The organism is Pseudomonas sputi (assembly GCF_021603585.1).
In the GTDB taxonomy this organism is placed as follows: domain Bacteria; phylum Pseudomonadota; class Gammaproteobacteria; order Pseudomonadales; family Pseudomonadaceae; genus Aquipseudomonas; species Aquipseudomonas sputi.
This window is the reverse complement of record NZ_BQHI01000014.1, coordinates 1-57,671: the sequence shown is the minus strand read 5'-3', so window position 1 is coordinate 57,671 and position 57,671 is coordinate 1. Positions and strand designations below refer to the sequence as shown.

Below are 57,671 nucleotides of genomic sequence, written 5' to 3'. Positions count from 1 at the left end.
CGGTCACCGGACGCTCCTGCAAAACCTCGCCTTCGGCGTCCGCCGTTGTGGTGGTCTTGCCCAGTTGCGCCAGGGTTTCGTAACCCTTGTCGGAATCGAGCAGGTATTGCGAGAACTTGGTCGCTTCGCCAAAGCACAGCGGCAGTACGCCGGTGGCCAGGGGATCGAGACTGCCGGTGTGACCGGCCTTCTCGGCATTGAGCAGCCAGCGAACCTTCTGCAACGCGGCGTTGGAGGTGAACCCCAGCGGCTTGTCGAGCAGGATGATGCCGCTGACGTTACGACGGATACGTTTGACCTGAGCCACCGAGTTACTCCTTGGTGTCTTCGGGTGCTGCCGCAGCCACGTGCTGATTGTCTTCAGCCACGGCGCGCTCGATCAGGGCCGACAGGTGCGCGCCCCGCACGACGCTTTCGTCGTAGTGGAAGTGCAATTGCGGCACGCTGCGCAGCTTCATTTCGCGAGCCAGCTGCATGCGCAGGAAACCGGCGGCTGCATTGAGCACCTTGATGCTTTGTGCGATGTCTTCGGCGTTGTCCTGCCCCATCACGGTGATGAAGATCTTCGCGTGACCGACGTCACGGCTGACTTCCACAGCAGTAATGGTGACCAGGCCGACGCGCGGATCTTTGACTTCACGACGGATCAGTTGGGCCAGCTCACGCTGCATCTGATCGCCGATACGTTGGGTACGGCTGTATTCTTTTGCCATGATTTGTTACCTGTTACCGCCCTGCGGTGAAACCCGCAAGGTCTGAAAGCGGCAAACGCCCGGCCTGACAAAAGCCAGACCGGGCGTTGCGTTTAGAGTCCTGACGCCGTGCCGCGCACTTGCATGCGGCGGCCCGACGTGGCCCTTGAAGTGCGCGAGTCAGAGGCTGCGAGCAACCTGAACCTTCTCGAAGACTTCGATCTTGTCGCCGACTTTGACGTCGTTGTAGCTCTTCACGCCGATACCGCATTCCATGCCGGCACGTACTTCGGAAGCGTCATCCTTGAAGCGGCGCAGGGATTCCAGCTCGCCTTCGAAGATCACGATGTCTTCACGCAGTACACGGATCGGACGGTTACGGTGCACAACACCTTCGATCACCATGCAACCAGCGATCGCGCCGAACTTAGGCGAACGGAATACGTCACGGACTTCGGCCACACCGAGGATGTTCTCGCGAACGTCGCTGCCAAGCATACCGGTCAGGGCTTTCTTGACGTCTTCGATGATGTCGTAGATCACGTTGTAGTAACGCATGTCCAGACCTTCCTGCTCGACGATCTTCCGTGCGCCAGCATCGGCACGCACGTTGAAGCCGAACAGTACAGCGTTGGAAGCCAGTGCCAGGTTGGCATCGGACTCGGTGATACCACCGACGCCGCCACCGACCACGCGCACTTGCACTTCGTCGTTGCCCAGGCCGTTCAGAGCGCCCTGCAAGGCTTCCAGCGAACCACGGACGTCGGATTTGAGGACGATGTTGAGCGTCTTCTTCTCTTCCTGGCCCATGCTTTCGAAGATGTTTTCCAGCTTGCCGGCGTGAGCGCGAGCCAGTTTGACTTCGCGGAACTTGCCTTGACGGAACAGAGCCACTTCACGGGCTTTCTTCTCGTCGGCAACCACGCTCATCTCGTCGCCAGCGTCGGGCGTACCGTCCAGACCGAGGATCTCGACCGGAATGGCCGGGCCCGCTTCCTTGATCGGCTTGCCGTTCTCGTCGAGCATGGCGCGCACGCGGCCATAGTTCGAGCCGACCAGCACCATGTCGCCTTGACGCAGCGTACCGTCCTGAACCAGAACGGTCGCCACCGGGCCACGGCCCTTGTCGAGACGCGATTCAACCACAACACCACGACCAGGAGCCGAAGGAGTGGCGGTCAGTTCGAGAACTTCAGCCTGCAGCAATACGGCTTCAAGCAGTTCGTCGACACCGGTACCCATCTTCGCCGAAACCGGAACGAATGGAGTGTCGCCACCCCAGTCTTCAGAAGTCACGCCGTGGGCCGACAATTCGCTGCGGATGCGATCGAGATCTGCACCCGGCTTGTCGATCTTGTTCACCGCAACCACCAGCGGAACGCCGGCAGCCTGAGCGTGCTGAACCGCTTCGATGGTTTGTGGCATCACGCCGTCGTCCGCTGCAACCACCAGGATCACGATGTCGGTCGCCTTGGCACCACGGGCACGCATGGCGGTAAACGCAGCGTGACCCGGGGTGTCGAGGAAGGTGACCATGCCGCGTTCGGTTTCAACGTGGTATGCACCGATGTGCTGGGTAATACCGCCGGCTTCGCCAGCAGCCACCTTGGCACGACGGATGTAGTCGAGCAGCGAGGTCTTACCGTGGTCAACGTGACCCATTACGGTAACAACCGGCGCACGAGGAACCGCTTCACCTTCAAACTTCAGGGATTCGGCCAGGGAATCTTCCAGGGCGGTGTCGCTGACCAGGGTCACTTTGTGGCCCAGTTCTTCGGCTACCAGTTGAGCAGTTTCCTGATCAAGCACTTGGTTGATGGTCGCTGGTGTACCCAGTTTGAACATGAACTTGATGATTTCGGCAGCCTTGACCGACATCTGCTGGGCGAGATCGCCAACAGTGATGGTTTCGCCGATCTTCACTTCACGCACGACAGGGCCGGTCGGGCTCTGGAAACCGTGGGCGTTGCGTTTCTTCAGCTTGGCCTTGCCGCGACCGCCGCGACGGAAACCATCGCTTTCTTCGTCGGTCGTGCGTGGCGCCACACGTGGAGCCGGAGCCTTTTCCTTGACCGATGCGCGATGCGGAGCGTTTTTGCGCTCGCCATCACCACCGCCACGACGGTTGTTGTCGTCAGCACGTGGTTTGTCCGGACGGCGCTGTTCGTCACGCTTACGAGTGTCAGCAGCTGGCGCAGCAGCCACAACCGGCGCGGCTTCGCGCACTGGTTCGGCCACTGGCGCAGGAGCCGCGACAGCTTCGGCAGGAGCGGACGCCGCAGCAGGCTGGCGACGCGCTTCTTCTTCGGCGCGAACGCGGGCTTCTTCTTCAGCCTTCTGACGGGCAGCATTTTCTACTGCGCGACGTTCATCCAGTTCACGCTTGCGCTCGGCTTCGATTTCTTCCGGGCTGCGCTGTACGAAAACTTTCTTCTTGCGGACTTCAACGCTGATGCTTTTGCTGCCAGCCACACGCAGGGTGCTGGTGGTTTTACGCTGCAGCGTGATCTTGCGTGGTTCTTCCACTTTCGCCTTGTGGCTGCTTTTCAAGTGGGTCAGCAGGGATTGCTTCTCACTGTCAGTCACATTTTCTTCGGCGGCGGTGTGCGGCAGACCTGCCTCACGCATCTGCTGCAACAGGCGCTCTACCGGTGTTTTGACCTCATCGGCCAGTTGTTTCACCGTGACTTGCGTCATGCACTTCTCTCCTCAGGCCGCGCCTAATTACTCGAACCAGTGGGCTCGGGCGGCCATGATCAACTTGCCGGCACGATCATCGTCAATGCCGTCGATGTCGAGCAGATCGTCAATAGACTGCTCGGCCAGGTCTTCGCGGGTAATTACGCCGCGCACCGCCAGTTCCATCGCCAAATCCTTGTCCATACCCTCAAGCGAGAGCAGGTCTTCGGCCGGATGGGCGTCTGCCAGCTTTTCCTCAGTAGCGATGGCTTTGGTCAACAAGCGATCCTTGGCACGAGCACGAAGCTCGTTGACGATGTCTTCGTCAAAGCCGTCGATGTTGAGCATTTCTTCCAACGGTACGTAGGCAATCTCTTCCAGGCTGGTGAAGCCTTCGTCTACCAGCACCTGAGCCAGTTCTTCGTCGACTTCCAGCTCGTCGATGAAGTTGCGCAGGATGTCGCCGGTTTCCGCTTGTTGCTTAGCCTGGATGTCCGATTCGGTCATCACGTTCAGGGTCCAGCCAGTCAGCTGGCTCGCCAGACGCACGTTCTGACCACCGCGACCGATGGCCTGAGCCAGATTGTCCGCGCCAACGGCGATGTCCATGGCATGGGCATCTTCGTCAACGATGATGGCCGCCACTTCTGCCGGCGACATGGCATTGATCACGAACTGTGCCGGGTTGTCATCCCACAGGACGATGTCGACACGTTCGCCACCCAACTCACCCGACACGGCCTGGACGCGCGAACCGCGCATACCGATGCACGCGCCCTGCGGGTCGATGCGTTTGTCCTTGGAGCGGACAGCGATCTTGGCACGCGAACCCGGATCACGGGATGCGGCCATGACTTCGATCAGGCCTTCAGCAATTTCCGGCACCTCGATACGGAACAGCTCGATCAGCATTTCCGGCGCGGTACGCGACAGGATCAACTGAGGGCCGCGGTTCTCGGTGCGGATTTCCTTGAGCAGCGCACGCAGGCGCACGCCAACACGGAAGGTTTCGCGAGAAATGATGTCTTCACGGGCGAGCAACGCTTCAGCGTTATTACCCAGGTCGACGATCACGTTGTCGCGGGTCACTTTTTTCACGGTGCCGGAGATGATTTCTCCCAGGCGCTCGCGATAGGCGTCAACCACTTGTGCACGCTCGGCTTCGCGCACTTTCTGCACGATGACCTGCTTGGCGGTCTGTGCAGCGATGCGGCCGAACTCGATGGACTCGATCTTTTCTTCAACGACGTCGCCAACCTTGGCGCCGGGGTGCGTTTCAGCAACCTTGCTCGGCCAGGTTTCGATGGCCGGATCATCGAGATCATTCTCTTCGACGACCGTCCAGCGACGGAAAGTTTCGTAAGAACCGGTGTGGCGGTTGATTTCCACACGCAGATCAACTTCGTCTTCAAAACGCTTTTTGGTAGCAGTGGCCAGAGCCAGCTCCAGCGCTTCAAAAATTACGCTTGCCGGTACACCCTTTTCATTGGATACCGACTCAACAACCAGCAGTACTTCTTTGCTCATCGTACGCCTCGCCTTTCGCAAGCCATTGGATCCGCGGGATCCGCGTCTCAGTCAAAACTGGGAATAATGTTGGCCTTGTCGATCATATCGATCGGCAACAGGAATTCATGGTCATCTACCTGCACCACGACGTCCTGCTCTTCTACACCGCGCAGAAGGCCCTGAAAGTTGCGTCGACCTTCAAAAGGCGAGCGCAGCTTGATCTTCACTTGTTCACCGACATATTTGGCAAACTGCTCAAGAGTGAACAGTGGGCGTTCCATGCCTGGCGAGGAAACTTCAAGGGTGTATTCAACGGAGATCGGATCTTCAACATCCAGCACACCGCTGATCTGACGGCTGACGATGGCACAATCGTCCACCAGTACGCCGCCTTCCTTATCGATATAAACGCGCAACATTGAGTGACGACCTTGAGCCGAAAACTCAATACCCCAGCATTCATAGCCCAGGGCCACGACCACCGGGGCCAGCAAGGCCTGCAACTCTTCTAGCTTGCTCGACACCTGAACCCCCTCGTGCATGTATGTGCATGCTATGCAAAATAAAAAAATGGGCGAAACGCCCATCCTTGAAACGCCGTCGAACAGCGGCGTTGAAAGTGTCCAGCTAACAAAAAGCCCCTTAAAAGGGGCTCCTTAAACTGGTTGCGGGGGCCGGATTTGAACCGACGACCTTCGGGTTATGAGCCCGACGAGCTACCAGACTGCTCCACCCCGCGACAAAGCTGGGGCGGAAGTATACGACCGATCCCTTATAGGGTCAATGCAACCTTCCACCTGCAAGAAAGCCCGCAACAGCGGGCTCTCCTGACTAATTGGTACCGAGAAGGGGACTCGAACCCCTACACCCTATGGGCACAACCACCTCAAGGTTGCGTGTCTACCAATTCCACCACCTCGGCAATACTACGTTTGAAACCCTTCTTACTTCTGCTCTTGAGCTGGAGGCACGTCAGTCGCTGGAGTAGCCGACTTTTGCTCTTGAAGCACCGGGACATCATCAGAAGCCGGTTGTTGCTTTGGAACTTCCAACACTGCCGGATCTGGAAGACCTGCCTGAGTCAGCTGATGAGCTTTCTCTTTAGCAAAGTATCCTAACCCCAAGCTGGTTATGAAGAAACCGGCGGCAAGTATAGCAGTAAACTTACTAAGAAAGGTAGAGGAACCTTGGCTTCCGAACACAGTATTTGAAGCACCTGCACCGAAAGACGCGCCAGCGTCCGCACCTTTACCCTGCTGCAGCAAAACCAGAGCAACTACGCCCAATGCACCCAGCAGATGAAAAACGACTACGACTGTTTCCAGCATTTTTTCAGTTTCCCGCGGCGCGACAAATCGCACCGAACTCATCTGCATTCAGGGAAGCTCCACCAATGAGCCCCCCATCGATATCCGGCATGCCGAACAGTTCGACCGCATTGGCCGCCTTCACGCTGCCGCCGTATAGAAGCCGCACACCTCGTGCCACTTCAGAATTCTCTGCCGCCACCTGCTCGCGAATGGCCTTATGCACATCCTGAGCCTGTTGCGGCGTTGCAGTCAGTCCAGTACCAATCGCCCAGACCGGCTCGTAAGCGATCACTGCATTGGCAAAAGCACCGACACCCAGCTCTTCTATGATGCTGCCCAGCTGACGCCCGACAACTTCAAGAGTTTTTCCAGCTTCACGTTGCTCCAGGGTTTCCCCTACACACAACACCGGAATCAAGCCACATGCCTGCGCCGCTGCGAACTTGCGGTTCAGCATTCCGTCCCGCTCACCCATGATCTGGCGACGCTCGGAGTGCCCGACAAGCACCAGGGAACAACCTGCATCCACCAACTGACTCGGCGCAATCTCGCCCGTCAACGCACCCTGCATGGATTCCACCGCAGAGTTCTGCGCACCGACCGAAATCGATTTGCCTTTCAAGCCATCAATCACTTGATTGATATACAAGCAAGGCGGGAACACCGCGACATCAACACCACTTGGCAAGGCCAGATGACGAAGGCCGTTGATCAGCTCAGCGACGCTGGCGCGGGTACCGTGCATCTTCCAGTTACCAGCTACCATAGGGCGACGCATGCTGTACCTCGTCGGTCAAAGTGGGCGCAGATGTTACCCAACACAATCATGGCTGGCAAGCCGAATCAGGCAGAAACTTCAGTTACCAGTTTTGCCAGTTCTTCGGCATAGCCACGAACCTGGATTTCGTCCTCGCCTTCGACCATCACACGCACCAGAGGCTCTGTCCCGGACTTGCGCAAAAGCACACGCCCGCGCCCCGCCATCGCCTGGGTTACGCGCGCGCTCGCCTCCTTGACAGCCGGGTGCTCCAGCGGACTGTCGCCACCGCCGAAGCGCACGTTGATCAGTACTTGAGGACACTTACGCAGGGCCTGACGAGTTTGCGCCAGACCTTCGTTGCGTGTTTTCAGTGCCATCAGCACCTGCAACGCCGCAATGATCGCATCGCCAGTCGTCGTGTGGTTGAAGCAAACGACATGTCCGGAGTTCTCGCCCCCGACCAGCCAATCGCGCTCCAGCAACTCGGCAATCACATAGCGATCGCCGACATTTGCACGCACAAAAGGAATACCCAGATCCGCCAGAGCCAACTCCAGACCCAAATTGCTCATCAGCGTACCGACAACACCGCCCTGCAATTTGCCTCGCTCATGCAGATCGCGCGCAATGATGAAAATCAGCTCGTCACCATCGACTATCGCACCGGTGTGATCGACCATCAGCACTCGGTCGCCATCGCCATCGAAGGCGATACCCAGATCGGCATGCTCGGACAACACCGCCGCCTGCAATTGCCCCATATGCGTGGAGCCACAGTTGTCATTGATGTTCAGCCCGTTAGGCTGAGCCGACAGAACGACGACCTCGGCACCCAGCTCACGGAAAACACTCGGGGCGACCTTGTAAGTGGCACCGTGCGCACAGTCGATGACAATCTTCAGGCCGGAGAAATTGGTACCGGTCGGCACGGAGCTCTTGCAGAACTCGATATAGCGACCGGAAGCATCATTGATTCGCGACACTTTGCCAATCTTGCTCGACTCGACGACAGTCATTGGCGTATCGAGCAATTCTTCAATCATCAGCTCCAGCTCATCGGGAAGCTTGGTGCCCTTGCCGGAGAAAAACTTGATGCCGTTATCGTCATGCGGATTGTGCGACGCGCTGATCACGATCCCGGCCTCAGCCTGGAAGGTACGCGACAGGTAGGCGATAGCTGGAGTCGGCATCGGGCCGAGCAGCATTACATCGGCGCCAGCAGATGTCAGGCCGGCCTCAAGTGCCGATTCGAACATGTAGCCGGAAATCCGTGTGTCTTTACCGACCAGCACCTTGCAGGCACCCATTTTGCGGAAGGCCATACCGGCAGCCCAGCCGAGCTTGAGCATGAAGTCTGGAGTGATCGGATATTCCCCGACGCGCCCACGAATGCCGTCGGTACCAAAATATTTCTTGCTCATAAGTGCTCCATCATTCTTATTCGGCTGATTCCACGGCTGCGAGCATGCGCACCACGTCCACCGTTTCTGCCACATCATGGACCCGCAATATACGCGCGCCTTTCACCGATGCCAGTGCAGCCAGTGCCAAACCGCCATACAGACGCTCACCCACCGGGCGATTCAATGCATAGCCGATCATGCTTTTGCGCGAAACGCCCACCAACAGTGGTCGCCCCAACGCATGCAGGGCCTCCATATGCTTGAACAAGCTTAGATTGTGCTGCGGGGTTTTGGCGAAGCCGAAGCCCGGATCAAGAATGATTCGCTCGGCCGGAATGCCTGCCACTTCGCATTGAGCCATGCGTTCGGCAAGAAACTCACCCACTTCCCGGGTAACATCCTGATAACGCGGATCATCCTGCATATAGCCAGGTTCGCCGAGCATATGCATCAGACACACCGGCAGCCCCGTGGCTGCGGCCGCATCAAGCGCACCGTCCCGCCGTAGCGAGCGAACGTCGTTGATCAAGCCGGCACCCAACCGTGCCGTTTCGCGCATGACCGCCGGAGTGGACGTATCGACCGATATGACCACATCGAGTTCGCGGTTGATCAGCTCGACGACGGGCGCGACACGCTCCAACTCCTCCAATGGAGAAACCGCCCGCGCACCTGGCCGGGTCGATTCGCCACCCACATCAATCAGCGTCGCGCCTGCGGCGACCATGGCTTCGGCATGACGCAAGGCCGCGTCGAGCTGGTTGTATCGGCCACCGTCGGAAAAAGAATCAGGAGTGACATTGAGAATACCCATGACATGCGTCCGGGCCAAATCAAGAACCCGGTTGCCGCAAGGCAACCGGGTCAGGGACTGTACAGAAGTCATTTCAAACCTTAAACGTCGGCAGCCGGACCGCCAATCGGTGTTTCCGGACGCTCGCCCTGAATGACAGGTGGCGTGCCAGTACCGGTACCGCCCGACCAGTCGCGAGGCTCGCGAGGTGTGCGACCGGCCATGATGTCGTCGATCTGCTCGGCATCGATCGTCTCGTACTTCATCAGGGCATCCGCCATGGCATCGAGCTTGTCGCGGTTATCCATGAGGATCTGCTTGGCGGTGCCGTAGCACTGATCGATGATGCTGCGCACTTCGGAGTCGATCAGCTTGGCTGTCTCGCCAGAGAAGCTGGCATTCTGACCGCCACCGCCGCGACCGAGGAATACTTCACCCTCTTCTTCGGCATACATCAACGGACCGAGTTTTTCCGACAGCCCCCACTTGGTCACCATATTCCGCGCAATCTGACTCGCACGCATGATGTCGTTGGAAGCCCCGGTGGTCACGCCGTCAAAGCCCAATGTCATCTCTTCAGCAATACGGCCGCCGTACAGCGAGCAGATCTGGCTGATCAGCGCACGCTTGGACAGGCTGTAGCGATCTTCTTCCGGCAGGAACATGGTCACGCCCAGCGCACGCCCGCGCGGGATGATCGAGACCTTGTAGACCGGATCGTGCTCGGGTACGACGCGCCCCACAATGGCGTGGCCTGCTTCGTGATAAGCGGTGTTCTGCTTTTCCTTCTCGGACATGACCATGGATTTGCGCTCGGCGCCCATCATGATCTTGTCTTTGGCCAGTTCGAATTCTTTCATTTCGACGATGCGCTTGCCGGCACGGGCAGCGAACAGCGACGCCTCGTTCACCAGGTTCGCCAGATCGGCACCGGAGAAACCCGGGGTACCACGCGCGATAACGGCCGGAGCAACGTCGTCACCCATTGGCACTTTACGCATGTGAACCTTGAGGATCTGCTCGCGACCACGGATGTCCGGCAGGCCAACCACCACCTGACGGTCGAAACGACCAGGACGCAGCAACGCCGGGTCCAGCACATCAGGACGGTTGGTCGCGGCGATGACGATGATGCCGTCATTCATTTCGAAACCGTCCATCTCGACCAGCAACTGGTTGAGAGTCTGTTCACGCTCATCGTGACCGCCGCCCATGCCGGCGCCACGATGGCGACCAACGGCGTCGATCTCGTCGATGAAGATAATGCACGGAGCGTGTTTCTTGGCCTGTTCGAACATGTCACGAACGCGGCTGGCACCGACACCGACGAACATTTCGACGAAGTCCGAACCGGAAATGGTGAAGAACGGCACTTTGGCTTCGCCGGCAATCGCCTTGGCCAGCAAGGTTTTACCGGTACCCGGAGGACCGACCATCAGCACGCCGCGAGGAATACGGCCGCCCAGGCGCTGGAACTTGCCCGGGTCACGGAGGAACTCGACCAGTTCACCCACTTCTTCCTTGGCTTCGTCGCAACCGGCAACGTCAGCCAGGGTGGTTTTCACCTGATCTTCGGACAGCAGACGCGCCTTGCTCTTGCCAAAGCTCATCGGCCCGCCCTTGCCGCCCGCGCCGCCCTGCATCTGGCGCATGAAGAACATGAACACCGCGATGATCACAAGGATCGGAAAGCTGGCTACCAGAAGCTGGGTCCAGATACTTTGCTGCTCAGGCTGCTTGCCTTCGACCACAACGTGGTTGTCGACCAGGTCACCGATCAGACCATTGTCCTGGATTGCCGGACGAATGGTCTTGAAGGTGTCGCCATCGTTGCGTTTGCCGGTAATCACGTAACCGTCGACGGCCACGCGCTCGACCTTGCCATCCTTGACCTGCTGGATGAAGTCGGAATAGTTGAGGGTCTGCGGCTCGTTAGGGCTGGAGAAGTTGTTCATCACCGTCACCAGGACTGCCGCGATGATCAACCACAGGATCAGATTCTTTGCCATATCGTTCAATTAACTACCCTCTGAAGCAAGCTCCGCTACTGGCGCGCGCTTCGCATGATATTCACCGGCCTAACTTACTACATTACCTACAGCTCTGGCAGGCGCCGTCTGTAACCCTTTGTGAAACACTTTCTACACAATATTCGCTTATGCGCGCGGGGCGAAATACGAAAAACCTATCACCCCGCCAAAAAACCTCGCTTTACTCGCTACGACCGCGATAGCCCCAAGCCAGCATATATTGCTCGCGAGAGCTGCCACGAGAGGAATCCGGCTTGATCATCTGGATCTTGTCGAACTTCTTGCGAGCGTCCTTCAGGTAGGTATCGAACCCCTCGCCCTGAAAAATCTTGATCAGGAAATTACCGCCCGGCTTGAGTATCCGCTCCGCCAGATCAAGCGCCAGCTCGCAAAGAAACATGGCTTTTGGCATATCCACTTCAGGCGTACCACTCATATTGGGGGCCATATCGGAAATCACAAGGTCCACCTGCGAATTACCTACGGCCTCAAGGATCCGGGCGAGCACTTCGTCCTGAGTGAAGTCGCCCTGGATGAAAGTCACGTCCGGAATACTGTCCATTTCCAGGATGTCCGAAGCGATCAGACGCCCCTGGCCACCGATCAGCCGACTGGTGACCTGAGACCAGCCGCCAGGCGCCGCGCCCAGATCGACGACGCTCATGCCCGGACGGATCAGTTTGTATTTTTCCTGGACCTCCAGAAGCTTGTAACTCGCACGCGAACGGTAACCGTCCTTCTGCGCCTGCTTCACATAGGGATCATTGACATGTCTTTTCAGCCAACCAAGGCTTGTCTTGGAACGCGCCATTGGGCACCTCGTTGATTAGGGTCGTGATTAATTGGGCGGATCCACGAGCCCTCGGGTAAAATGGCCGCCATTTTACAGAATCCAGACGAAAGGGTCAGATTATGCCGCTCACTCCAGAGCAGAAGAAACAGTACAAATCCATTGGCCACCACCTGAAGCCAGTTTTGACGGTGGCTGACAACGGTTTGACTGAAGGTGTTTTAGCCGAACTCGAACGCGCATTGGCAGATCACGAACTGATCAAGATCAAGCTCAACATCCTCGATCGCGAGGCGCGTCTGGCGTCCGTTGCAGAGCTGTGCAAGGTCGGCAAGGCCGATCTGGTTCAAGTCATCGGCAAGATGGCACTGATTTACCGCAAGAACTTCAGCGTCAACAAGCAGCTGTCGAACGTCCATCGCTTCAAGTGATGGCAAGGGTCAAGGGTGTGCTTCGCGCACCCTGCCACGCCATCCAGGCACCGGCTGCAATACCAGCACCAGCCCGGAAAAACCCAACACAAGAAAGCTGAACACCTGCCAGCGCTGCGCATCTGGCCAGCCGACACGTACTGCGACAAACATCGCACACGCATACAACGCCATCAGCAACACCTGCCCGCGGAAATCCCGCCATAGACTGACAAGGCCCTCGGCCTGTACCAGCACCAAAGCCTGAAATATCACGCACGCGACGGCAAAACCCACTACCGCCACTTCAAACGTACTTGCAACTTCATCGATCAGCAGCGGTGCCAGGCCGGTTTGACCCAGCACCGGCCGCAGACCGAGATGTACCAGCCACAGGCCACCGACCCACAACATCTGGACCAGCTGCCAGAGCATCGCGCCCGCATGCAGCGGGCGCCCGCCCTCAGATGTGACGGACTTCGACAATCTCGTACTCGATATCGCCACCTGGCGTTTTCACAACGACCGTATCGCCCTCTTCCTTGGCAATCAAGGCGCGAGCGATCGGCGAGCCGACCGAAATCTTGCCGAGCTTGATGTCCGCCTCGTCCTCACCCACGATCTGGTAAGTGACGCTTTCATCAGTCTCGACGTTGGCGATTTCGACGGTGGTGCCGAAAATCACCTTGCCGGTGTGCGGAATGGTCGTTACGTCGATGATCACCGCGTTCTGCATGCGACCTTCGATGTCACGGATCCGCGCCTCTACCATGCCCTGCTGTTCGCGGGCGGCATGGTATTCGGCGTTTTCCTTCAAGTCACCCAACTCGCGGGCCGTACCGATGTCCTGGCTAAGCTTCGGACGAACGACCTTGGTCAGGTGAGCGTGCTCTTCTTCCAGGGCGCGAGCGCCCTGAACAGTCATTGGGTACTTGGTTATGCTCATGCCTTCAATCCTGCGTGTAGATCCTGCAAGCGGCGTACGGTCTTCTCGGGACCGAACTTCAGCGCTTCACAGATAGCTTCGCCAGCAGCAATGGTGGTGGTGCAGTAAATCTTGTGCTGCAAGGCGTTACGGCGAATGGAATAGGAATCGGCGATCGACTGGCGACCTTCGGTGGTGTTGATGATCAGGGTGACTTCGTCATTCTTGATCATGTCGACCACGTGCGGACGACCCTCGGTCACCTTGTTCACGCGACGCACTTTCAGACCTGCGGCTTCGATCAGCTTGGCAGTGCCGGCAGTGGCGACGACTTCGAAGCCCAAGTTGATCAGATCACGGGCCACGCCTGCAACCAGAGGCTTGTCATCGTCGCGCACACTGATGAATGCAGTACCGCCGGTCGGCAGCACTTCGCTGGCGCCCATCTGGGCTTTGGCAAAGGCTTCGCCGAAAGTGTCGCCGACGCCCATCACCTCACCGGTGGACTTCATCTCTGGGCCGAGGATCGGGTCAACGCCAGGGAATTTGGCGAACGGGAACACCGCCTCTTTCACACTGTAGAAATTCGGAATGATTTCCTTGGTGAAGCCGATTTCCTTCAAGGTTTTACCGGCCATCACGCGAGCCGCGACCATCGCCAGGGAAATACCGATGCACTTCGACACGAACGGCACGGTACGGGAAGCACGCGGGTTGACTTCGATGACGTAGATGTCTTCGCCCTGCAGCGCCAACTGAACGTTCATCAGGCCGACCACGCCCAGCTCCAGGGCCATTTTCTTGACCTGTTCGCGCATTTCGTCCTGGATGTGCGCCGGCAGCGAGTACGGCGGCAGCGAACACGCAGAGTCACCGGAGTGAACGCCCGCCTGCTCGATGTGCTGCATGATCGCGCCGATCACCACGTCCTTGCCGTCGCAGACCGCATCCACGTCCATCTCGATGGCGCAGTTGAGGAAGTGGTCGAGCAGCACCGGGCTGTCGTTCGACACTTGCACCGCGTCACGCAGGTAACGCTTGAGTTCTTCTTCCTTGTAGACGATTTCCATCGCCCGGCCGCCCAGTACGTAGGACGGACGCACCACCAGCGGGTAACCGATCTTCGCGGCAGCGCGAACGGCTTCGTCTTCGCTGCGCACAGTAGCGTTTGGCGGCTGACGCAGGTTCAGGCGCTCGACCATCTGCTGGAAGCGCTCACGGTCTTCGGCGCGGTCGATGGCGTCAGGGCTGGTGCCGATGATCGGCACGCCGGCCGCTTCCAGGGCGCGCGCCAGTTTCAGCGGCGTCTGGCCGCCGTACTGGACGATCACGCCTTTCGGCTTCTCGACGCGGCAGATTTCCAGCACGTCTTCCAGGGTCACCGGCTCGAAGTACAGACGGTCGGAAGTGTCGTAGTCAGTGGAAACGGTTTCCGGGTTGCAGTTGACCATGATGGTCTCGTACCCGTCATCGCGCAGCGCCAGTGCGGCGTGCACGCAGCAGTAGTCGAACTCGATGCCCTGACCGATACGGTTCGGGCCACCGCCAAGGATGATGATCTTGTCGCGACCGGACGGCGCGGCTTCACACTCTTCCTCGTAGGTCGAATACAGGTAGGCCGTGTCGGTGGCGAACTCGGCCGCGCAGGTGTCGACGCGCTTGTAGACCGGGAACACTTCCAGCTTGTGGCGGTGCGTGCGCAGGTTCTTCTCGGTGACACCCAGCAGCTTGGCCAGACGCTGGTCGGAGAAACCCTTGCGCTTGAGCTTGTACATCAGATCGCGGTCGATAGCGGACAGACCGAGGGTCTTGACCTTCTCTTCGTCCTTGATCAGATCTTCGATCTGCACCAGGAACCATGGATCGATCATGTTCATGCCGAAGATTTCTTCGACGGTCATGCCGGCGCGGAAAGCGTCCGCCACGTACCAGATACGCTCGGCACCCGGTACGGTCAGTTCGCGTTTGAGCACGCTCATGCTTTCCGGATTGCTCAGGTCGACCTTCTCGTCCAGACCGCAAACGCCCACTTCCAGACCGCGCAGGGCTTTCTGCAGGGATTCCTGGAAGGTACGGCCGATGGCCATGACTTCACCGACCGACTTCATCTGAGTGGTCAGGCGCGCGTCAGCGTTGGCGAATTTCTCGAAAGCGAAGCGCGGCAGCTTGGTCACGACGTAGTCGATGGACGGCTCGAAGGACGCCGGCGTACGGCCGCCGGTGATGTCGTTCTGCAGTTCGTCGAGGGTGTAACCGACGGCCAGCTTGGCCGCGATCTTGGCGATCGGGAAACCGGTGGCTTTCGAGGCCAGAGCCGACGAGCGGGATACACGCGGGTTCATCTCGATCACGACCATACGGCCGGTGTCCGGGCAGATACCAAACTGCACGTTGGAACCGCCGGTCTCGACGCCGATCTCGCGCAGTACCGCCAGCGAGGCGTTACGCAGGATCTGGTATTCCTTGTCGGTCAGGGTCTGGGCTGGAGCAACGGTGATCGAATCACCGGTGTGCACGCCCATCGGGTCGAAGTTTTCGATCGAGCAGACGATGATGCAATTGTCCTTTTTGTCGCGGACAACTTCCATTTCATATTCTTTCCAGCCGATCAGCGACTCGTCGATCAGCAGTTCCTTGGTTGGCGACAGGTCCAGACCACGGGCGCAGATTTCTTCGAACTCTTCACGGTTGTAGGCGATACCGCCACCGGTGCCGCCCATGGTGAAGGACGGACGGATGATGCACGGGAAGCCCAGGCGCTCAAGCACCGCGTTGGCTTCTTCCATGCTGTGGGCGATACCGGAACGCGGGCATTCCAGGCCGATGGCTTTCATCGCCTTGTCGAAACGCGAGCGGTCTTCAGCCTTGTCGATGGTGTCGGCGTTGGCACCGATCATCTCAACGCCAAACTTCTCCAGAACGCCTTCGCGCTCCAGGTCCAGGGCGCAGTTCAGCGCAGTCTGGCCGCCCATGGTTGGCAGCACTGCATCCGGACGCTCTTTTTCGATGATCTTGGCAACGGTCTGCCACTTGATCGGCTCGATGTAGGTGGCGTCAGCCATGTCCGGGTCGGTCATGATGGTGGCCGGGTTGGAGTTCACCAGGATGACGCGGTAACCCTCTTCGCGCAGGGCTTTGCAAGCCTGGGCGCCGGAGTAGTCGAATTCGCAGGCCTGGCCGATAACGATCGGGCCAGCGCCGAGAATCAGGATGCTTTTAATGTCTGTACGTTTTGGCATGGGTTTGTCACTCAAATCCGCAGGTCAGTCGGCAAGCCGTCTTGATCGATTTCTGAAGTCCCGAGGGGGCCGCCGGTTCCGGGGCCGCCCTCGAGGGGCTTCTCGCTACAGTCTCAAGGCGAGCGCTTAGCGTCGCTTGGCCATCTCGTTGATGAAGCGGTCAAACAGGGGGGCCACATCGTTCGGGCCCGGGCTCGCTTCAGGGTGACCCTGGAAGCTGAACGCGCTCTTGTCGGTGCGCTCGATACCTTGCAGGGTGCCGTCGAACAGCGATTTGTGAATCGCGCGGACGTTGGCTGGCAGGGTTTCTTCGTCAACCGCGAAACCGTGGTTCTGGCTGGTGATCATCACGACGCCAGTGTCCAGATCCTGAACCGGGTGGTTGGCACCGTGGTGGCCGTGGCCCATTTTCAGGGTCTTGGCGCCGGAGGCCAGAGCCAGCAGCTGGTGACCCAGGCAGATGCCGAAGACCGGAATCTCGGTTTCCAGCACTTCCTTGATCGCCTTGATCGCGTAGTCGCAAGGCTCCGGATCACCAGGGCCGTTGGACAGGAACACGCCGTCCGGCTTCAGGGCCAGTACGTCGGCAGCCGGGGTTTGCGCCGGCACCACGGTCACGCGGCAGCCGCGCTCGACCAGCATGCGCAGGATGTTGACCTTGACGCCGTAGTCGTAGGCAACCACGTGGTATGGCAGCTCGGAGGCTTCGATGGTCGCGTGGCTGTCGGTTTTCAGATCCCAGACAGTGGAGCGCCATTCGTATTGGGTCTTGGTGCTGACGACTTTCGCCAGGTCCATGCCCTTCAGGCCCGGGAAGCCTTGCGCCGCGGCGATGGCCGCTTCTTCGGAGAGGTTGTCGCCGGCCATGATGCAGCCGTTCTGTGCGCCTTTTTCACGCAGGATGCGGGTCAGACGACGAGTGTCGATACCGGCGATCGCCACAACATTGTTGGCTTTCAGGTAATCGGACAGGGACATCGTGTTACGCCAGTTGCTCGCTACCAGCGGCAGGTCACGGATGACCAGGCCAGCTGACCAGACGCGATCGGACTCGGCGTCTTCCGGCGTGGTGCCGGTGTTGCCGATGTGCGGGTAAGTCAGGGTAACGATCTGTTGGGCGTAGGAAGGATCGGTAAGGATTTCCTGATAGCCGGTCATTGCGGTGTTGAACACCACCTCACCAACGGTCTGACCGTCGGCTCCAATGGCTTCGCCGCGAAAAATGCTGCCATCAGCAAGGGCGAGTATGGCTGGCTTAGTCAAGAAGACCTCCCGTAAATAACGCATGAAAGGGCAATCGCAGGTTGTAAAAAAGCGGAGTGACGTATGGACACGTCACCCCGCTTGTTCACTGAATTATTCTGCGCGCTTTTAGTGGACACACTAAAGCTGTAGCTTACAGAAAAAGGGTTTTTTGGTCTACCGCCAATGAGCCCGAAAGGCCGGAGAATGCGACAGGGCGTCGCTCAGCGGATTGAAACCGGCACAAACAGGGCATTTGTGCCGGTTTCAGAACATCTCAATGCAGGTCGAGCACGTCCTGCATGTCATACAAACCAGGCTCACGAGCATCCAGCCACAAGGCTGCACGCACCGCGCCCTTGGCGAACGTCATGCGACTCGAAGCCTTGTGGGTAATCTCCAGGCGCTCGCCCTCGCAGGCAAACAGCACCGTGTGATCACCCACCACATCACCACCGCGAACAGTGGCAAAACCGATGGTTTCACGCTCACGGGCGCCGGTGTGACCTTCACGGCCATAGACCGCGACCTTCTGCAGATCACGATCCAGCGCATGGGCGATCACTTCACCCATGCGCAGGGCCGTACCCGACGGCGCATCGATCTTGTGCCGGTGATGAGCCTCAATGATTTCGATGTCCGCATCATCCGCCAACACCCGAGCAGCCATGTCGAGCAACTTCAGCGACAGGTTGACGCCGACACTGAAGTTGGCGGCGAACACGATTGGAATATCCTTGCCCGCCTCGGCCAGCAACTGCTTCTGCGCAGCATCCAGCCCGGTCGTGCCGATGACCATCGCCTTGCCGGCCTTGCGGCAGAAGGCCAGGTTTTTCAGCATGACTTCCGGCAGAGTGAAGTCGATCAATACATCGAACTCCTCCGCCACCGACTCCAGGTTTCCGGACAGCGGCACGCCGATTCGACCGAGCGAAGCCAGCTCACCGGCATCCACACCGATCAGCGTACTGCCAGGGCGGACAATCGCGGCCGTCAAACCGGTCAGCGGCGCGCGCTGCTGCACCGCCTCGACCAGAATCTTGCCCATGCGCCCGGCAGCGCCCATCACAGCTATACGTCGCATGCCGACTCCTTACAGATCGCCGAAGAAGCGCTTCACACCGTCAAACCAACCGGTGGCTTTCGGGGAGTGACTGTTGTCGTCCGCCAGGGAGCTGCGGAACTCTTCCAGCAGCTCACGCTGACGACGGTTCAGATTGACCGGCGTTTCGACGGTCACACGGCACATCAGGTCGCCCGCACCACCGCCACGCACTGGTGCAACGCCCTTGCCGCGTATGCGGAACTGCTTGCCGGTCTGAGTTCCTTCCGGAATCTTCAGCTTCACGCGACCGTCGAGGGTCGGAACTTCCAGCTCGCCGCCCATGGCTGCGTCGACGAAACTGATCGGCACTTCGCAGAACAGATGCTTGCCGTCACGCTGGAAGATGTCGTGCTCGCGGACGTTGATCACCACGTACAGGTCGCCAGTCGGGCCACCCTGAGTGCCCGCCTCGCCTTCGCCGGATAGACGAATGCGGTCACCGGTGTCGACACCGGCCGGCACTTTGACGGAGAGGGTTTTGTATTCTTCAACGCGACCGTCACCGTGGCAGGAGTCGCACGGATCGGAAATGATCTTGCCCTGGCCATGGCAGCGCGGGCAGGTCTGCTGCACCGAGAAGAAACCTTGCTGCATGCGCACCTGACCGATGCCGCCGCAAGTCGGGCAAGTCGATGGCGACGAGCCTTTCTTGGCACCCGAACCATCGCATGGTTTGCAGTTGACCAGTGTCGGAACGCGGATATTCACGGTGGTACCGCGCACCGCCTCTTCCAGGTTCAGCTCCAGGGTGTAACGCAAATCGCTGCCGCGCTGGGCGCCGCCACGGGAACCGCCGCGACCACCACCGAAGAAGTCACTGAAGACATCACCGAAGATGTCGGAGAAGTTCTGACCGCCGAAGCCTGCACCGCCGCCGCCCATGCTCGGGTCGACGCCGGCATGACCGTACTGATCGTACGCCGCACGCTTGCTGGAGTCGGACAGCACTTCGTAGGCTTCGTTGGCCTCTTTGAACAGATCCTCCGACGCCTTGTCACCGGGATTACGGTCCGGGTGGTGCTTCATCGCCAGACGGCGATAGGCCTTTTTCAGGTCTGCTTCGCTTGAGCCGCGCTCAACACCCAACACTTCGTAATAGTCACGCTTAGCCATAAGTTCTTCATACTCTTGAGGACGTTCGGCAAACCCCTCCTGAGCTTCGCCAAACTCGTTGAGCCCCAATACAGGCCCGGACCCAACTCACGTCAATTCAACGATCCTGGTCTTTGGTTCATGCGGTATTTGCGGCGCGAAAAGCAGGAGCATTTCCGACCATACCGCCAGCATTCGAGCCTTGTCGCATGCTGTAAAAATTCACGTATTCCAGATACGCCAACGCGGGAGCAAGCTCCCGCGCGGCGACATCCTACCAGTCACCGCCGCAAGGCAGTCAACCGGGCGACCAACAACTTACTTGTGGTCTTTGACTTCTTCGAACTCGGCATCGACAACATCGTCAGCCTTTTCAGCCTTCTCGTCGTGCGGTGCCGCGCCTTCAGCAGGCTGAGCCTGTTCGGCGTACATCTTCTGGGCAACCGGCGCAGAGACTTTCGACAGCTCTTCAACCTTGGCATCAATGGCAGCCTTGTCATCGCCTTTGACGGCGGCTTCCAGGGCAACCACAGCCGCTTCGATTGCCGTCTTCTCTTCTGCAGTCACTTTATCGCCAGCGTCAGCGATCATCTTGCGAGTCGAGTGAACCAGTGCATCACCCTGGTTACGGGCAGCGGCCAGCTCTTCGAACTTGCGGTCTTCCTCGGCGTTCAGCTCGGCGTCGCGCACCATCTTCTGGATTTCTTCATCCGACAGACCGGAGTTGGCCTTGATGGTGATCTTCTGCTCTTTGCCAGTCGCCTTGTCCTTCGCGCCTACGTGCAGGATGCCGTTGGCGTCGATGTCGAAGGTCACTTCGATCTGCGGCACGCCACGTGGAGCAGGTGGAATGTCAGCCAGGTCGAACTTGCCCAGGGACTTGTTCTGTGCGGCTTGCTTGCGCTCACCTTGCAGGACGTGAATGGTCACCGCGCCCTGGTTGTCGTCGGCCGTCGAGAACACTTGCGATTTCTTGGTAGGAATCGTGGTGTTTTTCTCGATCAGCGCGGTCATCACGCCACCCATGGTTTCGATACCCAGGGTCAGCGGGCTGACGTCGAGCAGCAGAACGTCTTTCACGTCACCGGCCAGAACGGCACCCTGGATGGCAGCACCCATGGCAACAGCTTCGTCCGGGTTCACGTCTTTACGTGCTTCTTTACCGAAGAAATCGGTAACTGCCTTCTGCACCAGCGGCATACGAGTCTGACCACCAACCAGAATCACGTCATCAATTTTGCTGGCGTCGATACCGGCGTCCTTCAGAGCAATACGGCACGGCTCGATGGTACGGTTCACCAGATCTTCGACCAGCGACTCGAGCTTGGCACGAGAGATCTTCACGTTCAGGTGCTTAGGACCCGTCGCATCTGCTGTGATGTACGGCAGGTTGACGTCGGTCGACTGAGAAGAAGACAGCTCGATCTTGGCTTTCTCAGCGGCTTCTTTCAGACGCTGCAGGGCCAGAGGGTCGTTCTTCAGGTCCATGCCGGACTCTTTCTTGAACTCGTCGACGAGGTAGTCGATCAGGCGCATGTCAAAGTCTTCGCCGCCCAGGAAGGTGTCACCGTTGGTGGCCAGTACTTCGAACTGGTGCTCGCCGTCAACTTCAGCGATTTCGATCACGGAAACGTCGAAGGTACCACCACCCAGGTCGTAAACGATCACGGTGTGATCGCCCTTGGCCTTGTCCATGCCATAAGCCAGAGCGGCTGCGGTTGGTTCGTTGATGATACGTTTTACGTCCAGACCGGCGATGCGGCCAGCATCTTTAGTTGCCTGACGCTGACTGTCGTTGAAGTAGGCCGGAACGGTGATCACCGCTTCGGTCACCGCTTCGCCGAGGTAGTCTTCGGCGGTCTTCTTCATCTTCTTCAGGACTTCGGCGCTGATTTGCGGCGGAGCCATCTGCTTGCCGGAGGCCTCGACCCAAGCGTCACCATTGTTGGCCTTGACGATTTTGTAAGGCACCAGCTTGATGTCTTTCTGTACAACGTCTTCTTCGAAGCGGCGACCAATCAGACGTTTCACTGCGAAAAGGGTGTTGTGCGGATTGGTCACAGCCTGACGCTTGGCGGACTGACCGACCAGGATTTCACCATCATTGGCGTAAGCAATGATCGACGGCGTGGTACGCGCGCCTTCAGCGTTCTCAATAACTTTGGCTACGCCGTTTTCCAGCACGGAGACGCAGGAGTTGGTAGTCCCCAGGTCGATACCGATAATTTTGCCCATGTTCACTCTCCCGAAACTTTGGATTTTTTTGCCGCAGCAGTGGTGGCTAACTGCGGTAATACTTAAACGCTTGACTTCTAAATGGGGGCCTTGCGGCTAATTTCAAGCCTTCTCGTCAATCGAAGGCGAAACTGGCGCCGGCGCCTTGCTGACCACGACCATCGCCGGGCGCAACAGGCGACCGTTGAGCTGATAGCCCTTCTGGAACACCTTCAGAATGCTGTTCGGCTCCAGGTCAGCACTTTCCTGCATGGCCATCGCCTGATGCTCTACGGCGTTGAAAGGTTCACCTTCCTGCGGGCTTACAGCGACAAGCTGATAACGCGCGAGGGTGTCGTGAAACATTTTCAGGGTGAGCTCGATGCCTTCACGCATCGGACGGATGCTCTCGTCATCCGGGCTCGACAGCTCAAGGCCGCGCTCCAGGCTGTCGACGATCGGCAGCAGGTCGCCGGCGAATTTTTCCAGCGCAAACTTGTGCGCCTTTTCGACATCCTGCTCGGCACGGCGGCGGACGTTCTGCAGATCGGCAGCTACGCGCAGCGATTGATCCTGCGCGGCGGCCAATTGCTCTTCGAGCACTTGTACACGGGTCGCCAGGTCATCACCCGAAGCCTCGGGCGCCTGATTGGCTTCTGGATTTTGCGTATCTACTGTCTGTTCGTCAGCCATAGAATTCTCCTTTCAATATCGTCCGCGAGTTCGATTCGCGCTTCTGCCCCGGTATATGGGGCCGCAAAATCAGGCTTCAAGGGCTGACAACGATTAACCCTACAAAAAAGTGCTGCATTGTCATTCCCCGGCGCGACAAGCATTTGATCGGATCATCCTCATCGAACCAGGCGAGGGCATTGTCAGCCCGAAACAAAACACTGTATAAATAACCAGACCTGAAGCCTGGGAGCGGCCTTTATGCTGGTGCACCTGTCCGTACACAACTACGCCATCGTTGAACATCTCGATCTCGAACTCGATCGCGGCATGAGCGTGATTACCGGGGAAACCGGCGCCGGCAAATCGATCATGCTCGATGCCCTGGGCCTGACGCTCGGTGATCGCGCCGACAGCGGCGTGGTGCGACCGGGCGCCGACAAGGCCGACATTCTGGCGACCTTCGATCTGGCCGACATCCCCGAGGCCAGCGCCTGGCTGGCAGAACGCGACCTGGAAATCGACGGCCCGTGCATCCTGCGCCGGGTCATCACTTCCGAAGGTCGTTCACGCGGCTATATAAATGGCACGCCCTGCCCGCTCGGCGACCTCAAGGCGCTCGGCGAGCTGCTGATCGATATCCACAGCCAGCACGAACACCAATCCCTGCTCAAGACTGACACCCATCGACGCCTGCTCGACGAGTACGCTGGGGCCACCGATCTGGCGCGCCAGGTTCACCTGGCTGCCCAGCGCTGGCGCCAGACCCGCCAGGAGCTGGAACGCCTTTCCAACTCCGGCGACGAACAGCGAGCGCGCCATCAACTGCTCAGCTACCAGCTCGAAGAACTGGAAAACCTCGGCCTCGGCGAAAACGAACTGGAAGAGCTGGAGCAGGAACACAAGAACCTGACCAACGCCGAAACGCTGCTCGGGATTTGCCGACAAGTGGTCGAGCAATGCAGCGAAAGCGATTCCGGCAACGTGCTGAATGCCCTGACGGCCAGCCTCAATCGGCTGTCGAGCGTGAACAACTCGGTCGGCGCGCTGGGTGAGGCGAGCAGCCTGCTGACCAGTGCGCAGATCCAGGTCGAAGAAGCCGTCGGTGAACTCAATCGCTTTCTCGACAACTTCGATGCCGATCCGGCGCGCCTGCAATATCTGGAAGAACGTCTGGATTCCATCTACACACTGGCACGCAAACACCGCATACAGCCGACGGAATTGGCAGAGATGCAGCAGAAGCTGCTCGACGAAATCGAAGCGCTGGACGCCAACGACGAATCCATCGAACGCCTCGCCGAAGAACTCGCGTCCTATGCCCGCCACTATCAGGAAAAGGCTCGGGAACTGAGCGAGCTGCGTCACCAGGCAGCCGGCAGCCTGGCAAGCGCGGTGGAGCAGGAGATCCAGCGCCTGGGCATGCCCGGTGGTCGCTTCACCATCGAATTGCGCCCCAACAACAGCAACGAACTGCAACCCAATGGCCTGGAACAAGTCGAGCTGCTGGTCAGCGCCAACCCGGGTCAACCCTTGAAGGCGCTGGCCAAAGTGGCGTCCGGCGGTGAGCTGTCACGGATCAGCCTGGCAATCCAGGTGATTACCGCCCAGACCTCTCGCGTACCGACGCTGGTGTTCGACGAAGTGGACGTGGGCATTGGCGGTCCTACGGCCGAAATCGTCGGCCAATTGTTGCGTCGCCTCGGGGATCGCGGACAGGTACTGACGGTTACGCACTTGCCGCAAGTCGCGGCTCAGGGGCATCAACATCTGTTCGTGCATAAGGTGCGCGGTGAACAGGCGACTCACACGGCCGTTTCGAAACTGAGCAAGAATGACCGTATAGAAGAAGTCGCGCGGATGCTTGGCGGCATCGATCTGACCAAAGAGTCCTTGGCGCACGCAAAAAAGATGGTCGTTACCGCAAAGGTTTAAGCACAGCAGAAAGCACGAAGGCGACCCTTGGGTCGCCTTCGTTCGTTTCGCGAACCTGAAATTCGCGCAACATCTTACTTTTTCTTGCGTACGTACAGCACCAGATTGTGATCCACCAAATCGACACCGTGCTCCTCGGCAATTGCCTTCTGGAGCTTTTCGATTTCCGGGCTGACAAATTCAACCACCTCACCGGTTTCCACGTTGACCATGTGGTCGTGGTGGCCACCGTCGGCCAATTCGAATACCGCGTGGCCGCCGTCGAAGTTGTGACGGACCACGAGGCCAGCCGCTTCGAACTGGGTCAGAACACGGTAGACCGTGGCCAGACCGACATCCTCGCCAGCTTCCATCAACGCCTTGTAGACGTCCTCGGCACTCATGTGACGCTGCTCTGTAGAGTCGAGCATTTGCAGGATCTTGACCCGTGGCAGGGTCACTTTGAGGCCGGCTTTGCGTAGTTCGCTATTTTCAACCATGGTCAGCTTTCTCGCGATGCTGCTTCGCAGCTTCTCTTAATGCGGGTATGATCGGCGTTTACGTTGTCCCAGCCAAGATAGTGGAAGTCGCCCACCGATGCAAAACACCAAGCTCTTGCTAACCAGTTTCACCTTTGTGGGACTGCTCGCACTCGCCGGTTGTTCATTCCCCGGGGTTTACAAAATCGACATCCAGCAGGGCAATGTCGTCACGCAGGACATGATAGACCAGTTACGCCCCGGAATGACCCGGCCGCAAGTACGGTTTATCATGGGCAACCCTCTGCTTGCCGACACGTTCCATGCCAATCGCTGGGATTATCTGTACAGCCTGCAACCGGGTGGCGGTGAACGCCAGCAGGAACGCATGAGTGTCATTTTCGACTCGAATGACCGCCTTGTCAGTCTGTCCGGTGACTTCATGCCAGGCGTCAGCCGTGACGAAGCCATCCTCGGCAAGGACAGTGACACCAGCGTGACCACGCCTGCTGAAAACGTCGAGCAGCCGAAACCGGAAAAACCGGCCAAGCCTGGCTCCTTGCTGGATCAGATCCAGAAGGACGTCGATGGTGTGGAAACCGTTCCGGTTCCAACGCCAGAACCGCTGGACACCTCGCCGCAATAATGTGCGACGCAATAAAAAACCCGGAAATTCCGGGTTTTTTATTGCCTGCTGTTTGACCAGCCTACTGATTTCGCGCCTTGGCTTCGGCAGCCTTGGCGGCACGCAGACGGCGCACCTCTTTCGGATCAGCCAACAACGGTCGATAGATCTCGATGCGATCGCCTTCCTGAACCCGCCGGGCATCAGGATCAGCGATCACTTTGCCGAAGATCCCCAAAGGACAACTCTTCAGCTCCAGCTCCGGAAATTCCGCATCAATACCGGACGCCATCAGCGCCGCACGCACCGTCGTACCCTCGGCAACACTGATTACACGCAAAACCTGACGATCAACGGCGGCATACACCACTTCGATTTCGATCACCGGCTCAACCATGCATCTGCTTGGCACGCTGGCAGAACGCGTCCACCAATGTATTGGCTGCCTGATTGAACAAAGGACCAAGCGTCGCGCGGACCAGCGGCCCGGCGTAGTCGAAGGACAGATCCAGACTGATCTTGCAGGCCTTCTCGTTCAGCGCCTTGAACACCCAGACGCCGTGCAGCTGATTGAAAGGGCCTTCCTCAAGGTTCATCTCGATCGACTGTCCCGGCACCAGCGTATTGCGCGTCACGAAGTGCTGACTGAGACCACCCTTGGCCACGCCGACACTGGCGCGCATGTGCTCAGGCGAGCTTTCCAGGACTTCAGCAGACGAGCACCACGGCAGAAACTCCGGGTAACGCGCCACGTCATTGACCAGGTCGTAGAGAAATTGCGCCGGATAAGGCAGCAGCGCCGATCGTTGAATATGTGTCGTCATGTAAGCGTCACTTCCAGAGCTGGGTGGCAAACACTACAAGAATGCCGATGGGCGCCACATAGCGCATCAAGAACAGAGACAGGGCAAACAGCGCCGGGCTGCGAATCGACAATTCGTCTCGCACCGCCTCACGCCCCATCACCCAACCGGCAAACAGCACGAAGCACAGCCCGCCGAGCGGCAACATGATTCGCGAGGTGAAGAAGTCAATCACACCAAAGAAGTCCAGACCACCGGCCGCACCCCATTGGTAGAGATGGAACACCCCGCCATCGTTCACGAAAAATTTGGCCTCCTTCCAGATATTGAAGGAAAACACCGTGCCCAGGCCAACGAACCAGCAGGTGAACGCCAGCCAGAATGTCACCCACGTACGACTGATTTTAGTCCGCTCGACCAGATAGGCGACCATTGGCTCCAGCAGGGAAATCGCCGAGCTCCAGGCCGCAATGGCCACCAGAACGAAGAACACCACGCCCATCAACTGGCCGAAAAGCACATTACCGAAAGCAAACGGCAGGCTGACGAACATCAACCCCGGGCCTTCACTCGGGTTCAAGCCACCGGCGAACACAATCGGAAACAAGGCCAGACCGGCCACCAGCGAAACAAAGGTATCGAGCAGCGCCACACCGACGACCGTGCCGGACAGCGAAGCTTCCTTGGTCATGTAGGCGCCGTAGATCATGATCGAGCCCACGCCCACGCTCAGGGAGAAGAATGCGTGCCCCATGGCCGGCAGCAAGCCGTCGAGGACTTTCTCGGGGTGGAAGTCGAACATGAAATGCACGCCCTCCATGAAATGCCCGGTGGTCATGCTGTAACCCAGCAAAACCAGCACCATCACGAACAGCAGCGGCATCATGATCCGCAGGCTGCGCTCAAGCCCCGCGACGACGCCTTTGGCGATCACCACCGCCGACAGCAGCATGAAAACCGTGTGCCAAAGTGTCAGGCGCCATGGGTCGGAGATGACATTTCCAAAATAGGCCCCGACCTGATCGGCCGTAGCGCCCTGAAAATCTCCGCGCCCCATATCAATGATGTAATCCAGCGACCAGCCGCCGACCACACTGTAAAAAGACAGAATCAGCAACGCCGTGATCATCCCGGCGAACGCGCCCCACGACCATTTGCCCGAGTGTCCGGCTTCCCGCGCCAGCACCTTCAGGGCATTCGCCGGACTCTGACGGGCACGCCGGCCGATCAGGGTTTCAGCGAGCATTACCGGGATGCCGATCAGCGCGATACACGCCAGAAACATCAGCACGAAGGCGCCGCCACCGTAGACCCCGACCATGTAGGGGAATTTCCAGATGCTGCCCAATCCCACGGCCGAACCGGTCGCGGCGAATATGAAAACCCAGCGGCTAGCCCAACTGCCGTGGACAGAAACCTTGTCTGTCGACATCGTTTATCACGCCCAAGCGTTAGAAAAAGAGGCCGCATTGTCCGGGATTCACTCAACCTGCTCAAGCACGCAGCATCACCGTAGCCGACAGCCGTTTATCTCCATATAATGCCGCCCCTATGGCTAAACAGAAGAAACACCCAACAGGGACCATCGCGCAAAACAAAAAGGCGCGACACGATTACTTCATCGAGCACAAGTTCGAGGCTGGTCTGGTCCTGGCCGGCTGGGAAGTAAAAAGTCTGCGGGCAAGCAAGCTGCAACTGGTCGACAGTTACGTGCTGCTCAAGGATGGCGAGGCCTGGTTGCTCGGCAGCCACATCACGCCTCTGATGACCGCCAGCACCCACGTCATTGCCGACCCGGTGCGCACCCGCAAGTTGCTGCTCAACCGTCGCGAGCTGGACAAGCTCGCCGCCGCCGTGCAGCAGAAGGGTTACGCCTGTGTGTGCCTGTCCTGGTACTGGAGCAAGCACATGGTCAAGTGCGAGATCGCACTGGGCAAGGGCAAGAAGGAATACGACAAGCGTGATACCGAACGCGAACGCGACGCCGGTCGCGAGTTGCAGCGTGCGGTGCGCAACAAGGGCAAGGAAGACTGATTCTTCTGCCTGAATGACCGTTCCCGCGTTCTGCACGGGAACGGTCATTTCTAAATTCCTTTGCGTCGCTCGGCGCGAGCCATGCGCTGCACTTCCTGACGCACCTCTTCCAGCACTTCCTGCACATACAGAATGTGTCGGCTGGACACCTCACGCGCCTGTTCCGCGCGCCCCTCGATAATCGCCAGATACAATTCCCGATGCTGCGTGATCAGCATGTCGCGGGTTTCCGTGCGCTGTTTGTACATGCCACCGATGTTGGTCACCACGTTGCGCTTGAGCAGATCGAACAGCCCGCGAATGGTGTGCAGCAACACCGCGTTGTGACTGGCTTCGGCAATCGCCAGGTGGAACTTGGCATCCGCCGCGCCCTCTTCCGCCCGGCTCACTTCGTCGTGACGCGAATAGCAGTCCTGTAACTCGTCAAACGCCGCCGTCAGCCGCTCGCGATCCACATCCGTGGCGCGCAATGCCGCGTAATAGGCACACGATGCCTCCAGCGTGTGGCGAAACTCCAGCAGATCGCGCTGGGCCTCGGGATTGCTTTCCAGCAACTGCAGCAGCGGATCGCTGAACGTCGAACCGAGGCTTTCCACGACATAATTGCCGCCGCCCTGCTTGCTGACCAACAAACCCTTGGCCGCGAGCTTCTGAATTGCCTCGCGCAACGATGGCCGGGAAACACCGAACTGTTCCGCCAGTGTCCGCTCGGCCGGCAGACGTTCGCCGGACTTCAGCGTGCCCTCGAGAATCATCCCTTCCAGTCGCTCGACAATGTCGTCAGACAAACGGCGCTGACGTATCTGATCAAACCCCATCACTCAATTCTCCACCATCCCGACCGCTCGCCGGGCTCTCTATTCTGGCCTATCGAGGCTGCGCCGACACCTGCCAGATGACGCCCATTCAACCGGTGCAAGCCGCCTGGCCGTCCGGTTGTTCGACAAAAGTTTTAGGGCGGCAAATTGACACACCGATATCAAGGCTTTTACCCTAGCCAACAGCACTTGTAAATTGGTCTTACCAATTAACCAAGAACGCTGACAGTGCCTGACCAACAACAATTAGGGGCCACCCCATATGCAAACCTGGCAACAGCTCTACAGCCCGCTCGGCAGTCTCGGCGTGTCCGCACTCGCGGCCGTCATTCCCATCGTTTTCTTCTTTCTCGCCCTGGCGGTGTTCCGCCTCAAAGGTCATGTGGCCGGCAGCATCACGCTTGCCCTGGCCATCGCCGTGGCGATCTTCGCGTTCCAGATGCCGGTCGACATGGCGTTCGCCGCCGCCGGGTATGGCTTCGCCTATGGTCTGTGGCCGATTGCCTGGATCATTGTGGCGGCGGTGTTCCTGTACAAACTGACGGTCAAGAGCGGTCAATTCGAGGTCATTCGCAGCTCGGTGCTGTCGATCACTGACGACCAGCGTCTGCAGGTGCTGCTGATCGGTTTCTGCTTCGGTGCATTTCTGGAAGGTGCCGCCGGGTTCGGCGCGCCGGTGGCGATCACGGCAGCATTGCTGGTCGGACTGGGCTTCAACCCGCTGTACGCCGCCGGCCTGTGCCTGATTGCCAACACCGCACCGGTGGCGTTCGGCGCACTGGGGATTCCGATCATCGTGGCCGGCCAAGTCACCGGCATCGACGCGTTCAAGATCGGCGCCATGACCGGCCGCCAACTGCCGCTGCTGTCGCTGTTCGTACCATTCTGGCTGGTGTTCATGATGGACGGCCTGCGCGGTGTGCGTGAAACCTGGCCGGCGGCGCTGGTCGCAGGCTTGAGCTTCGCCGTGACTCAATACTTCACTTCGAACTTCATCGGCCCGGAACTGCCGGACATCACGTCGGCCCTGGCCAGCCTGATTTCGCTGACGCTGTTCCTGAAGGTCTGGCAGCCAAAACGTGCCGCCGGCCAGCACATTGCCGGCGCCGTTTCCGCTTCGGTGGTCTCCGCCAGCGTCGGCGGTTTCGGCCAGAAGCGCACCACCGTCGCTTCGCCTTACAGCCTCGGGGAAATTTTCAAGGCGTGGTCGCCGTTCCTGATCCTCACCGTGCTGGTGACCATCTGGACCCTCAAGCCTTTCAAGGCCATGTTCGCCGCCGGCGGTTCGATGTACGCCTGGGTGTTCAACTTCGCGATTCCGCACCTTGATCAACTGGTCATCAAGACCGCGCCGATCGTTGCCGCCCCGACCGCAATCCCGGCCGTGTTCAAACTCGACCCGATCTCCGCGACCGGCACGGCGATTTTCTTCTCCGCGCTGATCTCCATGCTGGTGCTCAAGATCAATATCAAAACTGGTCTGACCACTTTTAAAGAGACCTTCTACGAACTGCGCTGGCCAATTCTGTCGATCGGCATGGTGCTGGCGTTTGCCTTCGTCACCAACTATTCCGGCATGTCTTCGACCATGGCCCTGGTGCTGGCCGGTACTGGCGCAGCGTTCCCGTTTTTCTCGCCATTCCTGGGATGGCTGGGCGTGTTCCTGACCGGTTCCGATACGTCGTCCAACGCCCTGTTCAGTTCGCTGCAAGCAACCACCGCACACCAGATCGGGGTCAACGACACCTTGCTGGTGGCCGCCAATACCAGCGGCGGCGTGACCGGCAAGATGATCTCGCCACAATCGATCGCCGTGGCCTGCGCCGCGACCGGGCTGGTGGGCAAGGAATCCGATCTGTTCCGCTTCACCCTCAAGCACAGCCTATTCTTTGCCACGATCGTCGGCCTGATCACTTTGGCCCAGGCCTACTGGTTCACCGGCATGCTGGTGCATTAAGACTACAAGAAGCATGGAAATAACCGACGCCGGTTCGTGATTCCGGCGTCAGCAATTCACAACCCGGTCTGTAAGGCTGCTGAAAGCAATGCGCTCTATATTCGGCAGCCTCAACAGACGGATAACCGGGCCCACCCGGAGACACGCCTGATGAGCGAGCTTTTTTACAACGCTGTGCCCAACGCCACTCGCGTCGCACCGCCCCTGCCCGAACCCCGGCAATACCCCAGCGAAAAACCGTCGCGGGTCTACCTGTTCGGCACCTGCGTGGTCGACCTGTTCTACCCGGAAGCCGGGATGGACGCGATCCACTTGCTGGAGCGCGAGGGCATCCGGGTCGACTACCCGCAAGGGCAGAGCTGCTGCGGACAACCGGCCTACACCTCGGGTTACACCGAGCAGGCACGGACGGTGGCGCGCTCGCAACTGGCGCTGTTTGCCGGGGACTATCCGGTGGTGGTGCCGTCGGGTTCCTGCGCCGGGATGATCCGCGAGCATTACGCCGACTTGTTCAAGGACGAGCCGGAAACGTTGAAACAGGTTCAGGCCCTCGCGGCCCGTACCTATGAGCTGGCCGAGTTTCTGCTGTTCGTCTGCAAGGTGCAGCTCAAGGACAGCGGCGAGCCGGTCAAAGTGGCGCTGCACACCTCGTGTTCGGCGCGACGGGAAATGAACACCCACCTGCACGGCCGCGAGTTGTTGGCGCAGTTGAGCAACGTGGAACGGGTCAACCACGATCACGAAAGCGAATGCTGTGGCTTCGGTGGGACATTCAGCGTCCGTATGCCAGACATTTCCGGCGCGATGGTGGCTGACAAGACCCGGGCGTTGAAGGAATCCGGCGCGCATCAGGTACTCAGTGCCGACTGCGGCTGTCTGATGAACATCAACGGCTCGCTGGAAAAACAGCAGGAAGCACTGCGCGGGCAACACCTGGCGAGCTTTCTCTGGCAACGAACCGGAGGTGCCCGATGAGCACTTCCACGATTATTCCTACGGTTGCCGTAGAAGAAGATTTCCGCACCCGGGCGCACAACGCCCTGGGCGATTCGCAGTTGCGGAACAACTTCCGCACCGCGATGGATTCATTGATGACCAAGCGGGCAGCGGCGTTCAGCGATGCCCACGAAAGAGAACACTTGCGCGCCCTGGGCAACTCGATCAGGGCGCGTGCGCTCTCCAAGTTGCCCGACCTGCTCGAGCAACTGGAACAGAACCTGACCCGCAACGGTGTGACAGTGCACTGGGCGGAAACGGTGGACGAGGCCAATGGCATCGTCCTTTCGATCATCCGCGCTCACGAGGCGCGGCAAGTGATCAAGGGCAAATCGATGGTCAGCGAAGAGATGGAGATGAACCATTTCCTCGAGGCTCGGGACATTGAATGTCTGGAGTCCGACATGGGGGAGTACATCGTCCAGCTCGACCACGAGAAGCCTTCTCACATAATCATGCCGGCAATCCACAAGAATGCCGGTCAGGTCGCGTCCTTGTTCCACGACAAACTTGGCGTGGAATACACCAAGGACGTTGACCAACTCATTCAGATCGGTCGCAGGGTCCTGCGGCAGAAATTCTTCGAAGCGGACATCGGCGTCTCCGGCGTCAACTTCGCCGTGGCCGAAACCGGCACCCTGCTGCTGGTGGAAAACGAAGGCAACGGCCGCATGACCACCACCGTGCCACCAGTGCACATCGCCGTCACCGGCATCGAAAAAGTCGTGGAAAACCTGCGCGACGTGGTGCCGCTGCTGTCATTGCTGACCCGCTCGGCGCTGGGCATTCCGATCACCACCTACGTCAACATGATCTCCGGCCCGCGCAAGGAACATGAACTCGACGGCCCGCAGGAAGTGCATCTGGTGCTGCTCGACAACGGTCGCAGCCAGGCCTTCGCCGACAGCGAACTGCGCCAGACGTTGAACTGCATCCGCTGCGGCGCCTGCATGAACCATTGCCCGGTTTACACCCGCGTGGGCGGCCATACCTACGGCGAGGTCTACCCCGGCCCGATCGGCAAAATCATCACCCCGCACATGGTCGGCCTGGCGAAAGTCCCGGATCACCCAAGCGCGTCTTCGCTGTGCGGCGCCTGCGGTGAAGTGTGCCCGGTAAAAATTCCGATCCCCGCACTGCTGCGCCGCCTGCGCGAAGAGAACGTCAAAGCTCCGGACGCACCACATCAAGTGATGCGCGGCCAGGGCAGCAAGTATTCGCGCAAGGAACGCTTCATCTGGAACGCCTGGGCGAAGCTCAACAGCTCGCCGACCTTGTATCGACTGCTTGCGTTTTTCGCCACACGTCTGCGCGCGCTGGCGCCGAACAATGTCGGCCCGTGGACGCAGAATCACAGCGCGCCGAAACCCGCCGCCCGTTCATTGCATGACATGGCTCGCGAACACCTGGCCAAACGAGGAGACCGTTGATGAGCGCCAAACAAAACATCCTCGGCAAGTTGCGCAAAAGTCTGACCGGCACCACGCCGATTGCCGACAACTTCGACGTCGATCTGGTGACCCAGCCTTACACCTACAGTGCCGAACAACGGATCCCGCAACTGCGCAAACTGATGGAAGCGGTGCACACCGAGATCCACCTGACTTCCGCTGATGGGTGGCCGGCGCTGCTGGCGCAATTGCTGCGCGACCGCCAGTTGCCGAGCCTGCTGATCGCACCGACTACGCCCCACGGGCAGCGCATCACACAACACTGGGCGAACAATCCTGAGCTACCAGAGCTGAAATCCTACGACCGGCCGATGGAAGAGTGGAAAGCCGAGTTGTTCAACGACACCCCGGCCAGCCTCACCGGCACCCTCGGCGCCATTGCCGCCACCGGCAGCCTGATTCTGTGGCCGACCCGCGAAGAACCACGGCTGATGAGCCTCGTGCCGCCGGTGCATTTCGCCCTGCTCAAGGCCAGCCAGATCCGCGACAACTTCTATCAGGTGCAGCAGGAATTCGAGTGGGCACAAGGCATGCCGACTAACGCGCTGCTGGTCTCCGGCCCCTCGAAGACCGCCGACATCGAACAAGTCCTGGCCTACGGCGCCCACGGCCCGAAAGACCTGGTGGTGTTGATCCTGGAGGACCAATGACCTTACCGGCGACTTTCCTGCGCGATGCGCAGCAATTGATTCCTGCCGAACGGCGTTTCGACGATCCGCTGTCGACCCTGGCTTTCGGCACCGATGCCAGCTTCTACCGGTTGATTCCGCAACTGGTGATCCGCGTCGAATCCGAAGATGAAGTGGTGGCGCTGCTGAAACTGGCCCAGCGCGATCAGGTCCCGGTGACCTTCCGCGCCGCCGGCACCAGCCTGTCCGGACAGGCGATCAGCGATTCGGTGCTGATCGTGCTTGGAGATAACTGGAACGCTCGCGAAATCCGAGGCCAAGGCACACAAATCCGCCTGCAACCGGGCGTGATCGGTGCCCAGGCCAACGCATGGCTCGCACCATTCGGGCGCAAGATCGGTCCGGATCCGGCGTCGATCAATGCCTGCAAAATCGGTGGCATCGTCGCCAACAACGCCAGCGGGATGTGCTGCGGCACTGCGCAAAACACCTATCACACGCTGGCCGGGATTCGTCTGGTGCTGGCCGACGGCACGCGACTCGACACCGAAGATGCCGCCAGCGTCGAGGCGTTTCGAGTCAGCCACCGCGAACTACTGGAACGCTTGGCAACATTGGGCCGCGAAACCCGCGCCAATGCCGAACTGGCCGCGCGAATCCGCCACAAATACCGTCTGAAAAATACCACCGGCCTGTCGCTCAACGCCCTGGTGGATTTCGATGAGCCTGTGGATATCTTGAGCCACTTGCTGGTCGGCTCCGAAGGCACCCTCGGCTTCATCAGCGCGGTGACCTACGACACAGTGATCGACCACCCGAACAAGGCCTCGGCGCTGATCGTTTTCCCTGACGTCGAGACCTGCTGCAACGCCGTCACCGTGCTGAAAAGCCAACCGGTGTCCGCCGTGGAACTGCTCGACCGCCGCAGCCTGCGATCAGTGCAGGACAAACCCGGCATGCCGGCTTTCGTACAGCAGCTGTCGAACAATGCCTGCGCGCTGTTGATCGAATCCCGCGCCGCGTCTTCCACTTTGCTGCAGGAACAACTGACGCAAATCATGGCGTCGCTCAGCGCCTTCCCGGTTGAAAAACAGGTCGACTTCACCGAAGACCCGGTCGAAAACGCCCGCCTCTGGGCGATCCGCAAGGACACCTTCCCTGCCGTTGGCGCGGTGCGCAAAACCGGCACCACGGTGATCATCGAAGACGTGACCTTCCCGGTCGAGCAACTGGCCATCGGCGTAAACCGCTTGATCGAGTTGTTCGACAAACACTCCTACGACGAAGCGATCCTTTTCGGACACGCGCTGGAAGGCAATCTGCACTTCGTCTTCACCCAAGGCTTCAACAGCGCGGAAGAAGTCGCACGCTATCAGGCGTTCATGGACGACGTGGCGCAACTGGTGGCCGTGGAGTTCGGCGGTTCGCTGAAGGCGGAACACGGCACCGGACGCAACATGGCGCCCTTCGTCGAACTGGAATGGGGCAGCGACGCCTATCAGTTGATGTGGCAGCTCAAACGCCTGCTCGACCCCAACGGCATTCTCAATCCGGACGTGGTGCTCAGCGAAGATCCGCAGATCCACCTCAAGCACCTGAAACCGCTGCCGGCGGCCGACGAGATCGTCGATAAATGCATCGAGTGCGGTTTCTGCGAGCCGGTCTGCCCTTCAAAAGGCCTGACCCTGAGCCCGCGTCAGCGCATCGTGATCTGGCGCGATATTCAGGCAAGAAAACGCGCCGGGATCGACACCAACGAACTGGAAAAAGCCTACGAGTACCAAGGCATCGATACCTGCGCCGCGACCGGTTTGTGTGCGCAACGCTGCCCCGTGGGAATCAATACCGGCGAGCTGGTGAAAAAGCTGCGCAGCCGTCACGCAACCCATACGAAAACCGCCAACCTGATCGAAGGAAACTTCGCCACCACCCTGCAAGGTGCGCGTTTCACTCTGCATGTGGCCAACGGTGCGCGGATGTTGTTGGGGGCACCGCGCCTGGCGAAGCTGTCGGCCACCCTGACGCGGCTGTCCAAAGGTCAGGTGCCGCTGTGGACCCACGCGATGCCGCAGCCGGAAAAAGCCATTCGCTTCAGCCCGGCCGTGTCGGACGAACGCCCGCGCGTTGTGTACTTGGCGGCCTGCGTCTCGCGGGTGATGGGACCGGCGGCGGGCGACAAGGAGCAGATGTCGCTGTACGACAAAACCCGTGGTCTGCTGGAAAAGGCCGGTTATCAGGTGGTATTCCCGGACAACCTGGACAACCTCTGCTGCGGCCAGCCCTTCGCGTCCAAGGGCTACGCCGAACAGGCCGAACACAAGCGTCAGGAGCTGATCGGCGCATTGCTCCAGGCCAGTCGCGGCGGGCTCGATCCGATCTATTGCGACACCAGCCCCTGCACGTTGCGGCTGGTGCAGGATGTGGGAAATGTTCGTCTGGATCTGTATGACCCTGTGCGATTCATTCGTACGCACCTGATGGATCGTCTGGATTTCACGCCGCAGGAAGCACCGATTGCCGTTCACGTGACCTGCAGCACTCAGCACCTTGGGGAAAGCCAGGCGCTGATTGAACTGGCGCGCCAATGCAGCAAGAACGTGGTGATCCCGGAAGGCATTCACTGCTGCGGTTTCGCTGGCGACAAGGGTTTCACCACACCGGAGCTCAACAGCCATTCGCTGCGAACACTCAAGGATGCGGTGCAACAGTGCAGCGAAGGGATTTCCACCAGCCGCACCTGTGAGATCGGTCTGACGCAACACGGCGGCATCGACTACCACGGTCTGGTGTATTTGGTGGACCGGGTGACCCGAGCCAAAGCCCCGGCAACCGCCCTCTGAAGAAAAATAGAACCCTTGCGAGCGACCGCAGTCCACAGATCAGGCCCCGAACAATCGGGGCTTTTCCTCCATTCGGTTGCCCGTCCTGACGGCCAGCGAAGTCTGGATCCCTCAGTTCAAGGAGATTCACATGAAACGTTCTGTACTGTTAGGTCTGTTCGTTACTGCCTCGATGATGGCGTCGGCTTCGTTCGCTGCCGACAAGCCCGCTGACCTGTGTGATGCCAATCTGCAAACCCTCAACAACGCCAAGGCGCAGGCAATGGCCTCACCCGACCTGAATCAACGGGTAGAAGCCAGCGTGCAAAAAGCCCAGGCACTCAAGGCCCAGGGCAAGATCGACGAATGCGTGGCTGAAACCCAGCAAACCATTCTGGAAATCCGCAAAACCAGCGGAACCAACAATTGATCGACGCTCAGGCCAACCTTCGGGTTGGCCTTGTGAGCCGTTTGGCGTACACTGCGCAGGCTTGCTGCTCATAAGCCACACAGAGCGCCAGGCTCGGGGCCGTTTAGGATTCGACGCCGGTTGCGAAACTCTAGGTGCATGCCGACTTGGTAACAGAAGTCGTAAATCCACTGTTGCAACTACTTATAGTTGCCAATGACGACCAATACGGTGCTGCTCTCGCTGCTTAATTGCAGCTGACATGCACTCCTGGTACCTTCGGGTCCAGCAATCATCAGGGGATGTCTGTAAACCCAAAATGATTGTCATATAGAACAGAATCGCCGTGCAGTACGTTGTGGACGAAGCGGCTAAAACTTACACAACTCGCCCAAAGCACCCTGCCCGTCGGGTCGCTGAGGGTTAACTTAATAGACACGGCTACGCATGTAGTACCGACAGCGGAGTACTGGCGGACGGGGGTTCAAATCCCCCCGGCTCCACCAAATAGACAAAAAAGACGTCCATGGACGTCTTTTTTTGTGCCTGCGATTCGGTGCTGATTTTGGAAATTTGAAATCAGCACCTGCTATTTCGGCCAACGAGGCCTTTTTACGCAGGCATATAAAAATAGCTCAACGGCACCAATCGTTTAGTCTCAGGATCGGTAGCCGGGTAATGAGCCATCAACGTGCGAGCCAGTTCATCCAGCGTCCACATTGTCAGATGGACATGGGCCCTCTCTCCCTCATAAAGCGCCTCCTTGGTGAACCCGCCAGTGCTGACATACAACCCGCGATCATCCTTGTGCCTACCGCCCAAGAAGCTACGAATCTCACTACTCCCCATCCGGGCATTTCGATGTTTAACCTCCACAACAATACGTGGCGGCTCAAATCCAAAACCATCAGGGGATGCAATGATGTCTTTGCCCCTATCAGCACCGGCCGGTGAAACGAGCGTCTTGTAACCCATCGCACGCAAGATTCCAGCTACCAGCTCCTGCATTTCAGCCCAATCCAAACCGTTGATTTGGTCCTTGATCCGCTCGAAGGCGATCTCTTGAACACCCTTCAACGGGTCTTCCAGAGCCTCTGAGTCTTCAATAAGATCTTTCGGCGTAGCAGAGACGTTTTCACCAGTAGCGAGGGCCAGCAACTCCTTCTGAGCAACCTCTGCAACATTAAATACGGTCAGCGTAGATCCCAGACTGTTTCTACTCGCGCCAGTGAGCTTGTCGCGATCAACCTCCTGCGGGAACCACTCAACAGACCTGGTTAAAGACATCCCATCATCCGCCAGATCTGGGCGAAGCTGGCATTCGCCAGTGAAGCGACCGACCAGATACGTTCGGTTCGCGGGAGAATACGTAACGACCGTATCGCCAATGCTGATTTCGTTAACGAAACGAAATACCTGTGAAGCACCAGATACGGCACTCCCGTCCTTAATCCCTGGCTGGAGGTCTTTATAGGCCTGAATCAACGCCTTCCGAGAAACACCTGGCTTGGCCTCAGGGGCCAGTTGAGCCCAACCAATCGCCGCCATATTGCGATCCCTGAAATCGTCATAGAGACGGCCGCCGTCACCTCGGATCATCCACATCGCTGGCATGCTGACACTCGTTATTTCCATGAATTCGAGGTGAGAATGTAGCAATGGTGAGCGTTTGTGTGAACGAAAAGCACGATTACAGCGGCCAAATAGTGCCGTAGCTCTGCCGGTCGTCTTAGTATCGTTGCCATGTAGTGGCCTAATGAAACCGGACATCTATTTAGGCGAGGATGCTCGCCAGATAGAGGTGTTTGATGACCAAACAACGTCCTTCCTTTTCCGCTGAGGCAAAACGCGAGGCCGCAGCTCTCGTGCAGGATCAAGGTTGTAACCATATCAAGGCCTGACGTTCGCTCGTAGGGGCGAGACCACTACAAAACCGAGCCAGCCTCGCTTACATAATCCGTAACCCGTCTTTGTCAGTCGTATGGTTAAAGTCCACCGCACCGTTAGATGCGACATCGAAATGTTTTTTGGCAAAGCGAATACGCATGGCCTCGTCCCAATCTAGATCGTCGAGATTCAGAGTGCCCTTGGTTTCACGTACGAGATATAGACGTTCCGTTCCGTTCTCATCGCAAACAATTGCCCAGTCCGGCGAATACTCACCCACTGGGGTCTTCACCTTGAATCGGCGTGGCAGCTTAGTAAATAGCTTGATCCTACTTCCATCGTTTTCTAGTTGTTCGGCAAATCGCCGCTCGACGTGACTGTCGTAATCGACATGATCGAATAGGTTTACGCCTCCATCTGGAGCTGGAGCCACCCCAGACTGTGGCGCAGGCTTGCCGGCTTCGGTTCTAGGCGCGCTTTTGGTCTCCACTTCAAGAAAAACCACGTTGGCATCCCACCACGTTTCCCTATCCGTGGGCTCGTAGGTGATGTTCTGTACCATTTGCTCTATAACCACAACGCGAATAGCTTGGGCAGTTACGCGAGCCCAGCGGTCAGGGTCATGAACAGCACCCACCTTTAAGTCATCAGGAATCGCTTCTAGGATGGCGACAACAGTCGGACGAGTGAGTTGAAGAGGAAACTTGCCATAGAGCAGCTGATCTTCAACCAATTGCACAACATTAGGTAGACGCTGACCAACCAGAATTATCCTCTCTCCCGCACCATGGTTGACGGAGCCATCGTCGGTTATTATCCAGCCATTCTCATCGTAAATGAGCTCGGCAGATTGCACGATATTGGCCCGCGGCTTGATAAACTTCAGGCTTTCCAAGTGTTCGGATACAGCAACAATGGCAACGAGGGACGGCGTATCCACCGATACTCGGTAGGCGGCCCTGTAACGGATGCGGTTCCAAAGCTCCGTAAATTCGGGGCTCTGGAACATCGCAGCTCGTCTACGGATGATCACCTCCGAGTCCGCGTTCTCGACTTCAGGTGCCGTTCCTGCCTTTCCGCCGGCGGCTAAGTATTCCGCATTGAGACCGTCCCGAAACTCGGCGAATGATTCATCAACAACAAGTGTCAATCGATTCAAAGCGGAGTCCATTATCCGATTGCCGCTTTGATCAACTGGTAATCGAAGACCGCGTCCGATCTGCTGACGGCGTTCGGTATCGGATCGGGTATGTCGAAGGAAGCCGATCTGAAAGACGTTCGGGTTGTCCCAGCCTTCCCGCAAGGCCGAGTGGGAGAAGATAAAAGCACGCGGGTTGGCTTTGTCGAGGATAAGCTCCTTGTGCTCGATGATCTCCTTATAAGCCCTGGCTTCTAAATCCGAGTCTGATGCTAGACCACCCTTCGTATCTTTTAAAACGCCAGTCTTAGTTGAGGGAAAGTAGGCCACCCTCAGTTCCGCTGGATCTGGCATCTGAGCCTTAGGCAGACCAGCTCTGGACCATTCTTCAATGAAGATGGTATCGAACATTCCCGGCAAAGGGGCACTCTCGCCAACATAATCGGCAACTCGCTCCACGAAGAATAACGAGAGGACTTTTACATCCTCCTTAGCGGCGTCTAAGGTGGCCTGACGGGAAAGATGCGCGCGGATCGTCTGCCGAATCTGATCACGCCAAGTCGCCAACTGGTCGACCCCTATTTCTTCGCCGACTTTTACAGTCAATTTGTTCTCGAACACCACTTGATCGGGCTTACGTAGAATATTGTCGATGACCAGCCCACGGTATTGCTCTAGATGTCCGGACTCTTCGAAAAGGTTATCCCCTACCACTGCAATGATTTCTGTACGCTGTGCTCCATCATTCGTTGCTTTGTCGATGATCAATGATGCAAAGAGCTTCTTGGCCTTGCTTGTGATTTTCTTCAAATGCAAATAAGGCTGTCCATCAGACCCCGCCACGACGCCTTTAACGGCTACTCGCTTTACCAGACCGATCTCGGCTGCTCTTTTAGCACCAAGGCGATGAACGAGATTGAAGGTTTCCTTGTGTGTCGCGCTGTAGCGCAACGCAACTAGTGGATTGAGGGTCGCGATGGCCCGCCTGCGCAACGCCGTGGACATATTTTGCGGCTCGTCGATCAGAACTACAGGTTTCGATTTGGCGATCTGCTCGATCCCCGAGGTGGACTCACCCCAAATACGAGACTGCTCGGGCGACGAATACAGAGTATTCGTGTCGGGCTTGTCCAGCAGCTGGATGCTGGTAACCAGAAACTGCACAGTGCAAGATGGATCAATGAAATCCTCGAGACCACGGCTCTCTCCCATGACGCTCCAGTTATATGGCAGGTTCGGAAACTTGCTACGGAAGTGTTCGTAAGTCTGCTCGAAAGTCTTCAGCACACCCGCGCGGATCGCAACTGAGTGAACCAGAATGACAAACTTGCGCAAGCCATAAGCTTCGGCCAGACGCAAAGCCGTGGCAATGTAGACATAGGTCTTGCCCGTCCCCGTCTCCATCTCAACCGAAAAATTGGGAAACTCGCGCTCCTTATCCTGCAAATCCCCTTCGGTCATGAGCACGAGGGTATCCTGCGTGTCCACTTCTTCGCGGGCAGTAACCGCCTTCAAATTCTCGGCAAGCAGGCGACCATTTAACTGGAAACCTTGGTTCCCTTCGGCGCCAGGAGCCTGCCCAGCAATAACATTATTGGGCGGAAGCAAGGCACCCTCGAACAAATCAATGACGGCATCAATAGCCGCCGCCTGGTGGGGTTGATCATCAAAGCGAAACTTCACGAGCCACCCGTTCTAGCAGAATCAATTTGGAGCGCAAACGAGGCGCAAGTGTCAGAGTAACCGCATTATCTACCTTGTCTCCGCGTAGGATTAGAGTGTCCTTTTCCGTAAGACCTACGTGCTCCGCCGTATCGAAGGTGAAAGCGTCTAGGCAAATCAAAAGTCGTCCAGAGCCAGCCCCATCCGCAGCGAACTGACAGAACTCGTAGACTTTGATGCCCTCATGCTCGTGTACAGACACGCGAGCATCCAATCGACTATTGGTAGCCTTCAACGCAATTTCCCAGGCAACCGCAATAGGATCCGCATCATCCTTCACTGGCGTCTGCCCAGCATGAGACAGCATCATGCTTAGCTGCTCATTAGCGTCTTGCCCCTTTTTCGCGAAGACCTGCTTTTCGATGACCAGGTTGGTTTCTCTGGCTCTGAACAGTCGGAAGCCAAGTCCACCGCCAATTTGCGTGGCAACCCGCCGCAGCCGTTCCGCAGTAATCTCAAAAATTGTCTCGTAGCCGGCTTTCAATGCATTCTTTCCAGACTCAGTTGATGCGTCCGGGATCTCGGGCCGCTGGACCAAAATCCAGCGACGGGTGTTACCGTCTTTCGGATTCTGCTCCCACACCGCTTGACCCGAGGAACCCGATCCGGCGAAGAAGTCAAGGATGAGATCACCATCCCCCGTCAATGAGTGAAAGAGACGTGCGAGGACGTCGGGACTCTTTGGATCGTCAAATACCTTGGCATCCATAAGTTCGTCGAGCTGCCTTGAAGCGGCACGACGGTCACGGTAGAAGACCGATGAGGGTGCCCACGTTTCCCGCATGTGTAAATACGCCTTAATCTGCACACGCTTGCTCTTGTCCTTGGGATAGATCAGACGACCGTCCGCGTCCAATTCCTCCATCTTGGATTTCTCGTAGCGCCAACCGTTGTCTGGCGGGCTGTAACCCTTCCAGTCATAGATGAGGTTCTCACGGTAGTTCGGACTGGAAATGTTGTCGGGAAACCAAATGCCTCGTTCGTCGATACGGTCGTAGTGACTGTGGGCATTGGAGGGGTTCTCGTCAGCTAGGGATCTGTACCACTCTTTCAAAGCCTTGGTTGCTGCCTCATAGTCCGAGCCGTATTCGTTACGTAGCTCGTTGACCTTAGCGTAGACCGATTCGAGCCCCTCTTTGCGCTCACGCCAGCGGATATCATTGGTGCGCAGCCACTCACGATCACGGGCATAGACAAGGATGTAATCCTGCCCCCCCCCCCGTAAGCTTAGCGTCGCCTTTGCGCGCACCGCGCCAAGTCATCATGTCGACGAAGTTCTCAGCGCCGAAAACCGCATCCAACAGCAGACGCAGGTGGTGAACTTCGTTGCTGTCGATAGAAGCCAAGAATACGCCGTCCCTGCGCAACATGTGCCGTGCCACTGCGAGCCGTGCAGACATCATTGTTAACCAGGGCGCGTGTTTACGTCCGGTCTTTTCTTTTTTGGCAGTTGTGGCTTGTCCCCGCTCATCGACTTGCCCAGTCGCGACCAGGTACTCAGTTTCCGATACAGAGAAATCGTCGTTGTAGGTGAAGCTATCGCCAGTGTTGTAGGGAGGGTCGATATATATAAGTTTCACCGCACCTGCATAGCCGTTTTTCAGAAGCTTCAAGACCTGAAGGTTGTCGCCCTCAATCAGAATATCCCCGGCCGTATCCCAGTTAACCGATGCTTCTCGGTCTGGTACAAGCGTTGCAGTGGTCGGTGCTCGAGCTTCAGTGCGAGCCTGGGCCATACCCGGCCAGGTGAAGGAAAAAGTTTGGGCTGGCTCTACGAGCCCCAACGCGGATAGAAGTGATCCTTGGTCGAGCTCACCGTCTGGAAAAGCACCTGGAATCAAGTCTCGGAGTTGATTTAGCAATTCAGATTGGCCGTCCCTCGTTTCGATAGGTACGTGGGAAACCTCATGTTCGACGGTTCCAGCCTGCTTGTTTTCGCTCATTCTGTCCATCCGATCAGATTGCTCCCTGAGAGAAGCTTATACCTAGTCGCCCGCTCGCGTTTCAAGGCGGCGAACCCTAGCCATGAAATGACTGCGCGCTGTATTGACTGCTTGCAACAACAGTTACAGGTTAAATATTGGCGCGCATTGTATACGACCATGCTGTCGGAATCGGCAAATACAATGCCAGCGTCACACCAGCAGTACGACAAAAATCACTTCGTAGATTACCAGTCTATGCCAAACGCCCGATTATCTATCTCTGAGCATCAAAGCAGGGAAGGTTTGGCGCACCGAAGTCAAGACGCGCCAAACGTCTCCCAAAGGTCTGATCACAAGAACTGCAAATCAATCTGGATGAAAGTCCTGTGCGTCAGCAACGCTTCTAGGGTTGGCGTATCGAAGCCGAAAACATCGACGTGGAATTCAGAAGACTGGACTGATCTGTTCAGCCGCCTGCCGCCGGGTTTGCGCTGTTCGATGCCGGCTTGCAGCCGACGTTGCTCACGGAGCTGACGGTGGGTTCGTCGCTGGATCGTTCGGGCGGGCTGGGTGTGCGGTTATGGGAGCATCACTTCAAGCACACGCTGACGTCGAGTGAACTCCGCTCCTGCCTGCAGGCGTCCTAGGAAATTTCCCTCAACCCACGTCGACTTCCATGAACTGGTTCAAGATGCGTCCAAACGCTAGTCTTCGCGCTCCGCTGCAACCCGGCAGATGGTTTACCAAAGGGATTCGCCGGGAGCCTGAAACCATGGAGCTTCGTCATGAAAAAAGACAACCCAAGCCTGCCTGATCAAACACCGCCTCACGAGACCGAAACGAAAGAGCCGGCTGTGCTTGCCCAGCCTCAGGAATACGTGAGAAAGCCGCGGCGCACCCTGCCTTTCAACGAGACCTTTTCCGTGCGCACCGACGTGGACACGGCCACTCTGCTGACCCATGCCTGTGAAACCCTGGCGGCGCTCAACATGATGACGGCGAACATTGCCGATGATTTCAAGGGTTCTCAGCGCAGCCGGTTGCTGGCGATCCGGCAGCTGTCGATCATGACTGAAATGCTGGTCAATCGCGCCGTGGAGAACCTTGATCCGGTGAATCTGGTGCCCCGTACGACGGCGCCTGTCGTGCACTGAAAAACGACCGCTCGTCGATGACGCAAGTCGTTCATCGACATGAACTTTTCTTCACCCCGGCGACGGTGATGGCCGTGTACATTGGCCTCGCTCATTCAAGAAACTACGGTTCGCCCGCGCTCCTGCGGGCTTTTTTTCGCCCGGAATCTGGCGGCAATTTGTGTTTTCCTGCCCACCGCGCAATTCTGGTGTTCAATCCCCAGACCCGGAGCCCCCGATGCCGCTGCTGACCCTGCCCTGTCAACACCTCAGGCTCGCGGTACTCGACCCGGATCAAGCGCCGCTGGAAAGCGCGTTCTATCAGCGCAATCAACGCCACCTCGCTCCATGGTCGCCGATCCGCACCACCGATTACTTTTCCACTGAGCAGATCCGCCGACGTCTTGAAATACAGGCCAGCGCCTTCGAAGCCGGGCTGGCGGTGCACATGGCATTGCTGACCCCGGATGGCGAGCAAATGATCGGCGCCTGCAATTTCAGCGGGATCATTCGCGGTGCGTTTCAGGCCTGTTATCTGGGTTATCACATCGACGAGGCGTATCAGGGCAAGGGGTTGATGCAGGAAGCGCTGGAAGCGGCCATCGCCTACATGTTCGACACCCAGAACCTGCACCGGATCATGGCCAACTACATTCCCGGCAATGAACGCAGTGCCCGGTTGCTGGAGCGCCTCGGGTTCGAGCGTGAAGGCTATGCCAAGGCGTACCTGAACATTGCCGGGCGCTGGCAGGATCATGTGCTGACGGCGCGGGTCAATTCGCGTTTCGAAACGCCGGAGCAACGCTGGTCGCGGCCGCTGTCGTGACGTTCACAAATTATTAAGGATTGGCCGCGTAAGCTCGGGTTTCCGCTCACTTCCGGTTGCCTGAACCCATGTCGCGTGCCGCCTCTTCCCTGCTTCTGCTTGCCGCCCTGCTGTTCTTTTTCGCCCTCGGCAGCCATCAACTGCAAGGCTCCACCGAGGCCCGGGTTGCGGGCATTGCGATGGAGATGCACCTGGACAACGACTGGGTGACACCGCGTCTGTTTGGCGAGCCCTTTCTGGAAAAACCGCCCCTGAGCCTGTGGCTGGACGCCGGCGCCCTGCGGGTTTTCGGTGTCTCGCCCTGGGCGGTGCGACTGGCGTCGGCGGTGGCCGGGTTGCTCAGCGTGATGCTGCTGTACGCCATGCTGCGCCGCTTCGAACGCCCGAAGGCCATCGCCTGGACAGCGGGGATTTTGCTGGCGACCATGGCCAGTTACTGGAGCAACGTGCGTGGGGTCGGCGAGGATGCTCTGCTTGCCCTCGGCGTGACCATGGCGTTGCTGGCGTTTTTTCAGGCGCAGCGGGCATCGACCCCGGGCAACTCGTTGCTGTTTGCCGTTGGGATTGCCATCGCCACGCTGAGCAAAGGCGTGCTCGGTCTGGCGATGCCGGGGGTGGTGATTTTCGCTTATCTGCTGGCCGACAATCTGATGGACAAGCGCTTCAAACTGTCGGACTGGCTACGCCCGGGTTTGCTGACCCTTATCGGCCTGATCCCGCTGATGATCTGGCTCGCCGTGCTCTATCAGCGCGGCGGCGTCCAGGCAGTCAGCGAAGTGTTGCTGACCAACAGCGTAGGACGTTTCAGCGGATCGTTCGTCGAAGCCGGCCACTACGAGCCGTTTTACTACTACCTCGCCAAGCTGCCGCAGGCGTTCCTGCCCTGGAACATTCTGGTGTACCTGGGTCTGTGGCATTTTCGCAAGGAACTGAAGGCCAACCGTTACCTGCTGTTTTTCAGCCTGTGGATCATCGCGCAGTTCATCCTGCTGACCCTGGCCTCGAGCAAACGCACGGTGTACCTGATGTCGATGACACCGGCCGCCGCCGTCATCGCGGCGGAATACGCAAACGTGCTGTTCGAGAAACTGAAGCCACATAAAGGCTGGATAGCCCGCCATCATCAAACACTGGCAATGGGCGTGTTGACCGTGGTGATGGGCAGTTACCTGGCCGCCGCGCAGTGGTACCTGCCCCACGCCGATCGCAGGTTGTCATTCCTGCCGCTGACCGAAGAGATCCAGACCCTGCAGACCGAAGGTCACGACGTTGCCCTGTATCAGGCGAATGAACGGGTGGGCGGCGCCAGCGTGTTCTACACCCGCAGCGTGCTCAAGGGATTGGACACCGAGGCACAGCTGCGGGCGTTTCTGGAACAGTCATCAGCGAACGTGGCGGTGCTGTCGGGCGACCAGCCGCCCGCCGCGCCGTTGAAGATCATCAAGACCATGAAGGTGGGGCGTCAGGCGTACTACTTTGTAAGCCTGTGACCGATGCTGCTTGTTTCTGCCGCACGGGTTGCGCCAGTCGCTCCCGTCCGTAGAACGCCAGCGCCGTCAGCAAACATGCCAGCCACACGAAGATCCCGGCCCAGAACGTGTGGGACATGTAGTGCCAGCCCTGTAGGACCCGCGTAGTGCCGTAGACAAACCCGAGCAGCAGCGAGCCCCACAACAACGCGCTGGAAAAGCGCCATTGATAACGACGCGCCACGAAATACAGCGCCAGCATGGTGAAGCCACCCGAGGCATGGCCGCCCGGCCAGCAACGCCCTTCACCCGCTTCGTGGAACAGCTGGAAATTGTTGTACCACTCGATGTGCGGCATCTTCCCGCCGTACAGCGTGGTCTCGATCGGGCAGTAGACGCTGGTGTGCGCCTTGAGGAAATGGATCACCCCGGTGCAGACCGCGAAAGCCACCACCACAAACAGAAAATCCCTACGGTGCTCGGCGGCAAAGCGCAGCACCGGCGCGACTTTGCAGCGCTCGAGAAACCCGACCAGACGCGGATGCTGTTGCGGTTTCACCCGTGGCCAGACAAACGACAACATGGCGCCGATCAAAGCAATTTCGGCCGTCCAGTTCGGAATGATCCGCGCCCACTTGTGGGTCAGCTTTTCGAAGAAGTGGACCTTGTCGAGCGGGAACGTCTGGGTCAGCGGATCGAACAGCAGGTTGCTGAACGCGATGTCGATACGGGTCATGTCGAACATCAGGAACACCAGCGCGGCACACAGCAGCGGGATGCCGACGTTGTAAACATAAAAGCGGGATTTCATCGTGGGGTCACCGTGCGCCAGTCCGAAGCTTCAATGAAGCCGAGCATTTGAGGGGCCGCCGGGCTGGCGGCGGAAACAAACAGCGACGCGCCGTACCCGAAGGTCGAGGCCGGCACCTTGAGGTCTTTTTCCAGCTGCGCCATGCATTCGCTGTGGGTCACCAGAATCAGGTTGCGTCCCGGGACCTTGTGCGCGAGTGCGTCCTGCAGCATCCGGCCCTTGCAACTGATCAGCCAGTCTTCGCCGGCCGTCGCCTTGTTGAACATGTAGCCGGCGGTCTGCACGGTGCGCATCATCGGGCTGTTGTAGACGTCGGCCTGGTCCAGGCCCAACTGCTCGAACTGCGCGCCGACGCTCACCGCGACACTGCGCGAGCGATCCGTGATGCCATCGTGGCCGCTCAGGCACGCCGCTTTCGAGTGATCGCAGCGCTCGACGTGGCGCACCAGCACGATGATGTCGCCTTTGCTCCAGCCCTCCTTCAGCGCCTGCGCCCCGGCCACATTGCCGTGGGCAAGGTCAGGCACCGCCGCCGGGGCCAGCAGCCAGAGGGTCAAAGGGATTACCAGCGCCGAGGCCGCCAATACCACCCAGGTGTTTCGAAAACGGGCCAGACCGCTCAGATCAATCGAGCGCTTGACGCCGAACAGACTCAGTCGCAATTCCACAAAAAGCCGCCATCACTTGTGATTCGATGCGGCGAGGTTAGAGAGCACGGCGTGGGCAGCCAGTGAAACCCATGTGAAAAAAGTCTTGTGAGTGCCTGTTACAAATTCCGTAGGACAAAATCCTTTCAGCTCTCGGATTTGCGGCCGATACAGTCCTGCTTACACCCTTGCTGGCGCAAAAAAACAACAATCTTCCAGCCTGACCGACGATCAAGACGCACAACGTTTTTCTGGAGGATTTTTGATGAATAGCTGGTTCGGCAACATCAGCGTGAACCTGAAACTGGGGCTCGGATTCGGCCTCGTCCTGGCCCTGACCTGCATCCTGGCGCTCACTGGCTGGACCAGCCTGGGCGGCCTGATTGACCGCAGCAACTGGATGAGCGACATCACCCAGCTCAACGCTGGCCTGACCAAACTGCGCGTGGTGCGCCTGCAATACATGCTGACCAACGGCGATGAAACCGCCGCGCAGAACGTGCAGACCACCCTCGACGGGTTCGCCGCCCAACAGCAGAAGCTGATCAGCAGCTTCAAGAGCCCGGAAAACGTCAAACTGCTCAAGGAGCAGGCGGCGACCATCGCCGAATACCAGACGTCCCTGAATAAAATGCGTAACGCCTACCGCACCGGCAACACGGCGCGCGACACCATGGCCGCCAATGCCGAGACCGCGTACAACCTGATCCAGTCGATCAGCACCCGCGTCCAGCAGATGGAGATGAGCGAACAGCGTTTCGAGCAGTTCCAGGCCATCACCGCCGCCAAGGAAGCGTTCATCCTGGCGCGCTACGAAGTGCGCGGTTACACCGCCACCGCCAACGCCGAGACCGAGCAGAAAGCCGTCGGCCAACTGGATGCGGCCATCGCCAGCCTCAAGCCACTGAACGTGTATTTCGCCAGCACCCAACAAGACGCCCTGCGTCAGCTGGAAACCGCACTGATCAACTACCGCAGCGCCTTGCAGGCCTTCAAGAACGCCAACACCGATGCGGTGCAGGCGCGCAAGGAAATGACCGATCAGGGCGCGACCATCGTGAGCCTGAGCGAGCAGCTGTATCAGATCCAGCTCGATCGCCGTGACGCGGAAAGCGCCCAGGCCCGCACCCTGCAACTGATCAGCACCCTGCTGGCGTTGCTGGTGGGCGTGATTGCTGCCGTGATCATCACCCGTCAGATCACCCGTCCGTTGCAGGAAACCATGGCCGTGGTCGACCGCATCGCCAGCGGCGACCTGAGCCAGAACGTGATCGTCACCCGCCGCGACGAACTCGGCGTGCTGCAACAAGGCATCGCCCGCATGGGCGTGACCCTGCGCGACCTGATCAGCGGCATCCGCGACGGCGTGACCCAGATCGCCAGCGCCGCCGAAGAACTGTCGGCCGTGACCGAACAGACCAGCGCCGGCGTGAACAGCCAGAAGGTCGAGACCGATCAGGTCGCCACCGCGATGCACGAGATGACTGCCACTGTGCAGGAAGTCGCGCGCAACGCCGAAGAAGCCTCGCAAGCCGCAGCCGCCGCTGACGGCGAAGCCCGTGAAGGCGACAAAGTGGTGAACGAAGCCATCGCCCAGATCGAACGTCTGGCCAGCGAAGTGGTGCGTTCCACCGAAGCCATGAGCGTGCTGCAACAGGAAAGCGACAAGATCGGCAGCGTCATGGACGTGATCAAGGCTGTGGCCGAACAGACCAACCTGCTGGCCCTCAACGCCGCCATCGAAGCCGCCCGTGCCGGTGAGGCCGGTCGCGGTTTTGCCGTGGTCGCCGATGAAGTCCGTGGCCTGGCCCAGCGCACCCAGAAATCCACCGAGGAAATCGAAGGCCTGGTGGCCGGTCTGCAGAACGGCACGCAGCAAGTGGCCGCCGTGATGAACAACAGCCGCGCCCTGACCGACAGCAGCGTGGCCCTGACCCGCAAGGCTGGCGACTCGCTGGAAAACATCACCCGCACGGTGTCGAACATCCAGTCGATGAACCAGCAGATCGCCGCAGCCGCCGAACAGCAGAGCGCCGTGGCTGAAGAAATCAGCCGCAGCATCATCAACGTCCGTGACGTGTCGGAACAGACCGCGGCGGCGAGTGATGAGACCGCCAAATCCAGCGTTGAACTGGCGCGGTTGGGTGGGCAGTTGCAGCAGATGGTGAGCCACTTCCGCGTGTAAACCCTGCACACGAAAACCGAAGTACAAAGAAGGGCAGCTGAAAAGCTGCCCTTCTTTTTTGCCCGGAAATTGCCAACTTCAGGAAGTGAATGACGCGCTCGGAAACGCAATTACACACGGTTGGCGATGGGTGTTTAAGGACACGCCGTGATACGTCCCGAAGCCCACAAAACCTTGCGCCGTTGCCTACGGCTACGCCAGAATCCGCCGGCTTGTGCGCCTTGGGCTGGCTGCGTAATTTGATTGCGTCACTGATTTCCAGTGATCGAGCTTAGCGGCTCGGAATGTCCCCCAACGGTTGCACATGTCGAATCCAGTCAGGCGCCAGCCTGCACTTGATGGTGGCTGTGCGCATGGCACCTTCGGGTGCGCCGGGTTTTGGGTGACTTACCGGTCCGCTAACTTGCGCACAGCTGCCACCCTTTTGCTTAGCGGCGAAAAGGTGCGGCCTCAACCAAGAGGTAAATCACCCATGTTCAAGGTAACGCCAAACCCACCGCTCACCGAGCCCACAACCCTCCCGGATCCGGCATCTCCCTACGAATGCCCCGGCTCAAAGAAATTCAACGAAGCCGCCGAACGCGCCCTCGATTATCACCTGGGCCCACTCAGCGCCCACGTCATGGCCGCGCCCTACAAACCCAACACCCTCTACCAGGCTCACCCCGAAGCCGACACCGAATCCCTGCTGGTGGACGCCAGCGAATCCCTCGGCTCCGCCACCGTCATGCTCAACAATCATGTGGCGCTGGTCGAAGGCAGCCACCGCAAGACCCTGCAAGGCATCGCCCAGATCGTGATGATCGCCGAACTGGCCGTTAACCGGGCACTGGACAAGGTGGTGCCGACGGATTGATGCGGGAGGTGGCGAGTGCGGTGCACTCGCCGCTTCTTATTGATCGTTCAATGACAAAGCCCGCAGGACGCGGGCTTTGTCACAAAGAGTTAAGGCTTGTCTCGCTCAAATTCTCCAAGGGTTGATCACCTCAACCCTCAACGTCGCGCAAGCGTCAGCCATTTACTTTATTCGCGGATTCAAATTACCTTTCAGAGCGCTCATCCACCCACGGCGGCATCGATCAAGAGGATTCGGTCATGCAATCGCTCGGCTTCACCTCCGTCCCACCGCTGCTCAAGTACCTGCGCCATGCCGAACATCTGGGCATGGCCATCGAGCCTGCATTGGCGGCGGCCGGTTTGCAGGCGCAGCAGTTGAGCGACAACAGTCTGCGCTTGCCGGGGGAAACCCATGAGCGGTTGCTCGATTACTTTTGCGAACACTCGGGCGATCCGTTGTTCGGCCTCAACGCGGCGAATTTCGTCCTGCCCAACTCGTGGAGCGTGTTGGGTTACATCACCATGAATTGCGCGACATTGGGCGATGCCATGAACCGCATCATGCCGTTCGAAAAACTGGTGGGCGACATGGGCGTCAGCCGCGCCGAGGTGCAGGAAAACCACGTACACCTGATCTGGAACTGCCGCTTTGAGCGCCCGCGGATTCGCCGGCATCTGGTGGAAAACGTGCTCGGCTCATGGCTGCAATACGCACGCTGGATCGCCGACACCCGACTGTCGCCGGCCGCGGTGTGGCTGGAACACTCACTCCCGGCGAACACAACGCTGGCGCAGTACGAACAGTTTTTTGAATGCCCGGTGCTGTTCGATCAGGCGTATTCAGCGCTGATCGTGCCGCTACCGTATTTGCAGTTGCCGTTGCGCCAGGCCGATGCGCATTTGCTGCGCACCCTGGAGGAACACGCACAAAGTCTGATGGCGACGCTGGAGGATGCGTCGCTGGAGCAGCGGGTCAAAAGCATCCTGCGCCGGTTGCTCAAGGAAGGCCTGCCGCGCAAGGAACAAGTGGCCGAACATCTCGCCGTGTCGGTGCGCACGCTACAACGCCAGTTGCATCAGGCCGGCACGTCGTATCAGCAGATTCTCGATGAACTGCGCCAGGAACTGGCCGAGCATTACCTGCTCAACAGCACCTTGCCGATTCAGGATATTGCGCAGTATCTGGGCTTCAGCGAATCACGCTCCTTTCACCGCGCCTTCAAGAGCCGACGCGGGATGCCGCCCGGTGAGTTTCGGCAGACTCACCGGGTCTCGAATGACAGTTAGAGGCTGATCGCGTTGGTAAACACCAGACGATTGCCGAACGGATCGGCGATGGTCATGTCCTGGCTGCCCCACGGCATGGCCTGAATCTGTGGATGCGAAAACTTGTATTCCTTGGCCAGCAACTGCTGCTGAAACGCCTCCAGCTCATCGGTCTCGATCCGCAGGGCCGAACCCGGTGTCGCATCGCCATGGTGTTCGGACAAATGCAGCACACATTCGCCCCGGGAGACTTGCAGGTACAACGGGAAACCGGGTTCGAAACGATGCTGCCAGTCGATCTTGAAGCCGAGGAAGTCGACGTAGAACTCCACGGCTTTGGCTTCATCGAAAATCCGCAGGATCGGGGTGGTTTTGCCGAAGCTCATGGGTTGCTCCCTGACTGATTGGCCCCAGAGTGTAGCCGGGGTGGATGTCAGCAATTCGGCTTGGTGATGGCTTTCTTTAATTGCAATGTGCCACTACCGTGACCCAGTCAGCAAAAATCAACGAAAGCCGTCGCGCAGATCGCCTTGGCGCGCCAAAAACCGCCCTGCTGTTTGCCCGTTGGCCTGGCCGTCGCGATAACTCAACACGCCATTGATCCACACCCCGTCGATGCCTTGCGCGGCACGTTGCGGGTCGTTGAAATCCGCCACGTCGCGCACGGTCGCCGGATCGAACAACACCAGATCCGCCCAGTGTCCTTCACGAATTTCGCCCCTTTCCTTCAGGCCGAAACGCGCCGCCGACAGACCGGTCATCTTGTGCACGGCGGTGTGCAGCGGAAACAGCCCGACGTCACGACTGAAATGTCCGAGCACCCGTGGGAAAGCGCCCCACAGACGCGGGTGCGGGAACGGGTCTTCCGGCAGACCATCGGAGCCGACCATCGACAGCGGATGAGCAAGGATCCGGCGCACGTCGTTCTCGTCCATGCCGTAGTACACCGCGCCCGCCGGTTGCAGGCGTTTGGCGGCGTCGAGCAAGGACAGGTTCCATTCGGCGGCAATGTCCATCAGGTCGCGACCGCCCATGTCCGGATGCGGCGTCGACCAGGTGATGGTGATGCGGTGAGCGTCGGTGACCTGCTTCAAATCCAGGGTCGAAGAACTCGCCGCATACGGATAGCAATCGCAGCCGACCGGGTGAGTTTTCGCCGCGGCTTCCAGCGAGGCAAGCAACTGCGGACTGCGGCCCCAGTTACCGGCGCCGGCACATTTGAGGTGGGAAATGATCACCGGTGATTGAGCATGGCGGCCGATACGGAAGGCCTCGTCCATCGCCTCCAGCACCGGTTCGAATTCACTGCGCAGGTGGGTGGTGTACACCGCGCCGAACGCATTCAATTCTTCGGTCAGTTGCATGACTTCATCGGTGGATGCCGAAAACGCACTCGCATACGCCAGACCTGTGGATAAACCGAGGGCGCCCGCCTCCAGGCTTTCACGCAACTGCTCGCGCATCGCGGCGATTTCATCGTCAGTCGCGGTGCGAAACAGATCATCGAGGTGATTGCTGCGCAGCGCCGTGTGCCCGACCAGCGCCGCCACGTTCAACGTGGTGTTGGCCGCTTCCACCGCTGCGCGGTAATCGCTGAAACGTGGGTAAACGAACGCCGCCGCCGAGCCGAGCAGGTTCATCGGATCCGGCGGATCGCCGCGCAAGCTGACCGGCGCCGCACTGATCCCGCAGTTGCCGACAATCACCGTGGTCACGCCCTGACTGAGCTTGGGCAGCATCTGCGGCTGACGGATCACCACGGTGTCGTCGTGGGTGTGCACGTCGATGAAACCCGGTGCCAGCACACGGCCGGCGGCGTCGATTTCGTCGCTGGCGCTGGCGTCATGCAAGTCGCCGACCTGCGCGATGCGGCCGTCGAGGATCGCCACGTCGGCGGCGTAACCGGGGCTGTTGCTGCCGTCGATGACCAGGGCGTTGCGAATCAGGGTGTCGTACAGCATGTCAGTCTCCCAGCGGCAGGTGATCGTCGCCGCCACGGTATTCGTCGAGGGCGAGTTTGATCCGCCGCAGACGTTCTTGATTGTCTTCAGGATTGGCCAGCGCCAGCTCAGTGGCCAGCACATCGATGGCGAGCAGCATGCCGTAGCGCGCCGCCGTCGGTTTGTAGATGAACGAGGTCTCGGCGCCTTGCAGCGGCAGGACGATGTCGGCCAGTTCCGCCAGCGGTGAGTCGGCTCGGGTGATGGCGAGAATCCGGGCGCCGTAGTTGCGCGCCAGCGCTACGGTCTCCAGCAACTCCGGGGTGATGCCGGTCAGCGAACAGACAATCACCACCTGTTCGACGCTGAGGCTGGCGGCGGTGACGCGCATCATCACCACGTCGTGGCACACCGCAATCGGGTAGCCGAGGCGCACCAGCCGCACTTGCAATTCGTCGCTGCACAGGGTCGAGCAACCGCCGATGCCGAAGGCGTGGATCATCCGCGCCTGGCCCAGCAGTTTCACCGCATCGGCGAAGCGCGATTCGTCGAACGCCGCCAGATGCTGGCGCAAGGTGGTTTCGATATCGCCGACGATCTGCCGATAAAACGCCGACTGCTCGGGCGTACCTGCCGGGTCGAGGAAACGGCTGCCGACGCCACTGGCCTGGGCCAGTTGCAGACGCAGGTCGCGCAGGTCGCGACAGCCGACGGTGCGGGCGAAGCGTGACAGCGTGGCGGTGCTGACTTCGGCCCGCAGCGCCAGTTCTTCGAGGCTGGCGGAGGCGGCAAATCCTACGTCGTCGAGCATCAGACGGGCGATGCGTCCTTCACCGGCGCTGAAGGAATCCTGACGGGCGCGGATCTGATAGAGGATGTCCATGGCGGATAACTCCGACTACAGCAGGTAAGAAAGACCGACGGTCAGGGCGAAAGCGACAATCGAGATCAGGGTTTCCAGCACCGTCCAGGTCTTGAACGTCTGGGCCACGGTCATGTTGAAGTATTCCTTGATCAACCAGAAGCCGCCGTCGTTGACGTGGGAAAAGATAACCGAGCCCGCGCCGGTCGCCAGCACCAGCAGTTCCGGGTGTGGATAACCCAGACCGATGGCCACTGGCGCGACCACGCCGGATGCCGTGGTCATCGCCACGGTCGCCGATCCGGTGGCGATGCGCATCAGCGCGGCGAACAGCCAGCCCATGATCAGCGGCGACAGGTGAAATTCGTGGGCCAGGCCGACGATCTGATCGGTGACGCCGGCGTCCACCAGAATCCGGTTCAGACCGCCACCGGCGCCCACCAGCAAGGTGATGCTGGCGGTCGGTGCCAGGCATTCGTTGGTGAATTTGAGGATCGATTCGCGGTTGAAACCCTGGGCAATGCCGAGGGTCCAGAAACTCAACAGCGTCGCCAGCAACAGCGCAATCACCGAGTTGCCGATGAACACCAGGAACTGGTTGAAGCCGCTGCCCGGCGTGGAAATCAGGTTGGCCCAGCCGCCGATCAGCATCAGCACCACCGGCAACAGAATGGTCGCCATGGTGATGCCGAAACCCGGCAGGCTGTCACGGGGTTCGCGTTCGAGGAATTGTTTTTCCAGCGGGTTATCCGCCGGCAACTGAATGCGCGGCACGATGAATTTGGCGTACAGGGGGCCGGCAATGATTGCCGTCGGAATGCCGATGGCAATCGCATACAGCAAGGTCTGCCCGACCGACGCCTGATACGCCTGCACCGCCAGCATCGCCGCCGGGTGCGGCGGCACCAGCGCATGCACCACCGACAGCCCCGCGACCATCGGCAAACCAACCATCAGGATCGACACGCCGACCCGCCGCGCCACGGTAAAGGCAATCGGCACCAGCAGCACGAAACCGACTTCGAAAAACAGCGGCAGCCCGACCAGAAACGCAATGCACACCATCGCCCAGTGCGCGTTCTTTTCGCCAAAGCGCTCGATCAACGTGCGCGCCATCTGCTCGGCGCCGCCGGACTCGGCCATCATTTTGCCGAGCATCGTCCCCAGCGCCACCACCAGCGCAATGTGCCCCAGTGTCTTGCCCACCCCGGCCTCGTACGCCCC

At 58.9% G+C, this 57,671-nt stretch carries 50 protein-coding genes, 2 tRNA genes, 1 other RNA gene and 2 pseudogenes (1 of these 55 running past the window's edge); 19 read left to right on the top strand and 36 right to left on the bottom strand.

Annotated elements, in window-relative coordinates; all coding sequences use genetic code 11:
- From truB to rlmE, 13 genes are all read right to left on the bottom strand, one after another.
- Positions 1–307, bottom strand: partial view of a tRNA pseudouridine(55) synthase TruB gene (truB, locus tag L6D81_RS19110; protein ID WP_007953739.1) — the beginning only. The gene continues 611 nt to the left of window position 1, outside the view; 307 of the gene's 918 nt are visible here — the first part of the coding sequence; the start codon lies at positions 305–307; its stop codon lies beyond the left edge, outside the window.
- A 4-nt stretch (positions 308–311) separates the two neighbouring features.
- Complete coding sequence (gene rbfA, locus L6D81_RS19105) at positions 312–713, bottom strand: 30S ribosome-binding factor RbfA (RefSeq protein ID WP_230735372.1); 402 nt, start codon at positions 711–713, stop codon at positions 312–314.
- A gap of 159 nt (positions 714–872) precedes the next feature.
- Positions 873–3,389, bottom strand: coding sequence for a translation initiation factor IF-2 (gene infB, locus L6D81_RS19100; protein WP_236181460.1), 2,517 nt, complete (start codon positions 3,387–3,389; stop codon positions 873–875).
- Between the two features lie 27 nt (positions 3,390–3,416).
- A complete protein-coding gene (gene nusA, locus L6D81_RS19095; RefSeq protein WP_003221546.1) occupies positions 3,417–4,898 on the bottom strand; it encodes a transcription termination factor NusA in 1,482 nt (493 codons plus the stop codon).
- A gap of 47 nt (positions 4,899–4,945) precedes the next feature.
- Positions 4,946–5,404: a ribosome maturation factor RimP gene (gene rimP / locus L6D81_RS19090; protein WP_039769696.1), complete on the bottom strand. Its 459-nt coding sequence runs from the start codon at positions 5,402–5,404 to the stop codon at positions 4,946–4,948.
- 138 nt (positions 5,405–5,542) lie between these two features.
- Positions 5,543–5,619, bottom strand: a tRNA-Met gene (locus tag L6D81_RS19085).
- Positions 5,620–5,716: 97 nt separating this feature from the next.
- Positions 5,717–5,802 (bottom strand) — tRNA-Leu (locus L6D81_RS19080).
- A gap of 22 nt (positions 5,803–5,824) precedes the next feature.
- Entirely contained in the window at positions 5,825–6,208 is a 384-nt protein-coding gene (gene secG / locus L6D81_RS19075; RefSeq protein WP_016771756.1) for a preprotein translocase subunit SecG, read from the bottom strand.
- A 4-nt stretch (positions 6,209–6,212) separates the two neighbouring features.
- Positions 6,213–6,968, bottom strand: a complete 756-nt coding sequence (gene tpiA, locus L6D81_RS19070; RefSeq protein WP_236181459.1) for a triose-phosphate isomerase — start codon at positions 6,966–6,968, stop codon at positions 6,213–6,215.
- Between the two features lie 65 nt (positions 6,969–7,033).
- Positions 7,034–8,371 carry a phosphoglucosamine mutase gene (gene glmM, locus L6D81_RS19065; RefSeq protein WP_236181506.1) on the bottom strand — a complete coding sequence of 446 codons (1,338 nt, stop codon included), beginning with the start codon at positions 8,369–8,371 and terminating at the stop codon, positions 7,034–7,036.
- 16 nt (positions 8,372–8,387) lie between these two features.
- A complete protein-coding gene (gene folP / locus L6D81_RS19060) occupies positions 8,388–9,239 on the bottom strand; it encodes a dihydropteroate synthase (RefSeq protein WP_236181458.1) in 852 nt (283 codons plus the stop codon).
- An 8-nt stretch (positions 9,240–9,247) separates the two neighbouring features.
- On the bottom strand, positions 9,248–11,155 hold the full coding sequence (ftsH, locus tag L6D81_RS19055; protein WP_236181457.1) for an ATP-dependent zinc metalloprotease FtsH: 1,908 nt from the start codon (positions 11,153–11,155) through the stop codon (positions 9,248–9,250).
- Between the two features lie 202 nt (positions 11,156–11,357).
- Positions 11,358–11,987, bottom strand: coding sequence for a 23S rRNA (uridine(2552)-2'-O)-methyltransferase RlmE (gene rlmE, locus L6D81_RS19050; protein WP_064382587.1), 630 nt, complete (start codon positions 11,985–11,987; stop codon positions 11,358–11,360).
- A gap of 101 nt (positions 11,988–12,088) precedes the next feature.
- Here rlmE and L6D81_RS19045 point away from each other — a divergent pair, with 101 nt between their 5' ends.
- Positions 12,089–12,397, top strand: coding sequence for a YhbY family RNA-binding protein (locus L6D81_RS19045; RefSeq protein ID WP_011332401.1), 309 nt, complete (start codon positions 12,089–12,091; stop codon positions 12,395–12,397).
- Positions 12,398–12,406: 9 nt separating this feature from the next.
- Here the strand turns inward: L6D81_RS19045 and L6D81_RS19040 are convergent, their stop codons facing one another.
- The 8 genes from L6D81_RS19040 to grpE all read right to left on the bottom strand — a co-directional run bounded on the left by L6D81_RS19040 (position 12,407) and on the right by grpE (position 22,886).
- Positions 12,407–12,811: an MFS transporter gene (locus tag L6D81_RS19040; RefSeq protein ID WP_236181505.1), complete on the bottom strand. Its 405-nt coding sequence runs from the start codon at positions 12,809–12,811 to the stop codon at positions 12,407–12,409.
- A 28-nt stretch (positions 12,812–12,839) separates the two neighbouring features.
- Positions 12,840–13,316: a transcription elongation factor GreA gene (gene greA, locus L6D81_RS19035; protein WP_236181504.1), complete on the bottom strand. Its 477-nt coding sequence runs from the start codon at positions 13,314–13,316 to the stop codon at positions 12,840–12,842.
- Between the two features lie 2 nt (positions 13,317–13,318).
- The gene (gene carB / locus L6D81_RS19030; RefSeq protein WP_039769162.1) at positions 13,319–16,540 is read right to left on the bottom strand and encodes a carbamoyl-phosphate synthase large subunit; all 3,222 of its coding nucleotides are present in this window, start codon (positions 16,538–16,540) and stop codon (positions 13,319–13,321) included.
- Positions 16,541–16,666: 126 nt separating this feature from the next.
- Entirely contained in the window at positions 16,667–17,803 is a 1,137-nt protein-coding gene (gene carA, locus L6D81_RS19025) for a glutamine-hydrolyzing carbamoyl-phosphate synthase small subunit (RefSeq protein ID WP_236181456.1), read from the bottom strand.
- Positions 17,804–18,059: 256 nt separating this feature from the next.
- The gene (gene dapB / locus L6D81_RS19020) at positions 18,060–18,866 is read right to left on the bottom strand and encodes a 4-hydroxy-tetrahydrodipicolinate reductase (protein ID WP_236181455.1); all 807 of its coding nucleotides are present in this window, start codon (positions 18,864–18,866) and stop codon (positions 18,060–18,062) included.
- 9 nt (positions 18,867–18,875) lie between these two features.
- On the bottom strand, positions 18,876–20,000 hold the full coding sequence (dnaJ, locus tag L6D81_RS19015; protein WP_236181454.1) for a molecular chaperone DnaJ: 1,125 nt from the start codon (positions 19,998–20,000) through the stop codon (positions 18,876–18,878).
- A 297-nt stretch (positions 20,001–20,297) separates the two neighbouring features.
- A complete protein-coding gene (dnaK, locus tag L6D81_RS19010; RefSeq protein ID WP_236181453.1) occupies positions 20,298–22,214 on the bottom strand; it encodes a molecular chaperone DnaK in 1,917 nt (638 codons plus the stop codon).
- 102 nt (positions 22,215–22,316) lie between these two features.
- Entirely contained in the window at positions 22,317–22,886 is a 570-nt protein-coding gene (gene grpE / locus L6D81_RS19005) for a nucleotide exchange factor GrpE (protein WP_192563470.1), read from the bottom strand.
- Positions 22,887–23,126: 240 nt separating this feature from the next.
- On the opposite strand from grpE, the gene recN reads away from it, so the two are divergent.
- Positions 23,127–24,800, top strand: a complete 1,674-nt coding sequence (gene recN, locus L6D81_RS19000) for a DNA repair protein RecN (RefSeq protein ID WP_236181452.1) — start codon at positions 23,127–23,129, stop codon at positions 24,798–24,800.
- Between the two features lie 74 nt (positions 24,801–24,874).
- On the opposite strand, the gene fur is transcribed toward recN, so the two are convergent.
- A complete protein-coding gene (gene fur, locus L6D81_RS18995) occupies positions 24,875–25,279 on the bottom strand; it encodes a ferric iron uptake transcriptional regulator (protein ID WP_003221515.1) in 405 nt (134 codons plus the stop codon).
- 97 nt (positions 25,280–25,376) lie between these two features.
- Here fur and L6D81_RS18990 point away from each other — a divergent pair, with 97 nt between their 5' ends.
- A complete protein-coding gene (locus L6D81_RS18990) occupies positions 25,377–25,904 on the top strand; it encodes an outer membrane protein assembly factor BamE (RefSeq protein ID WP_236181451.1) in 528 nt (175 codons plus the stop codon).
- Positions 25,905–25,965: 61 nt separating this feature from the next.
- Here the strand turns inward: L6D81_RS18990 and L6D81_RS18985 are convergent, their stop codons facing one another.
- The 3 genes from L6D81_RS18985 to L6D81_RS18975 are packed head-to-tail and all read right to left on the bottom strand — an operon-like array spanning position 25,966 to position 28,118.
- The gene (locus tag L6D81_RS18985; RefSeq protein ID WP_236181450.1) at positions 25,966–26,280 is read right to left on the bottom strand and encodes an RnfH family protein; all 315 of its coding nucleotides are present in this window, start codon (positions 26,278–26,280) and stop codon (positions 25,966–25,968) included.
- Entirely contained in the window at positions 26,273–26,707 is a 435-nt protein-coding gene (locus tag L6D81_RS18980) for a type II toxin-antitoxin system RatA family toxin (RefSeq protein WP_003221509.1), read from the bottom strand. Before L6D81_RS18980 ends, L6D81_RS18985 begins: the two co-directional genes overlap by 8 nt.
- Positions 26,708–26,714: 7 nt before the next feature.
- A complete protein-coding gene (locus tag L6D81_RS18975) occupies positions 26,715–28,118 on the bottom strand; it encodes a sodium-dependent transporter (protein ID WP_236181449.1) in 1,404 nt (467 codons plus the stop codon).
- A 119-nt stretch (positions 28,119–28,237) separates the two neighbouring features.
- Here L6D81_RS18975 and smpB point away from each other — a divergent pair, with 119 nt between their 5' ends.
- Complete coding sequence (smpB, locus tag L6D81_RS18970) at positions 28,238–28,720, top strand: SsrA-binding protein SmpB (protein WP_007953781.1); 483 nt, start codon at positions 28,238–28,240, stop codon at positions 28,718–28,720.
- Between the two features lie 50 nt (positions 28,721–28,770).
- On the opposite strand, the gene L6D81_RS18965 is transcribed toward smpB, so the two are convergent.
- Positions 28,771–29,538 carry an FCD domain-containing protein gene (locus tag L6D81_RS18965; RefSeq protein WP_236181448.1) on the bottom strand — a complete coding sequence of 256 codons (768 nt, stop codon included), beginning with the start codon at positions 29,536–29,538 and terminating at the stop codon, positions 28,771–28,773.
- A gap of 262 nt (positions 29,539–29,800) precedes the next feature.
- Here L6D81_RS18965 and L6D81_RS18960 point away from each other — a divergent pair, with 262 nt between their 5' ends.
- The 7 genes from L6D81_RS18960 to ssrA all read left to right on the top strand — a co-directional run bounded on the left by L6D81_RS18960 (position 29,801) and on the right by ssrA (position 38,305).
- Positions 29,801–31,495, top strand: a complete 1,695-nt coding sequence (locus L6D81_RS18960; protein WP_236181447.1) for a lactate permease LctP family transporter — start codon at positions 29,801–29,803, stop codon at positions 31,493–31,495.
- Positions 31,496–31,645: 150 nt separating this feature from the next.
- Complete coding sequence (locus L6D81_RS18955; RefSeq protein WP_039769136.1) at positions 31,646–32,470, top strand: (Fe-S)-binding protein; 825 nt, start codon at positions 31,646–31,648, stop codon at positions 32,468–32,470.
- A complete protein-coding gene (locus L6D81_RS18950; protein ID WP_236181446.1) occupies positions 32,467–33,921 on the top strand; it encodes a LutB/LldF family L-lactate oxidation iron-sulfur protein in 1,455 nt (484 codons plus the stop codon). Before L6D81_RS18955 ends, L6D81_RS18950 begins: the two co-directional genes overlap by 4 nt.
- On the top strand, positions 33,921–34,592 hold the full coding sequence (locus L6D81_RS18945) for a LutC/YkgG family protein (protein WP_236181445.1): 672 nt from the start codon (positions 33,921–33,923) through the stop codon (positions 34,590–34,592). The genes L6D81_RS18950 and L6D81_RS18945 overlap by 1 nt, the downstream gene beginning before the upstream one ends.
- The gene (locus L6D81_RS18940; protein ID WP_236181444.1) at positions 34,589–37,411 is read left to right on the top strand and encodes an FAD-binding and (Fe-S)-binding domain-containing protein; all 2,823 of its coding nucleotides are present in this window, start codon (positions 34,589–34,591) and stop codon (positions 37,409–37,411) included. Before L6D81_RS18945 ends, L6D81_RS18940 begins: the two co-directional genes overlap by 4 nt.
- Positions 37,412–37,541: 130 nt before the next feature.
- Positions 37,542–37,820: a hypothetical protein gene (locus L6D81_RS18935; protein WP_236181443.1), complete on the top strand. Its 279-nt coding sequence runs from the start codon at positions 37,542–37,544 to the stop codon at positions 37,818–37,820.
- A 95-nt stretch (positions 37,821–37,915) separates the two neighbouring features.
- Positions 37,916–38,305: a transfer-messenger RNA gene (gene ssrA, locus L6D81_RS18930) on the top strand.
- Between the two features lie 106 nt (positions 38,306–38,411).
- Here the strand turns inward: ssrA and L6D81_RS18925 are convergent.
- The 4 genes from L6D81_RS18925 to L6D81_RS29530 form a co-directional block, all read right to left on the bottom strand.
- Complete coding sequence (locus L6D81_RS18925; RefSeq protein ID WP_236181442.1) at positions 38,412–39,413, bottom strand: restriction endonuclease; 1,002 nt, start codon at positions 39,411–39,413, stop codon at positions 38,412–38,414.
- Positions 39,414–39,747: 334 nt separating this feature from the next.
- On the bottom strand, positions 39,748–42,507 hold the full coding sequence (locus L6D81_RS18920; protein ID WP_236181441.1) for a restriction endonuclease: 2,760 nt from the start codon (positions 42,505–42,507) through the stop codon (positions 39,748–39,750).
- Positions 42,491–43,795 carry a DNA methyltransferase gene (locus L6D81_RS18915; protein ID WP_276574219.1) on the bottom strand — a complete coding sequence of 435 codons (1,305 nt, stop codon included), beginning with the start codon at positions 43,793–43,795 and terminating at the stop codon, positions 42,491–42,493. The genes L6D81_RS18920 and L6D81_RS18915 overlap by 17 nt, the downstream gene beginning before the upstream one ends.
- Positions 43,728–44,489: a site-specific DNA-methyltransferase gene (locus L6D81_RS29530; RefSeq protein ID WP_276574217.1), complete on the bottom strand. Its 762-nt coding sequence runs from the start codon at positions 44,487–44,489 to the stop codon at positions 43,728–43,730. Before L6D81_RS29530 ends, L6D81_RS18915 begins: the two co-directional genes overlap by 68 nt.
- Before the next feature lie 458 nt (positions 44,490–44,947).
- On the opposite strand from L6D81_RS29530, the pseudogene L6D81_RS18910 reads away from it, so the two are divergent.
- The 4 genes and pseudogenes from L6D81_RS18910 to L6D81_RS18895 form a co-directional block, all read left to right on the top strand.
- Positions 44,948–45,118: pseudogene (locus tag L6D81_RS18910) on the top strand (hydrolase); the annotation flags it as partial.
- 138 nt (positions 45,119–45,256) lie between these two features.
- Positions 45,257–45,625: a DUF6124 family protein gene (locus tag L6D81_RS18905; RefSeq protein ID WP_236181440.1), complete on the top strand. Its 369-nt coding sequence runs from the start codon at positions 45,257–45,259 to the stop codon at positions 45,623–45,625.
- Between the two features lie 217 nt (positions 45,626–45,842).
- The gene (gene rimJ, locus L6D81_RS18900) at positions 45,843–46,430 is read left to right on the top strand and encodes a ribosomal protein S5-alanine N-acetyltransferase (protein ID WP_236181439.1); all 588 of its coding nucleotides are present in this window, start codon (positions 45,843–45,845) and stop codon (positions 46,428–46,430) included.
- A gap of 68 nt (positions 46,431–46,498) precedes the next feature.
- On the top strand, positions 46,499–47,920 hold the full coding sequence (locus tag L6D81_RS18895) for an ArnT family glycosyltransferase (protein ID WP_236181438.1): 1,422 nt from the start codon (positions 46,499–46,501) through the stop codon (positions 47,918–47,920).
- Here L6D81_RS18895 and L6D81_RS18890 read toward each other — a convergent pair.
- Both L6D81_RS18890 and pmrG read right to left on the bottom strand, forming a co-directional pair.
- A complete protein-coding gene (locus tag L6D81_RS18890; RefSeq protein ID WP_236181437.1) occupies positions 47,871–48,710 on the bottom strand; it encodes a phosphatase PAP2 family protein in 840 nt (279 codons plus the stop codon). The genes L6D81_RS18895 and L6D81_RS18890 overlap by 50 nt on opposite strands.
- Positions 48,707–49,378 (bottom strand): lipopolysaccharide core heptose(II)-phosphate phosphatase PmrG, encoded by a 672-nt coding sequence (pmrG, locus tag L6D81_RS18885; RefSeq protein WP_236181436.1) that lies wholly within the window; start codon positions 49,376–49,378, stop codon positions 48,707–48,709. The genes L6D81_RS18890 and pmrG overlap by 4 nt, the downstream gene beginning before the upstream one ends.
- Positions 49,379–49,622: 244 nt before the next feature.
- Between pmrG and L6D81_RS29700 the strand changes: the two are divergent.
- The 4 genes and pseudogenes from L6D81_RS29700 to gliR form a co-directional block, all read left to right on the top strand.
- A pseudogene (locus tag L6D81_RS29700) lies at positions 49,623–50,684 on the top strand (methyl-accepting chemotaxis protein); the annotation flags it as partial.
- Positions 50,679–51,542, top strand: coding sequence for a methyl-accepting chemotaxis protein (locus L6D81_RS29695; protein ID WP_371857340.1), 864 nt, complete (start codon positions 50,679–50,681; stop codon positions 51,540–51,542). The pseudogene L6D81_RS29700 and the gene L6D81_RS29695, both read left to right, overlap by 6 nt.
- Before the next feature lie 472 nt (positions 51,543–52,014).
- A complete protein-coding gene (locus tag L6D81_RS18875; RefSeq protein WP_236181434.1) occupies positions 52,015–52,398 on the top strand; it encodes a DUF6124 family protein in 384 nt (127 codons plus the stop codon).
- 239 nt (positions 52,399–52,637) lie between these two features.
- Entirely contained in the window at positions 52,638–53,666 is a 1,029-nt protein-coding gene (gliR, locus tag L6D81_RS18870) for an AraC family transcriptional regulator GliR (protein WP_236181433.1), read from the top strand.
- Here gliR and L6D81_RS18865 read toward each other — a convergent pair.
- The 4 genes from L6D81_RS18865 to L6D81_RS18850 form a co-directional block, all read right to left on the bottom strand.
- On the bottom strand, positions 53,663–54,031 hold the full coding sequence (locus tag L6D81_RS18865) for a glyoxalase superfamily protein (RefSeq protein ID WP_011332360.1): 369 nt from the start codon (positions 54,029–54,031) through the stop codon (positions 53,663–53,665). The genes gliR and L6D81_RS18865 overlap by 4 nt on opposite strands.
- A 117-nt stretch (positions 54,032–54,148) precedes the next feature.
- The gene (locus L6D81_RS18860; protein WP_236181432.1) at positions 54,149–55,606 is read right to left on the bottom strand and encodes a D-aminoacylase; all 1,458 of its coding nucleotides are present in this window, start codon (positions 55,604–55,606) and stop codon (positions 54,149–54,151) included.
- 1 nt (position 55,607) lies between these two features.
- A complete protein-coding gene (locus tag L6D81_RS18855; protein ID WP_236181431.1) occupies positions 55,608–56,468 on the bottom strand; it encodes a MurR/RpiR family transcriptional regulator in 861 nt (286 codons plus the stop codon).
- Positions 56,469–56,483: 15 nt separating this feature from the next.
- A partial coding sequence (locus L6D81_RS18850; protein ID WP_236181430.1) for a GntT/GntP/DsdX family permease occupies positions 56,484–57,671 on the bottom strand: 1,188 nt, incomplete at its 5' end.

Excerpts from the sequence above, each read along its gene's own strand:
- rbfA (WP_230735372.1), bottom strand. The coding sequence starts at position 713 with ATGGCAAAAGAATACAGCCGTACCCAACGTATCGGCGATCAGATGCAG.
- infB (WP_236181460.1), bottom strand. The coding sequence starts at position 3,389 with ATGACGCAAGTCACGGTGAAACAACTGGCCGATGAGGTCAAAACACCG.
- nusA (WP_003221546.1), bottom strand. The coding sequence starts at position 4,898 with ATGAGCAAAGAAGTACTGCTGGTTGTTGAGTCGGTATCCAATGAAAAG.
- secG (WP_016771756.1), bottom strand. The coding sequence starts at position 6,208 with ATGCTGGAAACAGTCGTAGTCGTTTTTCATCTGCTGGGTGCATTGGGC.
- tpiA (WP_236181459.1), bottom strand. The coding sequence starts at position 6,968 with ATGCGTCGCCCTATGGTAGCTGGTAACTGGAAGATGCACGGTACCCGC.
- glmM (WP_236181506.1), bottom strand. The coding sequence starts at position 8,371 with ATGAGCAAGAAATATTTTGGTACCGACGGCATTCGTGGGCGCGTCGGG.
- folP (WP_236181458.1), bottom strand. The coding sequence starts at position 9,239 with ATGACTTCTGTACAGTCCCTGACCCGGTTGCCTTGCGGCAACCGGGTT.
- ftsH (WP_236181457.1), bottom strand. The coding sequence starts at position 11,155 with ATGGCAAAGAATCTGATCCTGTGGTTGATCATCGCGGCAGTCCTGGTG.
- rlmE (WP_064382587.1), bottom strand. The coding sequence starts at position 11,987 with ATGGCGCGTTCCAAGACAAGCCTTGGTTGGCTGAAAAGACATGTCAAT.
- L6D81_RS19045 (WP_011332401.1), top strand. The coding sequence starts at position 12,089 with ATGCCGCTCACTCCAGAGCAGAAGAAACAGTACAAATCCATTGGCCAC.
- L6D81_RS19040 (WP_236181505.1), bottom strand. The coding sequence starts at position 12,811 with ATGCTCTGGCAGCTGGTCCAGATGTTGTGGGTCGGTGGCCTGTGGCTG.
- carB (WP_039769162.1), bottom strand. The coding sequence starts at position 16,540 with ATGCCAAAACGTACAGACATTAAAAGCATCCTGATTCTCGGCGCTGGC.
- dapB (WP_236181455.1), bottom strand. The coding sequence starts at position 18,866 with ATGCGACGTATAGCTGTGATGGGCGCTGCCGGGCGCATGGGCAAGATT.
- dnaJ (WP_236181454.1), bottom strand. The coding sequence starts at position 20,000 with ATGGCTAAGCGTGACTATTACGAAGTGTTGGGTGTTGAGCGCGGCTCA.
- dnaK (WP_236181453.1), bottom strand. The coding sequence starts at position 22,214 with ATGGGCAAAATTATCGGTATCGACCTGGGGACTACCAACTCCTGCGTC.
- grpE (WP_192563470.1), bottom strand. The coding sequence starts at position 22,886 with ATGGCTGACGAACAGACAGTAGATACGCAAAATCCAGAAGCCAATCAG.
- recN (WP_236181452.1), top strand. The coding sequence starts at position 23,127 with ATGCTGGTGCACCTGTCCGTACACAACTACGCCATCGTTGAACATCTC.
- fur (WP_003221515.1), bottom strand. The coding sequence starts at position 25,279 with ATGGTTGAAAATAGCGAACTACGCAAAGCCGGCCTCAAAGTGACCCTG.
- L6D81_RS18990 (WP_236181451.1), top strand. The coding sequence starts at position 25,377 with ATGCAAAACACCAAGCTCTTGCTAACCAGTTTCACCTTTGTGGGACTG.
- L6D81_RS18985 (WP_236181450.1), bottom strand. The coding sequence starts at position 26,280 with ATGGTTGAGCCGGTGATCGAAATCGAAGTGGTGTATGCCGCCGTTGAT.
- L6D81_RS18980 (WP_003221509.1), bottom strand. The coding sequence starts at position 26,707 with ATGACGACACATATTCAACGATCGGCGCTGCTGCCTTATCCGGCGCAA.
- L6D81_RS18975 (WP_236181449.1), bottom strand. The coding sequence starts at position 28,118 with ATGTCGACAGACAAGGTTTCTGTCCACGGCAGTTGGGCTAGCCGCTGG.
- smpB (WP_007953781.1), top strand. The coding sequence starts at position 28,238 with ATGGCTAAACAGAAGAAACACCCAACAGGGACCATCGCGCAAAACAAA.
- L6D81_RS18965 (WP_236181448.1), bottom strand. The coding sequence starts at position 29,538 with ATGGGGTTTGATCAGATACGTCAGCGCCGTTTGTCTGACGACATTGTC.
- L6D81_RS18960 (WP_236181447.1), top strand. The coding sequence starts at position 29,801 with ATGCAAACCTGGCAACAGCTCTACAGCCCGCTCGGCAGTCTCGGCGTG.
- L6D81_RS18955 (WP_039769136.1), top strand. The coding sequence starts at position 31,646 with ATGAGCGAGCTTTTTTACAACGCTGTGCCCAACGCCACTCGCGTCGCA.
- L6D81_RS18950 (WP_236181446.1), top strand. The coding sequence starts at position 32,467 with ATGAGCACTTCCACGATTATTCCTACGGTTGCCGTAGAAGAAGATTTC.
- L6D81_RS18945 (WP_236181445.1), top strand. The coding sequence starts at position 33,921 with ATGAGCGCCAAACAAAACATCCTCGGCAAGTTGCGCAAAAGTCTGACC.
- L6D81_RS18940 (WP_236181444.1), top strand. The coding sequence starts at position 34,589 with ATGACCTTACCGGCGACTTTCCTGCGCGATGCGCAGCAATTGATTCCT.
- L6D81_RS18935 (WP_236181443.1), top strand. The coding sequence starts at position 37,542 with ATGAAACGTTCTGTACTGTTAGGTCTGTTCGTTACTGCCTCGATGATG.
- L6D81_RS18925 (WP_236181442.1), bottom strand. The coding sequence starts at position 39,413 with ATGCCAGCGATGTGGATGATCCGAGGTGACGGCGGCCGTCTCTATGAC.
- L6D81_RS29530 (WP_276574217.1), bottom strand. The coding sequence starts at position 44,489 with ATGAGCGAAAACAAGCAGGCTGGAACCGTCGAACATGAGGTTTCCCAC.
- L6D81_RS18905 (WP_236181440.1), top strand. The coding sequence starts at position 45,257 with ATGAAAAAAGACAACCCAAGCCTGCCTGATCAAACACCGCCTCACGAG.
- rimJ (WP_236181439.1), top strand. The coding sequence starts at position 45,843 with ATGCCGCTGCTGACCCTGCCCTGTCAACACCTCAGGCTCGCGGTACTC.
- L6D81_RS18895 (WP_236181438.1), top strand. The coding sequence starts at position 46,499 with ATGTCGCGTGCCGCCTCTTCCCTGCTTCTGCTTGCCGCCCTGCTGTTC.
- L6D81_RS18890 (WP_236181437.1), bottom strand. The coding sequence starts at position 48,710 with ATGAAATCCCGCTTTTATGTTTACAACGTCGGCATCCCGCTGCTGTGT.
- L6D81_RS29695 (WP_371857340.1), top strand. The coding sequence starts at position 50,679 with ATGGGCGTGACCCTGCGCGACCTGATCAGCGGCATCCGCGACGGCGTG.
- L6D81_RS18875 (WP_236181434.1), top strand. The coding sequence starts at position 52,015 with ATGTTCAAGGTAACGCCAAACCCACCGCTCACCGAGCCCACAACCCTC.
- gliR (WP_236181433.1), top strand. The coding sequence starts at position 52,638 with ATGCAATCGCTCGGCTTCACCTCCGTCCCACCGCTGCTCAAGTACCTG.
- L6D81_RS18865 (WP_011332360.1), bottom strand. The coding sequence starts at position 54,031 with ATGAGCTTCGGCAAAACCACCCCGATCCTGCGGATTTTCGATGAAGCC.
- L6D81_RS18860 (WP_236181432.1), bottom strand. The coding sequence starts at position 55,606 with ATGCTGTACGACACCCTGATTCGCAACGCCCTGGTCATCGACGGCAGC.
- L6D81_RS18855 (WP_236181431.1), bottom strand. The coding sequence starts at position 56,468 with ATGGACATCCTCTATCAGATCCGCGCCCGTCAGGATTCCTTCAGCGCC.